The organism is Sulfitobacter sp. TCYB15 (assembly GCF_040435955.1).
GTDB classification, from domain to species: Bacteria; Pseudomonadota; Alphaproteobacteria; order Rhodobacterales; family Rhodobacteraceae; genus Sulfitobacter; species Sulfitobacter pontiacus.
In genome coordinates, this window is sequence record NZ_CP159195.1 from 57450 (window position 1) to 115120 (window position 57671).

Annotated in this window: 50 protein-coding genes (1 of these 50 only partly in view); 31 read left to right on the forward strand and 19 right to left on the reverse strand. The window is 61.1% G+C overall.

Annotated elements, in window-relative coordinates; all coding sequences use genetic code 11:
* Positions 1 to 131 precede the first annotated feature (131 nt).
* Positions 132 to 1097, forward strand: a complete 966-nt coding sequence (locus ABM428_RS16150) for a hypothetical protein (protein ID WP_132997959.1) — start codon at positions 132 to 134, stop codon at positions 1095 to 1097.
* Between the two features lie 301 nt (positions 1098 to 1398).
* Here ABM428_RS16150 and ABM428_RS16155 read toward each other — a convergent pair whose 3' ends face one another.
* The 8 genes from ABM428_RS16155 to ABM428_RS16190 all read right to left on the reverse strand — a co-directional run bounded on the left by ABM428_RS16155 (position 1399) and on the right by ABM428_RS16190 (position 10341).
* Positions 1399 to 2448, reverse strand: a complete 1050-nt coding sequence (locus ABM428_RS16155) for a DUF1513 domain-containing protein (protein ID WP_353628600.1) — start codon at positions 2446 to 2448, stop codon at positions 1399 to 1401.
* 4 nt (positions 2449 to 2452) lie between these two features.
* The gene (locus ABM428_RS16160) at positions 2453 to 3469 is read right to left on the reverse strand and encodes an imelysin family protein (protein WP_353628601.1); all 1017 of its coding nucleotides are present in this window, start codon (positions 3467 to 3469) and stop codon (positions 2453 to 2455) included.
* A 1-nt stretch (position 3470) separates the two neighbouring features.
* Positions 3471 to 4967 carry a di-heme oxidoredictase family protein gene (locus ABM428_RS16165; protein WP_353628602.1) on the reverse strand — a complete coding sequence of 499 codons (1497 nt, stop codon included), beginning with the start codon at positions 4965 to 4967 and terminating at the stop codon, positions 3471 to 3473.
* A gap of 58 nt (positions 4968 to 5025) precedes the next feature.
* A complete protein-coding gene (locus ABM428_RS16170; RefSeq protein ID WP_353628603.1) occupies positions 5026 to 6030 on the reverse strand; it encodes a hypothetical protein in 1005 nt (334 codons plus the stop codon).
* 45 nt (positions 6031 to 6075) lie between these two features.
* Positions 6076 to 7335 carry an imelysin family protein gene (locus tag ABM428_RS16175; protein WP_005849088.1) on the reverse strand — a complete coding sequence of 420 codons (1260 nt, stop codon included), beginning with the start codon at positions 7333 to 7335 and terminating at the stop codon, positions 6076 to 6078.
* Between the two features lie 204 nt (positions 7336 to 7539).
* A complete protein-coding gene (locus ABM428_RS16180) occupies positions 7540 to 8817 on the reverse strand; it encodes a flavin-dependent oxidoreductase (protein ID WP_353628604.1) in 1278 nt (425 codons plus the stop codon).
* Positions 8818 to 8986: 169 nt separating this feature from the next.
* On the reverse strand, positions 8987 to 9358 hold the full coding sequence (locus ABM428_RS16185) for an Hpt domain-containing protein (protein ID WP_005849092.1): 372 nt from the start codon (positions 9356 to 9358) through the stop codon (positions 8987 to 8989).
* The gene (locus ABM428_RS16190) at positions 9358 to 10341 is read right to left on the reverse strand and encodes a PleD family two-component system response regulator (RefSeq protein WP_037942088.1); all 984 of its coding nucleotides are present in this window, start codon (positions 10339 to 10341) and stop codon (positions 9358 to 9360) included. The genes ABM428_RS16185 and ABM428_RS16190 overlap by 1 nt, the downstream gene beginning before the upstream one ends.
* A 166-nt stretch (positions 10342 to 10507) precedes the next feature.
* Between ABM428_RS16190 and ABM428_RS16195 the strand changes: the two genes are divergently transcribed.
* From ABM428_RS16195 to ABM428_RS16230, 8 genes are all read left to right on the forward strand, one after another.
* On the forward strand, positions 10508 to 11524 hold the full coding sequence (locus tag ABM428_RS16195; protein WP_353628605.1) for an aldose epimerase family protein: 1017 nt from the start codon (positions 10508 to 10510) through the stop codon (positions 11522 to 11524).
* A gap of 113 nt (positions 11525 to 11637) precedes the next feature.
* The gene (locus tag ABM428_RS16200; RefSeq protein WP_005849095.1) at positions 11638 to 12111 is read left to right on the forward strand and encodes a MarR family winged helix-turn-helix transcriptional regulator; all 474 of its coding nucleotides are present in this window, start codon (positions 11638 to 11640) and stop codon (positions 12109 to 12111) included.
* Entirely contained in the window at positions 12108 to 13376 is a 1269-nt protein-coding gene (locus ABM428_RS16205) for a multidrug effflux MFS transporter (RefSeq protein ID WP_132997965.1), read from the forward strand. The genes ABM428_RS16200 and ABM428_RS16205 overlap by 4 nt, the downstream gene beginning before the upstream one ends.
* Positions 13377 to 13450: 74 nt before the next feature.
* Positions 13451 to 14617 carry an efflux RND transporter periplasmic adaptor subunit gene (locus ABM428_RS16210; protein WP_064216650.1) on the forward strand — a complete coding sequence of 389 codons (1167 nt, stop codon included), beginning with the start codon at positions 13451 to 13453 and terminating at the stop codon, positions 14615 to 14617.
* Positions 14618 to 14638: 21 nt separating this feature from the next.
* Positions 14639 to 17752, forward strand: a complete 3114-nt coding sequence (locus ABM428_RS16215; protein ID WP_132997966.1) for an efflux RND transporter permease subunit — start codon at positions 14639 to 14641, stop codon at positions 17750 to 17752.
* 162 nt (positions 17753 to 17914) lie between these two features.
* Positions 17915 to 18373, forward strand: coding sequence for a (2Fe-2S)-binding protein (locus tag ABM428_RS16220; RefSeq protein ID WP_009824309.1), 459 nt, complete (start codon positions 17915 to 17917; stop codon positions 18371 to 18373).
* Positions 18374 to 18376: 3 nt separating this feature from the next.
* On the forward strand, positions 18377 to 20554 hold the full coding sequence (locus ABM428_RS16225; RefSeq protein WP_132997967.1) for a xanthine dehydrogenase family protein molybdopterin-binding subunit: 2178 nt from the start codon (positions 18377 to 18379) through the stop codon (positions 20552 to 20554).
* Positions 20555 to 20557: 3 nt separating this feature from the next.
* Positions 20558 to 21163, forward strand: coding sequence for a hypothetical protein (locus tag ABM428_RS16230; protein WP_005849102.1), 606 nt, complete (start codon positions 20558 to 20560; stop codon positions 21161 to 21163).
* A gap of 70 nt (positions 21164 to 21233) precedes the next feature.
* On the opposite strand, the gene ABM428_RS16235 is transcribed toward ABM428_RS16230, so the two are convergent.
* Genes ABM428_RS16235 through ABM428_RS16245 form a run of 3 tightly spaced genes read right to left on the reverse strand, consistent with a single transcriptional unit; the run spans position 21234 to position 23737 of the window.
* Positions 21234 to 21704, reverse strand: a complete 471-nt coding sequence (locus tag ABM428_RS16235) for a MaoC family dehydratase (RefSeq protein ID WP_005849103.1) — start codon at positions 21702 to 21704, stop codon at positions 21234 to 21236.
* 11 nt (positions 21705 to 21715) lie between these two features.
* Positions 21716 to 22720, reverse strand: coding sequence for an NADP-dependent oxidoreductase (locus tag ABM428_RS16240; RefSeq protein WP_353628606.1), 1005 nt, complete (start codon positions 22718 to 22720; stop codon positions 21716 to 21718).
* Between the two features lie 18 nt (positions 22721 to 22738).
* Entirely contained in the window at positions 22739 to 23737 is a 999-nt protein-coding gene (locus ABM428_RS16245; RefSeq protein WP_132997969.1) for an NADPH:quinone oxidoreductase family protein, read from the reverse strand.
* A gap of 124 nt (positions 23738 to 23861) precedes the next feature.
* Between ABM428_RS16245 and ABM428_RS16250 the strand changes: the two genes are divergently transcribed.
* From ABM428_RS16250 to ABM428_RS16330, 17 genes are all read left to right on the forward strand, one after another.
* The gene (locus tag ABM428_RS16250) at positions 23862 to 25037 is read left to right on the forward strand and encodes an acyl-CoA dehydrogenase family protein (RefSeq protein ID WP_005849108.1); all 1176 of its coding nucleotides are present in this window, start codon (positions 23862 to 23864) and stop codon (positions 25035 to 25037) included.
* 4 nt (positions 25038 to 25041) lie between these two features.
* A complete protein-coding gene (locus ABM428_RS16255; RefSeq protein WP_235208564.1) occupies positions 25042 to 26157 on the forward strand; it encodes an acyl-CoA dehydrogenase family protein in 1116 nt (371 codons plus the stop codon).
* Between the two features lie 3 nt (positions 26158 to 26160).
* On the forward strand, positions 26161 to 26982 hold the full coding sequence (locus ABM428_RS16260) for an SDR family oxidoreductase (protein ID WP_009824304.1): 822 nt from the start codon (positions 26161 to 26163) through the stop codon (positions 26980 to 26982).
* 9 nt (positions 26983 to 26991) lie between these two features.
* Positions 26992 to 27918: an SDR family NAD(P)-dependent oxidoreductase gene (locus ABM428_RS16265; RefSeq protein WP_005848835.1), complete on the forward strand. Its 927-nt coding sequence runs from the start codon at positions 26992 to 26994 to the stop codon at positions 27916 to 27918.
* Between the two features lie 27 nt (positions 27919 to 27945).
* Positions 27946 to 29142: an acetyl-CoA C-acyltransferase gene (locus ABM428_RS16270; RefSeq protein WP_005848837.1), complete on the forward strand. Its 1197-nt coding sequence runs from the start codon at positions 27946 to 27948 to the stop codon at positions 29140 to 29142.
* Between the two features lie 6 nt (positions 29143 to 29148).
* The gene (locus tag ABM428_RS16275) at positions 29149 to 29796 is read left to right on the forward strand and encodes a histidine phosphatase family protein (RefSeq protein ID WP_005848839.1); all 648 of its coding nucleotides are present in this window, start codon (positions 29149 to 29151) and stop codon (positions 29794 to 29796) included.
* Positions 29797 to 29808: 12 nt separating this feature from the next.
* Entirely contained in the window at positions 29809 to 30840 is a 1032-nt protein-coding gene (locus ABM428_RS16280; RefSeq protein ID WP_317938948.1) for a phosphotransferase family protein, read from the forward strand.
* Between the two features lies 1 nt (position 30841).
* Positions 30842 to 31639: an IclR family transcriptional regulator gene (locus tag ABM428_RS16285; protein ID WP_005848844.1), complete on the forward strand. Its 798-nt coding sequence runs from the start codon at positions 30842 to 30844 to the stop codon at positions 31637 to 31639.
* 464 nt (positions 31640 to 32103) lie between these two features.
* The gene (locus ABM428_RS16290) at positions 32104 to 33351 is read left to right on the forward strand and encodes a branched-chain amino acid ABC transporter substrate-binding protein (protein ID WP_168593217.1); all 1248 of its coding nucleotides are present in this window, start codon (positions 32104 to 32106) and stop codon (positions 33349 to 33351) included.
* A 78-nt stretch (positions 33352 to 33429) separates the two neighbouring features.
* Positions 33430 to 34386 carry a branched-chain amino acid ABC transporter permease gene (locus ABM428_RS16295; protein WP_005848848.1) on the forward strand — a complete coding sequence of 319 codons (957 nt, stop codon included), beginning with the start codon at positions 33430 to 33432 and terminating at the stop codon, positions 34384 to 34386.
* Positions 34383 to 35723 (forward strand): branched-chain amino acid ABC transporter permease, encoded by a 1341-nt coding sequence (locus tag ABM428_RS16300; protein WP_005848850.1) that lies wholly within the window; start codon positions 34383 to 34385, stop codon positions 35721 to 35723. The genes ABM428_RS16295 and ABM428_RS16300 overlap by 4 nt, the downstream gene beginning before the upstream one ends.
* Positions 35720 to 36481, forward strand: a complete 762-nt coding sequence (locus ABM428_RS16305) for an ABC transporter ATP-binding protein (RefSeq protein WP_005848852.1) — start codon at positions 35720 to 35722, stop codon at positions 36479 to 36481. Before ABM428_RS16300 ends, ABM428_RS16305 begins: the two co-directional genes overlap by 4 nt.
* Before the next feature lie 2 nt (positions 36482 to 36483).
* On the forward strand, positions 36484 to 37185 hold the full coding sequence (locus ABM428_RS16310) for an ABC transporter ATP-binding protein (RefSeq protein WP_174226639.1): 702 nt from the start codon (positions 36484 to 36486) through the stop codon (positions 37183 to 37185).
* A 101-nt stretch (positions 37186 to 37286) separates the two neighbouring features.
* On the forward strand, positions 37287 to 38489 hold the full coding sequence (locus tag ABM428_RS16315; RefSeq protein ID WP_353628561.1) for a serine hydrolase domain-containing protein: 1203 nt from the start codon (positions 37287 to 37289) through the stop codon (positions 38487 to 38489).
* Positions 38486 to 40444, forward strand: coding sequence for an acetoacetate--CoA ligase (locus ABM428_RS16320; protein ID WP_353628562.1), 1959 nt, complete (start codon positions 38486 to 38488; stop codon positions 40442 to 40444). The genes ABM428_RS16315 and ABM428_RS16320 overlap by 4 nt, the downstream gene beginning before the upstream one ends.
* 6 nt (positions 40445 to 40450) lie before the next feature.
* The gene (locus ABM428_RS16325) at positions 40451 to 41329 is read left to right on the forward strand and encodes an acyl-CoA thioesterase II (RefSeq protein WP_005848859.1); all 879 of its coding nucleotides are present in this window, start codon (positions 40451 to 40453) and stop codon (positions 41327 to 41329) included.
* Complete coding sequence (locus ABM428_RS16330; RefSeq protein WP_353628563.1) at positions 41326 to 42381, forward strand: amidohydrolase family protein; 1056 nt, start codon at positions 41326 to 41328, stop codon at positions 42379 to 42381. Before ABM428_RS16325 ends, ABM428_RS16330 begins: the two co-directional genes overlap by 4 nt.
* A gap of 21 nt (positions 42382 to 42402) precedes the next feature.
* Here ABM428_RS16330 and ABM428_RS16335 read toward each other — a convergent pair whose 3' ends face one another.
* From ABM428_RS16335 to ABM428_RS16370, 8 genes are all read right to left on the reverse strand, one after another.
* On the reverse strand, positions 42403 to 42774 hold the full coding sequence (locus ABM428_RS16335) for a VOC family protein (RefSeq protein ID WP_005848865.1): 372 nt from the start codon (positions 42772 to 42774) through the stop codon (positions 42403 to 42405).
* Positions 42771 to 43562 (reverse strand): SDR family oxidoreductase, encoded by a 792-nt coding sequence (locus tag ABM428_RS16340; RefSeq protein ID WP_064216665.1) that lies wholly within the window; start codon positions 43560 to 43562, stop codon positions 42771 to 42773. The genes ABM428_RS16335 and ABM428_RS16340 overlap by 4 nt, the downstream gene beginning before the upstream one ends.
* Positions 43563 to 43571: 9 nt before the next feature.
* Positions 43572 to 44339 (reverse strand): SDR family NAD(P)-dependent oxidoreductase, encoded by a 768-nt coding sequence (locus tag ABM428_RS16345; protein WP_304951210.1) that lies wholly within the window; start codon positions 44337 to 44339, stop codon positions 43572 to 43574.
* Positions 44336 to 45622 carry an acyl-CoA dehydrogenase family protein gene (locus tag ABM428_RS16350; protein ID WP_037942093.1) on the reverse strand — a complete coding sequence of 429 codons (1287 nt, stop codon included), beginning with the start codon at positions 45620 to 45622 and terminating at the stop codon, positions 44336 to 44338. Before ABM428_RS16350 ends, ABM428_RS16345 begins: the two co-directional genes overlap by 4 nt.
* Positions 45623 to 45675: 53 nt before the next feature.
* Complete coding sequence (locus ABM428_RS16355) at positions 45676 to 46455, reverse strand: enoyl-CoA hydratase-related protein (protein WP_009824290.1); 780 nt, start codon at positions 46453 to 46455, stop codon at positions 45676 to 45678.
* Positions 46452 to 47744, reverse strand: a complete 1293-nt coding sequence (locus ABM428_RS16360; protein WP_132997976.1) for a 3-hydroxyacyl-CoA dehydrogenase — start codon at positions 47742 to 47744, stop codon at positions 46452 to 46454. The genes ABM428_RS16355 and ABM428_RS16360 overlap by 4 nt, the downstream gene beginning before the upstream one ends.
* Before the next feature lie 33 nt (positions 47745 to 47777).
* Positions 47778 to 49469, reverse strand: coding sequence for a class I adenylate-forming enzyme family protein (locus ABM428_RS16365; protein ID WP_132997977.1), 1692 nt, complete (start codon positions 49467 to 49469; stop codon positions 47778 to 47780).
* Between the two features lie 377 nt (positions 49470 to 49846).
* Positions 49847 to 51037 (reverse strand): amidohydrolase family protein, encoded by a 1191-nt coding sequence (locus ABM428_RS16370; RefSeq protein ID WP_132997978.1) that lies wholly within the window; start codon positions 51035 to 51037, stop codon positions 49847 to 49849.
* A 133-nt stretch (positions 51038 to 51170) separates the two neighbouring features.
* Between ABM428_RS16370 and ABM428_RS16375 the strand changes: the two genes are divergently transcribed.
* The 5 genes from ABM428_RS16375 to ABM428_RS16395 form a co-directional block, all read left to right on the forward strand.
* The gene (locus tag ABM428_RS16375) at positions 51171 to 51977 is read left to right on the forward strand and encodes a ferredoxin--NADP reductase (RefSeq protein ID WP_132997979.1); all 807 of its coding nucleotides are present in this window, start codon (positions 51171 to 51173) and stop codon (positions 51975 to 51977) included.
* Between the two features lie 89 nt (positions 51978 to 52066).
* Complete coding sequence (locus ABM428_RS16380) at positions 52067 to 52903, forward strand: xanthine dehydrogenase family protein subunit M (protein ID WP_132997980.1); 837 nt, start codon at positions 52067 to 52069, stop codon at positions 52901 to 52903.
* Positions 52903 to 55650, forward strand: a complete 2748-nt coding sequence (locus ABM428_RS16385; protein WP_353628564.1) for a molybdopterin cofactor-binding domain-containing protein — start codon at positions 52903 to 52905, stop codon at positions 55648 to 55650. Before ABM428_RS16380 ends, ABM428_RS16385 begins: the two co-directional genes overlap by 1 nt.
* The gene (locus ABM428_RS16390) at positions 55643 to 57130 is read left to right on the forward strand and encodes a 6-hydroxynicotinate reductase (protein WP_132997982.1); all 1488 of its coding nucleotides are present in this window, start codon (positions 55643 to 55645) and stop codon (positions 57128 to 57130) included. The genes ABM428_RS16385 and ABM428_RS16390 overlap by 8 nt, the downstream gene beginning before the upstream one ends.
* Positions 57127 to 57671, forward strand: partial view of a UPF0280 family protein gene (locus ABM428_RS16395; RefSeq protein ID WP_132997983.1) — the 5' portion only. 304 nt of this gene lie beyond the right edge of the window; the window shows 545 of its 849 coding nt (coding positions 1-545); the start codon lies at positions 57127 to 57129; its stop codon lies off the right edge, out of view. The genes ABM428_RS16390 and ABM428_RS16395 overlap by 4 nt, the downstream gene beginning before the upstream one ends.

Here is a 57671-nt window from a genome sequence, read left to right on the forward strand (position 1 = left end):
CTTTGGGATAGCGCCATAGCCACAAGCTGCTTTGGACTACCCGCCTAGGCCCGCGACGCCCTTGGGATTTAGCGTTAATTTCATCTTAACAGCCACCAAACACAGGCTGAAACAAATCCAAGGTGAAGACGATGGCAAACGCAACATTCCTAGAACTGGCCCAGATCGCAAACAACTCCTCCCTGCGCGAGGCGGTTTTGGGTGCAGTACTTGGCATCCATGTTTCGGGAAACGCTACCGACTCCGTCTTGGACATCACGGCCGACAGCACCGCGCTTAAACTCGCGGCGGACCGGATGCGCTGCGCCCGCTATGTCATGCCGACAGATGCGGACCCGACGCAGGCCATCCAGATCAACGCTGGCTTCTCTCATGTGCAGGACGTCTGGGCCGCGCCCCAGGCTGCACAACCCGACCTGACCCAGGAGACAATGACCATCGCCACGCCTGACTTTATCGTGGTACCCTCCGACACGCATATCGTCGTCAATAACTTTGACGTCGCCCGCGGCGATGCGATCACCTTCCTGGGTCAGTTTTCTTCCCGCGCCGATCTGCGCGCTGCCATGTGCCTGACCGGGTCCCGCGATGTGCGCGACGGTGACGTCATCATCACGATGGAAAACGGGGCCCGCGCGGTCTTTGTTGGTGCCGCTGCCCAGGCCGAAGATCTGATCGACGCTGTGTTTGATTTTTCTGCCGAAGGGCAGACAGCCTTCAAACTGGCCGACGCGCTGAACAACGCGACCTCGGCCGAGATCGACGCCTTTGTGACCGCCCTCGGCACCGATGAATTCGACCGCGCCTTTGGTGTCGGCAGCGCTGCGGTATTGCTTGCAAACCTCGACACCCCTGCAGCGACGCGTCTGTTGAATGTGCTCGAGGCAGAAGAACTGGACGAGCTGTTGCACAATGTCGGTGCCGGCACGCTCAAGCTGCTGCTCGAAGAGCTGACGCTGACGGAACTTGTGAACTTCCTGAGCGGCGTGAACGAGACTGTGGTCGGCGCGATGGCGGACCACATGGGAGCCACAACAATAGATGCCCTTTTGTGGGGCAAAAGCCCGGCAACGAAAGGAGGTATGCGTCAAAGTTAACTGGTTTGCCCTGTCAAAGCGGCATGCCTCGCCGCAGCCAGGGCCCGAGAAAGCACCGTGTTCGACCCGATATGATTTGAAAGGATTTAACAGCAGACGGGCATCGAATGCGGCGCTTTCCCTTTTTCGTGAGCCCTCAACGCGCGAATTTTCGCGGGGCAGAGTTCATCAGCTTAATCGATTTTCGGGCCTGCTCCGGCCCTTACTACTTTGCCCTGTGGACCGGCGTAGATGCCGGCCACGGGGGCTTTTTGCGTTTTCGAAGATTTAAGCCGGTGACATCAAGCCAACCCGCCAGGGCTTAAAGCCGGACGAGGTGATTGTCCCACATCAGCGGTTTTTCCGGGTTCAACCTGCCAGAGAGACGCTGAACGATACCGGTGCCGCTGGTCACGATAAAATCATCCGGCGCCGCGGCAACACCGCAGACATCGGTAAGCGCGATACTACGGGTGTATGACGCGGTCGCTGCGTCAAATACCTGCACCAAACCGGCACGGGGCGAGGTTACGGCAATCTCGGACCCGTCGTCCGATAGGGCAATACTGCCGATGTACCCGTGCATATCTTCGGCCCCGTCCAGCAAGAGCGGCGTCTCTCCCTGCTGATGCAGCCCGACAAGCGCGGGGGCATCGCCGTCGCCTTGCCATTGCATCCCGAAAGCGACACGCCCGTCGGACCCTACGGCCAGATGCCGGATCGAGTTGCGGTGCATGTCATGGGGCAGTTCTATCTGCTCTATAATACGGCGGTCGTTGATGTAGGTGAGGTTGGGCCGCATGGTGGGGATATTCAACTTGGCGCGCCCTGAATCGGGATGCGTATCAATCCCGCCGTTCGCCACGACCAGCGTGTCGCCACCGGGCAGACGTTTGATATCATGAGGGCCGACACCGCCGCTGGCAAATTCATCGACGCGTACATAGCCAAGCGCCACGTCCCAGACGCCAATACGGCCGATGCCGTTGGCATAGTCATTTTCGGTCGTGTAAAGCAGGCTCCCGTCGGCGGAAAAAGCCCCGTGCCCGTAGAAATGCCGCCCCTCGGGCGCGTGCAGCGTGGCCTTGACCCGCCCCGACATGCAGTCGATCACCAGTGCGAAATTGCCGGGGCGACGTGCAAAGGCGACAGCTTGCGGCTTGGACGGATGCGCCGCCGCCGCGTGGCCGCGACCGGGCAGGGGGATTTCGAACACCACCTCAAGCGCCGCGTCGATGCCGCAAAGCACAAAGCTGCCATCGCGCAGACCGGCAGCGGCAAGATAAGCCGGCCCGCCCGCATCGGCCCAAGTCGGCGCGGGCACCAATCCTGATGCCAGCATCCCTGCAATGAAATGGCGGCGGTTGGTCATGGGATCAATCTCCGTCTAATGCGTTAAAGCCCGAAGCGACGCCCAAATGCGGGCCCAGATCTTGGCGGGCCACATCGCGGATCGCGGCAACAGACTGCTGCAACACCTCTACACGCAGACGGGATTGCGGCTTGGCCGTTCCAGCGAACACAGGGTCGTCCAGGTCGGCAGCGATTGCCAGCGCCTCGTCAAACCGGTCGTCAAAGGCGGCCACCACGGCCACGTCATCCGCCGCCAACCGCTCCGCCAGATCCTGCAGAGAGGTGAGCGCGACCACGACATTGCGCAAAGACCGCCCCGATCGCCGCGTCTCTGCCCGATTGGGGCGCGGGCGGTCAAAGCTGCCCATGGGACGTCCGATGCGGGTGTCGGCGGTAAATTCCAGCCCGAGGTTCAGCGCCTTGAAAAGCTCTTGCGCGGCTTCCTCGGTGCTGCGGTAGAGGCCACCCTCGGCAGGGGTGGCAACGGCCTCGGCATAGCCAGAGGTCCAGCCGTCCAGAATGGCTTGGGACTGCGTGGCGATATCGGCTGTTACCGTCTGCACCAAGGCGCAGCGATAGCCAGCATCGCCCATCGTGCTGATCTGATCGTCATACAGCAGGAATTCGAGCGCATAAAAACCGCGCCCCGCGATGGAAACATCGGCATAGGCCTGCGGGTCACGGCCCACGGGATCGGCATCCGTGATCAGCCCCGCGAGCGTTTTGGGTGTGGCCCCACGGCTGTCGGGCCAGAAGGCCAGCGCAAAGGCGCGGTTGTCGGTCTCGGATGGGCCAAAACGCAGATGGCTCACCGCGATCCACGCATCAAAGGCATCGTGGTAGGCATCGCGCAACGCGGCGTCATCAGCGGCGCAATTCTGCTGGGCAACGGCGGCCAATGCATCCGTACGCTCTGCCAGTGTGGTATAGCGGGGCAGGATGTGATGATCGACCACATCGCGCAAAACGGCGGAGCCTACCTCGGCCGCAGCACCCAATGGTGCGCAGAAAAGACCAAGGGCGAGGACCAGTTTTTTCATGTTACAAACTTTCCAGATAGTGGATCAAAGCATCACGGTCTGCGGGTGTCATGTCAATGACGCGGTTCTTGGCGGGCTCGGCCTCTCCGCCATGCCAAAGCACGGCTTCCAGCAGTGACCGCGCGCGCCCGTCGTGCAGGAATTGCGTGTGTCCCGATACGGTTTCGGTCATCCCAACCCCCCACAGCGGCGCAGTGCGCCATTCGGTGCCCGTGGCGCGGGCCTCGGGGCGGTGATCGGCCAAACCTTCGCCCATGTCATGCAGCAGCATATCGGTATAGGGCCAGATCAGCTGAAAGCTTTGCTCTGGCTGGTCCTTCAGACGATGGGTGACAAAGCTGGGCTGGTGGCAGTCGGCGCAGCCCGTTTCATGGAACACCTGTTTGCCGCGCAGCACCTCGGGTGTGTCCGCGTCTCGACGGGCGGGCACGGCAAGGTTGCGGCTGTAGAAGGTGACCAGATCCAGCCCTTCGGCGTCAATCTCGAACCCGCGCACGTCACCGGCCCCATGAGGCGCGTTTACGCAGGCATCCTGAATGGTCGAACAATCGCCAAACGGATCGCCGAAGATCGGGTTAGAGATGCCGATATCACCCGCAAAGGCCCCCGCGGATTGTTCGCGGATCGTGGGCATCCCGGCCTTGAGCCCGAAACGGCCCAGCATCGGCATGTTGTATTCCTGCGACCAGACGATATTGGTGCGGCCCGAAATACCGTCACTATCCGCGTCATTAGGGTCTGCCAGCGCCAGAATATCCGCGGCAGGGATCGCTTCGAGAAGCCCAAGCCCGATCATCTGCGGCGTCACACGGGGCGACAGCATCGCGTCGGGGTGCAGCGGACCATAGCCAAGATCAGCCGCGGTGTATGTCGGTTGCCGCAAGGACACGACCTGCCCGCCCGACAGGGTCACGGGGACTTCGGTATAATCGATCTGCAAGCGGTACTCGGCACGATGCCCCGAGACGGCGAAATCCTGCATTTGCGTGCCGTAGGTGGGTTCGGCGAGCGTGGCCAGATACCCTTCGATCTCTTTGATATTTCCGGCGTCTTCGTTGCCCGGAATAGACACGCGCAGGAACATCGAAATCGCGCTGTCGTCGGGGCCCTCGGGCGGGTGGCCGCGCCCGTCCTTGATGTGGCAGCTTTGGCACGACCGCGCGTTGAACAAGGGCCCCAACCCGTCAGAGGCCAGCGTCGACGAAGGCGACGACACCCACAGCTTGCGAAACAGCCCATTGCCCAGTTTGAAGGTCAGCTCGTCCTCGAACGACATATTGCCTGAGGCTTGCGAAAACGCATCGGCGTTCATGCGCGGGCGTACGGTGGCCGCGCCGCCGCTGTTCACTTCGAACGGGCTGGGGGCGTCAAAACTGTCGGGTGGGGCGGTCACATCGGCGATACGGGCCGTTTCATCGGCGGTACGCGGGATGATATCCAGATGGGGTTCATCAAGCGGCCCGGCGTAGACCGGACCGCTCAATAGGGGCAGGGACATCACCAGGGCCTGAGGGATAAAAGACCGGAGGAAATGCATATTCTGCCCTATTTCGATATTAGAAGGGGATCACCAGCGATGCCCCGACAGCGGTAAAGTCGTTGCCGTCTACATCGTAGAAGCCGACGCCACCACCCAGCGACATATCATTCTCGAACGTGTAGTCTACACCCACGGTGATCAAATCGTCGTAACCATTCGCGGTGTTGTCGATGCCGGTGTAGCTGGCAGAGTAGGCCCACGGCCCCTGAACGTAAGAACCGCCCAACGTCGCATAGGTGGAATCCTCGCCCGTGCCTGCGAACCCGTCGAAATAGGCCACTTCGGCGATCAGGTCGAAACCGTTGCCAAAGTCATGCGCCATCCCGATGACGGCCCCTTTTTCGTCGGATACATCGCTGCCACCCGCGGTCAGGAAACGCCCGCCAACCCAATAGGTCGTGTCGCCAACTTCTTGCGTATACTGTAGCGCCACGTTGTTCAGCTTGCCGGTATTACCCGCGCCGCCATCCGCGGTGGTGTTGCGGCCGCGCTTTGTCCCCAGCGAGTCGCTGAACGCCGTGTCATCCGCATAGAACAGCGCAAAGGACAGAACCCCGCCGGAGGCGGCGACAGGAATGTCGAATGTCGCACCGATCACTTCGGACAACTCATAATCTTCGGCCAGCGATGTGCCGTAGAAACCGGGGGCTGCGTCCCATGCCACAGCGAAGGTCGGGCTTACTTTACCGACGCTCAGCTCGCCCGCTGCCAGATCAAAGCGCAGGCCAAGTTCGTTCACATAAAGACCCAGATCGTCGAACTGACGGGTTTCGGCCGGGTCTGTGACGCTTTCCAGGGTCACTTCACCAAACAGCGTGATGCTGGTCGCGACACCGGCTTCGAAGGCGAGCGAAAGGCTGGCGTAGTTATCGGTCAACTCGCCTGCAGGATCATCAGACTCGACGGTGCTGTCGACGCCGATTTCAAACTCACCGCCCCAGACAAATGCCTGTTCTTGAGCCAAAAGGGGAGTGGCACCGGTCAGCGCCAAAGCGCAACCGGCGAGAGCTAGTTTCTTCATTCTTGTTTACTTTCAGTGGGAGGAGGAACTCATGAAAACGGGGTATTACTCGAACACGGCGCCGGGGCTATCGAGGCTGTCGGAGCCTTCAATCGCCACGTCATCGACGCCGAGTGTGGCAACGACGCGTTCGATGGTCTTGGTCTGTGCAATCAGGGCGTTCACCCCCCCCATGACCAAGGCTTCGCCGCCCTTGTTGCCGCGCGCCATCATCTGATCATAGGACATGCCCGCTTCGGCAGCGGTCTTGATCTGGCCAAGCTTGCGCATGGTGGTCGACAGGTTCAGCTGCATTTCCGCATCCAGATCAGCGTTTTCGGCAGCGACCAGATCGGACAGGGACGGGCCGGTGACCAGCGTGCCGTCGGTACGCGCATAGGCTCCGAGGTACACGTTCTGGATGCCCAGACCGTCGTAATAGTGGCTGTTGTGCGTGTTGTCCGAGAAGCAGTCATGCTCTTCTTCAGGGTCGTTCAGCATCAGACCAAGGCGCATGCGTTCGCCCGCGAGCTCACCGTAAGACAGCGACCCCATGCCTGTCAGCATCGCCGAGATCGCGCCGTCTTCGTTGTCGGTCAGGTTGGTGCGCGCGGCACCGCCTTCGGCCCATTGTGCAACCATATACTCCAGATCGGTCACGATCAGATCGGCAGCAGCCTTGAGGTACTGACCGCGGCGGTCGCAATTATCATTGGTGCAGTCTTCGCCTGTGGCGTAGTCTGTCCAGTCGCGCCCACCGGCCCCGTGTTCCGTGCCGTTCAGATCCTGCCCCCAAAGCAGGAATTCAACCGCGTGGTAGCCTGACGCCACATTGGCTTCGTTCCCGTCGGCTTCGTGCAGGGTTTCGGCAAGGAAGTCGGGGGTGATTGTGCTGGCGTCAACTTCGGTGCCCGACAGTGTGAAGGTCGGGTTCGCGATAACGTTCAACGCGGCGGCGGCGTTTTCATCGGTGGCCCCGCCATAGGAGGCGTCAACATAGTCGATCAGACCTTCGTCCAGCGGCCAGGCGTTCAGCTTGCCTTCCCAGTCGTCAACGATGGGGTTACCGAAACGGTAGGCTTCGGTCTGCTGGTAGGGGACGCGTGCTGCCAGCCACGCGGTGCGGGCGGCTTGCATCGTGTCGGCGGAGGGCTCTGCGATCAGGGCATCCACAGCGTCGACCAGCGCTTGGGCTGTGATCAGGCTGTCGCCGTAGGCGGCTTCGGCGATGTCGGCGTATGTGTCGATCACCTCGGACTTCTCTACCGCCAAAGCGGGGGAGGCCAAGGTCAATGCAAGCACAGAGGTCATCAAGCTGCGGGTCATACGTTCAGTTCCTTTTGACGGATCGCGCCTGCGGATGCTGTCGACAATTGCGGATCGACGGGCCGCGCCGGAGGCATGGAAATCATGCGCAATACCTGAACAGTATCGCGGGGAAGGTCAACCCGACAATTTTAGTAAGATAACTTTTTTGCCGCTCACGTTTTTGGCATCGCCCAAAAAATACGCGGTGATCCTAGGGGCTTACTATGTAAGGCGTGCGCCTTGGGGCAAAGTGGGGTCAGAGGCATTCAACCGATCAACGGCAAATCCTGCTGCGGTCTTGTATTGTGCCATATACTCGGCCCGTTCCTGTGGTGGGATCACGTCGTCGATCTGGTCGAAGGCACCGCCACAGCGGTCGTTCACCATGTTCAGCAACCCGAAAGGACCGGCCCCGCGATTGCGCAGGATCAGCTCTGATATCGGTCCGCAATAGGTGTCGTCAAAACTGCGCAGCGCCGCAGGGGTGACCCCGTCTTGCAGGAAGCGCGCGCACAGATGGCGGGCGTCCATGATCGCCTGGCTCGCGCCGTTTGATCCCGTGGGATACATGGCATGGGCCGCGTCGCCGATCAGGGCAACAGGGCCGTCGACCCACGTGGGGATCGGGTCACGGTCGATCATCGGGTTCTCGTAAATCTCTGTCGCGCCGCGCAGCAGCGCGGGGACATCCAGCCAATCATAAGTCCAACCATCGAAGTGATGTGCAAAGTCTGACAGCTCCGCCGGACGGTACCAACCGCTTTTGCGATCCTCGGTCTCGTCCAGCGTGACTTCGGCGATCCAGTTGATGGTGGCATAGCCGTCGGCATCGGGGGCTGAAATCGGATAGATCACCATGCGCTGGCGGTGGTCGCCAAGCCCGACAAACGAAGACCCCGTGCGCACCGGTTTTGCCCGCGAGGTGCCGCGCCACATCAAAGCACCACCCCAGTGGATCGGCGGCTGATCGGGATGCATCTGCGCACGCACGGCGGAATGTATCCCGTCGGCACCGATCAGCAGGGTGCCCTCGGCATGTGTCTGTGACCCGTCGGCATGGGCGATATGCGCGGTCACGCCACCCGCTGGCCCGTGGGTGTATCCGGTGATCTTGGCACCAAGCTGCACGGCCTCGGCACCAGCGCGATCCACCAGCGTTTGATACAGCAGCATATGCAGCTGGCCCCGATGCGCGGCATATTGCGGCCAGCGATAGCCTGCGTCGGTGCCGCGCGGCTCTGCGTAAATCTCTTGCCCCTTCTGCCCGACCAGCGCCCATTCCTTTGCGGGCACGCCGATTTCGTCAAGCTGCGCTTGGGTCAACCCCAGATCAAACAGCTCGCGCACGGCATTGGGCTGGATGTTGATCCCCACACCCAGCGGTTTCAAGCTGCGCACCTGTTCATAAACGGTGCAGCGCAGGCCAAGCTGGTGCAGCGAAAGCGCCAGTACTAGGCCGCCGATACCGCCGCCTGCGATCAGGATATGGGGTTGGGTCATGGTGCAGTTCCGCTTTCGACTAGGGGCAATTCGTTGCGCGACGAACGTCCTACATCATGGTGCGGAAATCAATGGGATGTCTGGGAAAGCGGGGCACACCCCGCATCGCCGGAGCGCGAGGCGCTGCAACGGCAAATGGCCCGTGGGGGCCGGAAGCGCAAAGGACCGTTTAGGCGGATTCCAACGCGGATTGTTCGGCAATCAAGGCTTCGGAGGATTTCAGGAAGTCATCCAGACCAAAGATAATCTCGGTCGGGCAGTTGGCGATCTTGCCCTTGGGGCCATCCAGATGCGCGTCAATCGCAAGCTCGTTGTCGCGCGCCACGGTGCCCAGATCGTCGAACCCCAAAGAACCGGCCGTGCCCGCGATCTGGTGCAGAATGGTACGGGCTTCGGCGAGGTTATCGTTGATCTCTTGCAGCGTGCTGCCTTCCCAGGCGGCAAGCGCGTGCTCGGCCAGCGCACGCTGGCGCTGCTCTAGCATATCGAGGAACCGCGCGCGAATACGCTCGATCCCCGGTAACTCCAGCTTCTTGTGCATCACGCTGTTCTCCCCACATTCCAGAAGTCGTTCTGGACCTTCTGGTAGTTGGCTGTCGCTTCTTCGGCAGAGGCATGCGCCTCTGACAGCGCATCCATGACCGAGGAATTTGTCTTCCACATCAACCGCACCGCCTTGCCGGCGCAAATACGTGGGTTGATGTGTTGACCACGGTTATCGAACAATTCGGTTTTTGCCAGCGAAATGTTGATATTATTCGCCAAAAGCTTGGGATCAGGGCGCCAGCCGCTTTCTGTGATGCATACAAACGTGCCGCCGCCTGCGTAAGACATGAGGAACTGGCACCCTTCCAGCGTATCCGAAATGATCTCTCCGACATCGCTGAGCATGCTGCAGAATTCGAAATTCGACATGTTTTCGTGGAAGATTTCGACATCGCGGATGTTGAAGGCAAAACAGATCGACCCGAACAGGTCGCTGCGCGACAATTGCTGCACATAGTTCTCAAGCGCCATGAACTCGATCAGGTTGTTCACATCATGGATCGCCATCGGCTCGTGTAATTGCACGGCGCGTTCGGGCCGACCGTCGTGATGGGTAACCGCCTTGGCCGCGAACACTTTGCTCGTGCGGGTTGCCAACCCGTCAACCGCGCGTTCAACCAGCGACAGCCGCGCCTTAAGCTCGGTCATTTCGAACGGCTTGGTCACATAGTCGGTCGCACCGGCAGAGAAGGCGGCGTCGATATAGGATTTTTCGGACATCGCGGTCAGCATCAGGATCGGCGCGTCCATATATTGCTTCATCGCGCGGATCTGGCTGGCCAGCTGGATACCGTCGGTGACCGGCATCTGGATATCCAGAAGGAAGCTGTCGAACGGGGCGCGGGCGTTGTCCTTGATCGCCTCAAGTGCATCGGCAGCGCATTCGGCAGTGACCAGTGTATGGTCTGTCATGCCTTCAATGAAATGCGACAAAAGCTCTAGGATGATTGGGTCGTCATCTACCGCAAGAATTTTCATTTGTTTGCCTTACTACTTGTCCGTAACAGCTCGGTATGGCTGTTTCTGTTGCTTTCTATCTGATGGCGAAACTTGTCATAATTGGGGCGATCTCGGTTAAATACTTAGGCATTTAGGCTAATTAGATGTTCGTTTGAGCAGTTGAATAGACGAAAGGGACCATTCGATGACGCCGGTGCAGAGCAAGAAAAATAAAGCCGATTCAACGGTTTTCGGCACAACGCCAGAGGGTGAAAAGATCGTCCGGCATCAGATCAGCAACGGCGGCACGTCGATTTCCGTCTTGTCGTGGGGGGCAACGATTCAAGAGCTTCGCGTCATGGGGGAATCGCATTCGCTGATACTGGGCGGGCGCGACGTGGCTGCCTACCTTGGCAGCATGCAGTACTTTGGCGCGGTGGTCGGTCCGGTCGCCAATCGCATCGCGGGCGCAGAGATGGAAATTGGGGGCATCCGGCATCAGCTTGATCAAAACGAAGCAGGACGGACCACATTGCACAGTGGCGTTGCGGGATATTCCGGCCGGAACTGGCGCTTTACCAATGTCACCCCCACGCGCTGCCGGCTTGAGCTGCACCACCCCGACGGGTTGGGCGGGATTCCCGGGAATATTAACGCCTCTGTTACATACACGATTGATAATGCGGGACATCTAGAGATCGAGATGACGGGCGCGACGGATCAGCCCACCTATTTCAATCCCGCCTTTCATGGCTATTGGAACCTGTCGGGATCGGCGGATCTGTCGGATCACCGCCTGATGGTGCCCGCGACCAGCTACCTTCCTGTGGATGACGCTCAACTTCCGTTGGGCGCGCCCGTCTCGGTAGCGGGCAGCGAATTCGACTATCGCCATGCGCGCGCCATCGGGCCGGTGCTGGATCACAACTTTTGCCTTTCCCGAGGCGGGGACCAGATGGTGCTTGCGTGCCGGTTAAGCACTCAACGGCTACAGTTGGATGTGTTGACAGATCAACCTGGGGTGCAGCTCTATAACGGCGCGCATATTGATACAGGTGCGGATCTGGGCGTGGACGGAGGCGCCTATGGGCCACAGGCAGGGCTTGCGATCGAGCCGCAGTTCTGGCCCGATACCCCGCACCACCCCGAGTATCCCGATTGTTTGCTGCTGCCGGGAAAGCCCGTGCGCTACCGATCCCGGTTCGAGCTGCGCCGCATTTGACAGCTTTCCCGTGGTAACCTCACGTTTTTTTGGGGCAGGGTCGAATTGACACTTGGTTCAAGATGTATCAGTGCGCTATATAATAAGGTAAACATATTAAAAGCGGACAAGACATGCGTACCAAGATCAACCCCGACAGCTTTGGTTTCCTTATCAGCGACATCGGCAGGCTCAGCCGTGGCGTATTCGAGCGCGAGATCGAAGCCGCCGAGCTTCCTGTGACGGCGGCAGAGGCACGGGTGCTGGCGCATATGGCGCGCTGCGGGGCGACGCGGCAGCATATGCTGGCTGAAAGTCTTGGCATGACGCCGATGAGCCTCACGGGGTTTCTGGACCGTCTGGAAGCGGCAGAGCTGATTGCCCGTACCGCAGACCCGAATGACCGCCGCGCTAAGATCGCGTCCCTGACCCCGCGAGCCAATGACATCCTGTCGCAGATCGCACAGGCCGGCGCACGGGTAGAGACGATCATTTCGGAAGGATTGACGCCAGAGCAGTGGCAGACCTTCCGCGCGACGGCCCTGACCCTGCGACAGAACCTGTCGGCCTCCCGCGGGGCGACGTGCAAATCCGAGGCTGCCGAATGACTACGCCCATTATGTCAGAACGGCGGGTCAGTCTGATCGGCGCGCTTCTGGTGGCCATCGGACCTGTGTCGATGGCCTTGTATACGCCCGCGATGACAGAGCTTGTGCGCGTTTTTGACACCACGGAATCCGCGATCAAGCTGACGCTGACGCTTTATTTCGGGGGCTTCGCCTGTGCGCAGCTGATCGCAGGGCCGCTGTCGGATGCGCTTGGACGGCGGCCGATCACGATTGCCTTCATGGCGCTTTATTGTGTGGCCAGTGTCGCTGCGACCCTGTCGCCCACGGTAGAGGTTCTGATGGGCGCGCGTTTCCTGCAAGGCATCGGGGCCTCCGCGGGCATCGCGATCTCGCGGGCATTGGTGCGGGATCTGTTCACCGATGACCGGTCGTCGCGGATCATGAACCTGATCGGGATTATTCTAGCCCTTGGTCCGGCGCTGGCCCCGACCATCGGGGGGCTGATGCTGCCGGTGTTTGGCTGGCAGTCGATTTTCTTGCTGATGACCGTGATCGGTTTCCTCGTGATCTGGGTCGCGCTTTTTTCCATGAAAGAAACCGTGACCGCAGACCCCTCGCGCCTGAATTTCAAGGCCCTTGGCCGGACCTACAAGGCTTTGCTCAGCAATCCGCAGTTCCTATCCGCCGCTTTGGTGATGGGCGGTGCACTTGGCGCGCTCTATGCGCAGGCGACATTCCTGCCGTTTATCCTGATGGACGAGGTCGGGCTGACGCCTGCGCAATTCGGGGCGTCGATGTTGGCGCAATCGGGCAGCTTCTTTACCGCGTCCTTGTTGGTGCGCCAGCTGATGGGCCGGTTTTCGGCAGAGCGGCTGGTCGGGCCGGGGCTGGTGTTTGTGGCCTTGGGCAGTCTGGGGACGTTAACCCTGCTGCTTTGGCCGCCGAGCTTTCTGCATGTGATGGTGCCGGTCGCCACCTATTCTTTCGGGATTGCTTTTGTGATGCCTGCTATGTCCACCGCGGCACTTGCCCCCTTTGGACGGGCTGCGGGGGCGGCGGCGTCGATGCTGGGCTTTATCCAGATGGGGTCCGGTTTGTTGGTCGGGTCGCTTGGTGCCTTGCTGGGCAATGCGCTTTTGGCTATGGCAACCCTAATCCCGATGATGGGCGCGGTAGCTTGCGTGTCGTTTTTGGTTTATCGCAAGATCCAGCCTCGGCCCGCAGCCGCTGCACCGGCAGAAACCCGTGCCACCTGCGGGCCCAAGGTGACGGCACCGTCGCCCGTGTCGGCACCGGAAAAATAGGGCAATTTGTCCGCCCCATCCACAGCACCCCGCGGTGGTGCTTTCGATTTGAACTAAAAGACAGGATCGTCAGAATGTACTCCTTGATCTCCGGGCTGCGCTGCGCCGCCCTTGCAACGGCTATTTGTGCGGTGTCTGTCCCCGCAACGGCGCAGCAGGGCGATCGCCCGCCCGCTGCCGTCACCGTCATGACGATGCAGCCGCAGGACGTGCAGCTTGCCACAACCTTGCCCGGACGCGTTGTCGCTTCTGCCGAGGCAGAGGTACGCCCGCAGGTGGCCGGCATCATCACAGAGCGTCTGTTTGCCGAGGGTGAGCCCGTGGCGGAAGGCGATGTGCTGTTTAAAATTGACCCCATCGTTTACGAGGCCGCTGTCGCGCAGGCGCAGGCATCGGTCGCGCAGGCACAGGCGCAAGCCAGCTCTGCCGAGCGGGAGGCCAAGCGGCTCGAGGAACTATCCTCGCGCAATGTTGCCAGCGATCAGGCGCTGGATGCGGCGGTAGCGGCACGCGACAGCGCGGCGGCGTCGCTTCAGGCGGCGCAGGCGGGGCTGCGCTCTGCCCAGATCGAGCTGGATCACACGCAGGTCCGCGCCCGTCTATCGGGCGAGATCGGGCGGTCCCTGACCAGCCCCGGTGCCTTGGTGACCAACAGTCAGGCCAGCCCTCTGGCCGTGATCCGCAACATTGATCCGGTCTACGTCGATGTGACGCAATCAGCGGCCGAACTGCTGGATTGGCGGCGCGGCAATGCGGAAAAGCGCCTTGGCGATACCCCGCGCGAGGTCAAGCTGACGCTGGCCGATGGCAGTATCTATGACCAGACCGGTACGCTGACCGCCGCCGAACCCGATGTGGACCAGCAAACCGGTGTCGTCGTGCTGCGGATGGCCTTTGACAACCCCGACCGTCTGCTGCTGCCGGGCATGTATGTGCGCGTTGAAATGCCCACGGGGATCGCGAAAGGTGCCTTCCTTGTCCCGCAAGAAGCCGTAAGCCGCGACCGTCGCGGGCAGCCGCTGGCGATGGTGGTGAACGGCGACAACGTCGTCGAACAGCGCCAGTTGACCGTGCTGCAGGACCGCGGATCGGACTGGATCGTGAGCGAGGGGTTATCGGCGGGCGACCGTGTGATCGTGATGGGGCTGCAAAAGGCCGCGCCCGGTGCGACCGTTACTCCGCAAGAGCAAGCCGCCCCAGACGCCAAGTCCGAGGACGCCGCACCGGCACCCGCCGAATAACCAAAAGCCGGAGCGTTTTGCATGGCCCGTTTCTTTATTGACCGCCCCATCTTCGCATGGGTGATTTCGATTTTCATCATGGGTATCGGCGTCTTGTCGATCCTCAACCTACCCGTGGCGCAATACCCGCAGATCGCGCCGCCCTCTGTGGCTGTGCGCGCGTCCTATCCCGGCGCCTCGGCGCAGACGGTGGCCAATACGGTGACGCAGGTGATCGAACAGCAGATGACCGGTCTGGACGGGCTGCGCTATATCTCGTCCTCGTCCACCAGCGAAGGCGGGGCGAGCATTACGCTGACGTTCGAGACGGGCACAGATGTCGATATCGCGCAGGTGCAGGTGCAAAACAAACTGTCACAAGCCTCTGCCTTGTTGCCGGAACCGGTGCAGCGGCAGGGGATCACGGTGCAAAAATCCTCTGCTGGCTTCTTGATGGTGATCGGGCTGATTGGCGAGAACGGGAAGTATGACGCCACCGATCTTGGCGATTACATGCAATCCAATCTGGTGAACGAGATCAGCCGCGTCGAAGGCGTGGGCAGCGTACAAGTGTTCGGGGCGCAATACGCAATGCGCATCTGGCTTGATCCGGTGAAGCTCGCCGCGTTTGAATTGACCCCGTCCGACATCGTGGCAGCGGTTTCGGCCGAGAACGCGCAGATTTCAGCGGGATCCTTTGGCAGCCGTCCTGCCGTCGAAGGGCAGGCGCTGAACGCCACGATCACCGCGCAATCCCTGCTGACCAGCCCCGAGGATTTCCGCCAGATCGTGCTGCGTGCGGAAACCGACGGCGGGCTGGTGCTGCTGAACGATGTTGCGCGGGTCGAGATCGGGTCGGAAAGCTATGCCACGATCTCGCGCTACAACCGTAATGCGGCAACCGGCATGGCGGTCAGCCTTGCCCCCGGTGCCAACGCGCTGGATACAGCCGCCGCCGTCGAACAGCGGATCGAGGAACTGTCGGCGTTCTTCCCCGAAGGCGTGAGCTATGTGGTGCCCTTCGATACGACGCCTTTCGTGAAAATCTCTATCGAAGAGGTGATCAAGACCCTGATCGAGGCGATCGTGCTGGTCTTTATCGTGATGTATCTGTTCTTGCAGAACATCCGCGCCACCTTGATCCCGACGCTGGCGGTGCCGGTCGTCTTGCTGGGCACCTTTGGCGTGCTCGCGGCCTTTGGCTTTTCGATCAACACGCTGACGATGCTGGGCATGGTGCTGGCGATTGGCCTGCTCGTCGATGACGCGATTGTGGTCGTCGAGAACGTCGAACGGATCATGGAGCAGGAGCACATCGGCCCGCTTGAGGCGACGCGCAAGTCGATGGACCAGATCACCGGCGCCCTGATCGGGATCGCGGTGGTTCTGTCGGCGGTCTTTGTGCCGATGGCGTTTTTCCCCGGCTCGACGGGGGTGATCTATAAGCAGTTCTCGATCACCATCATCTCGGCGATGACGCTGTCGGTGGTGGTCGCCTTGACCCTGACGCCCGCGCTTTGTGCGTCCCTGCTCAAGCAAGGCAGCCACGAGAAGCGGCGCGGGTTCTTTGGCCTGTTCAACCGCGGTTTTGACAAGACGCTTGGTGGGTATACCGGCACGGTGGGCTGGCTCGTGCGGCGTCCGCTGCGGGTCGGGCTGGTCTATCTGGCAATCATCGCGGCGATGGTGTTCTTGTTCATGCGCACGCCTGCAGGCTTCCTGCCGGCCGAGGATCAGGGCACGCTGTTCACGCTGGTGCAGGCCCCCACGGGCGCGACGGCGGAACGCACGCTCGAGGTCATCAAACAGGTCGAGAACTACTATCTGGAAAACGAGGATGACGTCGTTGAATCCGTCTTCGGCGTAGTGGGCTTCAGCTTTGCGGGCCAAGGGCAGAACCTTGGTCTGGTCTTCGTACGACTGAAAGACTGGGAGCAACGCACAGAGGCGGCGCAAAGCGTGCAGGCGGTGGCGGGGCGGGCCTTTGGTGCCTTCAGCCAGATACAGGATGCGATGGTCTTCCCCATCGTGCCGCCCTCGGTCAGCCAGCTTGGCAACGTGTCGGGCTTTGATTTCTACCTGCAAGGCCGCGGCGGTCAAAGCCACGAACAGCTGCTGGAGGCACGTAACCAGCTTTTGGGGATGGCGGCGCAAAGCCCGCTGATCGCCTCTGCCCGCCCCAGCGGGTTGGAAGATGCGGCGCAGTTCAATCTGGATATCGACTGGCGCCGCGCCGGTGCGATGGGGGTCAGTGCCACGGATGTGGGCAACCTGCTGACCGTCGCCTGGGCGGGTCGTTATGTGAACGACTTTGTCGATGAGGGGCGGATCAAACGGGTCTATGTGCAGGGCGAGGCCGCTGCCCGTGCGACCCCGTCGGATCTTGAGAAATGGCGCGTGCGCAATGACAGCGGGGGGCTGGTGCCCTTCTCTAACTTTGCCGAAGGAAGCTGGGCGTACGGGCCGCAGGGGGTGAACCGCTATAACGGTATCCCCGCGATGCAGATCCAGGGTTCCCCCGCCGAAGGGGTCAGCACAGGCGAGGCGATTGCAGAGCTTGAACGTCTGGTCACCCAGTTGCCCCCCGGCTTCCAGATCGCTTGGACTGGTTTGTCCTTGGAGGAACAGGAATCCGGCAACCAGGCCCCCTTGCTGTACGGTCTGTCCCTGGCGGCGATCTTCTTGGCGCTGGCGGCGCTTTATGAAAGCTGGTCGATTCCCTTTGCCGTGATGCTCGCCATGCCAATCGGCATTTTGGGGACCTTGACCGGCGCCTATCTGGGCGGGTTCGAAAACGGGGTCTTCTTTCAGGTCGGGCTGCTGACTGTGGTGGGTCTGACGGGGAAAAACGCGATCCTGATTGTCGAGTTTGCCCGCGACAGACGGCAAGAGGGCGAAAGCATCTTTGACGCCGCTGTCGACGCCGCGCGGCAACGGTTCCGCCCCATCATTATGACCTCTATGGCGTTCTCGCTGGGGGTATTGCCGCTGGTGCTCAGCACCGGTGCGGGCTCCGGTGGACGTACAGCGATTGGGGCCGGTGTGCTGGCCGGTACGATTGCCGCAACCGTTCTGGGGGTTCTTTTCGTGCCGTATTTCTTTGCGATGGTGGCGCGTTTCACCGGCAAGGATCCGGTCAAGGACACCACCGGCTAGGCACCATCGTGCTTTGATGAAGTCAGGACGGAGGCAACCGCGCGTCGCCTCCGTCTTTTGTATTGTGGCACATTGACGCGCTGCTATTGCGGGCTAGTTCCCTCTGCGAGGGAAGTCCCAACATTCCACGCCAGCAGCCAACATCCAATAGGAGGAGCCAGCATGATAAACTTTACCCTGAACGGCAAAGAGGTGAGCGTCGACGCGCCCGATGACACGCCCCTCTTGTGGGTGCTGCGCGACGACCTGCGGCTGACCGGCACGAAATTCGGCTGCGGTATCGCGCAATGCGGCGCCTGCACGGTCGAGTTGAACGGCATGACCCGCCGCAGCTGCGTCACCCCGCTTTCTATGGTTGAAGGCTCCTATGTGACCACGATCGAAGGTGTCGACGGGCCAGAGGCCAAAGCGGTTCAAGCGGCATGGGAGGCGATCGACGTGCCCCAATGCGGCTGGTGCCAATCCGGTCAGGTGATGAGCGCCACGGCCCTGCTGCGCGAGATCCCGAACCCCACGGACGAGGATATCGACAATGCAATGGCCGGCAACATCTGCCGCTGCGCTACCTATGTCCGTATCCGCGAGGCGATCAAGAACGCCGCCAAAGAGCTGGAGGGGTAAGCCATGACCAATCTTAATCTCTCTCGCCGCGGTTTTCTGTCTACTGCTTCTGCCGGACTGGTGATCGGCGTTGTGCTACCCGAAAAAACGCGCGCCCAGTCCGGTGCCGCGACCGCCTTTGACCCGGCGGCCGATCCGGCCACATTCGCGCCGAACGCCTTTGTGCGTGTCGCCCCCGATGACACGGTGACGGTGCTGATCAAACATATCGAATTCGGGCAAGGGCCGAACACCGGCCTTGCGACCCTCGTGGCCGAGGAACTGGATGCCGACTGGTCGCAGATGCGTGCCGAAAGTGCGCCTGCCAATGACGAACTTTATGCCAACACGCTGTTCGGGTTGCAGGGCACAGGCGGGTCCACCGCGATGGCGAACAGCTATATGCAGATGCGCAAGGCCGGTGCCGCCGCCCGCGCGATGCTGGTTGATGCCGCCGCCGCCGAATGGGGTGTGCCCGCGTCCGAGATCACGATCTCGAAAGGGCGGATATCCCACCCCAACGGGACCGAAGCAGGCTTTGGCGCTTTCGCTGAAAAAGCCGCAACCATGACCGCCCCCGCCGAACCCAAGCTGAAAGAGGCCAAGGATTTTACCCTGATCGGCACAAATGTGCCCAAGCTGGACACCCATGCCAAGACAACCGGTCAGGCCGAATACACGATGGATGTCTACCGCGAGGGGATGGAAACGGTGGTCGTGGCGCACCCCGATAAAATGGGTGCCGTTGTCGCCAGCTTTGACGATACCGACGCGCTGAAGGTGCCGGGTGTCATCGCGGTACGTGAAATCCCGCAAGGGGTCGCTGTCTATGCCAAGACCACCGGTGCCGCGCTCAAGGGGCGCGAAGCATTGCAGGTGACATGGGATGACAGCAAAGCCGAAACCCGGTCGAGCGCGCAGATCTATGCGGATTTCTCGCGTGCCGCTGCCGAAGGCGGTCGTGCCGCCGAAGAGGTTGGCGATGCCATGGCGGGGATCGACGGGGCCGCGCAGGTGATCGAGGCAGAGTTCCACTTTCCCTATCTTGCGCATGCCGCGCTTGAACCGCTTGACGCTGTGCTCGAGGTCGCGGACGGCAAGGCGGAGCTTTGGATGGGCTCGCAATTCCCGTCGCTCGACAAGCCGACGCTGGCCGCCACCTTGGGGATCGATCCATCGGATGTGCAGATCAACGTGATGTTTGCGGGCGGCAGCTTTGGCCGCCGCGCGCAGCCCACGGCCCATGTCGCCGCCGAAGTCGCCGAGATCGCGAAAGCCGCGGGCGGGAACGGGTCCTGGAAACTGCTCTGGACGCGCGAGGACGACATGATCGGCGGCTATTATCGCCCGCTGACCGTGCATAAGATGAAGGGCGGTCTGGACGCGGACGGCAATATCGTCGGGTGGCATGACGTGGTGGTGAACCAATCCATCATGGCCGGTGGTCCAATGGAAGGCATGATGAAAGACGGCATGGACCCCACGTCCTACGAGGGGGCCACCAAGATGCCCTACGACCTGCCCGCGCTGAGGGTGGATTGGGTCCGGCAGGATAGCCCCGTTTCCGTGCTCTGGTGGCGGTCGGTTGGCCATTCGCATACGGGTTACGCGACCGAGGTGTTTCTGGATCAACTGCTTGAAGCAGGGGGAAAAGACCCCGTTCAGGGGCGTCTGGACCTGATGAAAGGCGACGCCGGTCGCGACCGTGGCGTGTTGGAGAAAGTGGCCGCGCTGGCCGGTTGGGACGGCACTAAGGTGAAGGGGGATCGTGCCTACGGCGTTGCTGTGCACGAAAGCTTTAACACCTATGTGGCCCAGATCGTCGAAGTCTCGGATCAGGGCGGCTTTCCCAAGGTGCATAAAATCTGGTGCGCCGTTGACTGTGGCGTCGCCGTGAACCCCAATGTCATCCGCGCCCAGATCGAAGGCGGGGCGGGCTATGGTCTGGGATCGGTGCTGTTTGACGAGGTCACCCTTGGCGAAGGCGGCACCATCATGGAACGCAACTTTGACACCTACCGCATGCTGCGCATCAACGAGATGCCCCAGGTAGAGGTCGCTATCGTACAAAGCGACAACGACCCCACCGGTATCGGCGAGCCGGGCTTGCCGCCTGTCGGTCCCGCCGTTGCAAACGCGTGGCGTGCCCTGACGGGGCAAGCTGTTACCAAACTGCCCTTTACCAAATCTGTAGGAGTGTAAGTCATGAAAAATACACTGAACATCATGGCCATCACTGCGCTGATGGCGGGCCCTGTCATGGCAGAGACGGTCAACGGTCTGCGCACGGTTGACGAATTTGACGCGATCGAGGGGGAGGCAGAACGCTCCACCGCGCTTTTCGAGGAAATGATGGTGGTGATCGGGCATCCACGCTGCCTGAATTGCCACCCCGTCGATAACTCCCCACGCCAAGGGATGGATATGCAGATGCACGAACCCCCCGTGGTACGCGGAGAGGCGGACTTTGGCGCGCCCGGTATGCGCTGCAACACCTGTCATGGCGAACAGAACTTTACCTTTGCCGCGGGGGGCGGGTCGATCCCGGGGCATACCCCTTGGCAACTGGCCCCGATTGAAATGGGCTGGATCGGCAAATCGGCCGCCGAAATCTGTGCCCAGATCAAGGACGAGGAACGCAATGGCGGTAAGACGCTGGAAGAGCTGCACGAGCATAACGCCGAAGACGGTCTGGTCGGCTGGGGGTGGCATCCGGGCGAGGGGCGCGAGCCCGCACCCGGCAGTCAGGAGATTTTTGGCGAGCTGACCAAGGCCTGGATCGAGACGGGTGCCGCCTGTCCCGCGGGATAACCGAGGTGACGAAATAGCAAAGGGCCGCGCAGGGATGCGCGGCCCTTTGTCTTTGCGCTGGTGTGGGGGGTTAGTCTTTGAACACCGCCAGCCCCAACCATTCGGCGACCATCGCGGGTGTCTCGACGCCCTCGATCTCGATCGTTAGCAGGTTCTCGCGCAGCATATCGGTGGCGTTGCGCGCCGTGACCTTTTGCAGCGTGAACCGCCCGCGCAGCCGCGATCCCGCCTTGACCGGAGTCAGGAACCGCAGCTTGTTCATGCCATAGTTGATGCCCATCACCTGTCCGGGCATCATGTTAAAGCAATCATAGGCAAAGCGGCTCGCTAACGACAAGGTGAGGAACCCATGCGCAATCGTCCCGCCAAAGGGCGTTTCCGCAGCGGCGCGTTCGGGGTCGATGTGAATCCACTGCATGTCGTGGGTGGTTTTGGCAAATTGGTCGATCATCTCTTGATCCACCGTGATCCAGTCAGAGACCCCGACCTCGGTCCCGATCAGCGTTTCACTATGGGCTAGTGCCTCTTTCAATGCAGACATGGGATACTCCTTCAGGATGGGTCCGCGGCAACACGCACCATGCGCTTGCCCTTGTTCTCACCGGCCAACAGGCCGATCAGCGCCTGTGGCGCGTTTTCCAATCCGTCGACGATGTCCTCGGTCACCTTGATCTGCCCCGCCTCGACCCAGGTCTGCAACGCGCGCAGCGCCTTGGCGTCGTTCTGGGTCCAGTCCATCACGATAAAGCCTTCCATCCGCAGACGTTTGACCACCACCAGACCGGGTAGGTTGCGCGGACCGGTGGGGGTTTCGGTGTCATATTGGCTGACAGCACCACAGCAGACGATGCGGCCCTTTTCGTTCATCGCGAACAACGCGGTCTCAAGCACGGTGCCGCCGACGTTGTCGAAATAGACATCCACCCCGTCGGGGCAGGCAACACGCAGGGCTTTGGACATGCCAGGGGCGCGGTAGTCGATGCAGGCGTCAAAGCCCAATTCCTCCGTCACCCATTTGCATTTCTCCGCCCCGCCCGCGATGCCCACGACCCGACAGCCAAGCGCCTTGGCGATCTGGCCGACATAACCGCCGACCGACCCTGCGGCTGCCGACACCAGCACGGTTTCACCCGCAACCGGTTGCCCGACAGAGATCAGCCCGTGATAGGCGGTTTTGCCCGCGATGCCGTAGACGGACATCAGGTTCGACAGCTGCGGCACCTTTGGCAGCTTCTCGCATTTGCGCGCATCGGCGACGACAAAGTTCGACCACGTTGCCTCCGCCGCGACGATATCGCCAACGGCCAGACGGTCGCTGTTGCTCTCGACGACCTCGCAGATGGCATAGGTCGGCATGGCATCACCGGCGTTCACCGCCGCGCGGTAGGTCGCGCCTTTCATCCATGACCGGTTGGCCGCGTCGATGGACATCAGGATCACCTTGAGCAGCACCTGACCGTCGCCCGCCACGGGCATCTCCGCGGTGGTCTGTTTGAAATGCGCAGGCGTCAGCGAATCGCTGGGCAGCTCTGCGATGACAATCTGTGTGTTGGTCATTTTGAACGTCCTATCTGCTTATTGAACATCCAACACCACTTTGCCCTGCACCTTACGGTCCTGCATCAGGTTGAGAGCGTCGGCGGCTTTGTCCAGCGGATAGCGGGCAGAGATGCGCGGCTTGATCTGGCCACCCGCATACATACGGAACAGATCGGCCATGTTTTCGGCATGTACCTTGGGTTCGCGGGCCGTATGCGCGCCCCAGAAAACACCCATGATCTGCGAGCCCTTAAGCAGCGTCAGGTTCAACGGGATCTTGGGGATACCGGCAGGGAAGCCCACGACCAGATAGCGGCCTTTCCACGCCAGCGCGCGTACGGCGGGTTCGGCATAGGCGCCGCCCACGGCGTCATACACCACATCGACACCCTCACCGCCCGACAGCTTCTTGATCTCGTCCGAGAAGGCTTTCTGCGTCGCACGGTCATCCATGTCGCGGCTGTAGATGATCGTCTCGTCCGCGCCCAGATCACGGCAGAACTGCGCCTTGTCTTCCGACGATACGGCAGCGATCACACGGGCACCGGCGGCTTTCGCCAGTTCGATCGCGGCCACGCCAACGCCGCCCGCAGCGCCCATGATCAGCAAGGATTCGCCGGGCTGGATTTCGGCGCGGTTTTTCAGCGCGTGATGGGAGGTGCCATAGGTCAGCACCAGACATGACGCTTCGTCATATGGCATCGCATCGGGGATCTTCAGCACCCGTTCCGCGTCCACAATGATGTCTGTCGCAAAGCCGCCAAAGCCGGTCATCGCCAGCACCCGGTCGCCCACAGCAACGTTGGAAACGCCCTCTCCCACGGCGTCCACATCGCCTGAAACCTCGCCACCCGGCGCGAAGGGGCGGGGCGGCTTCATCTGGTAAAGATCCTTGATAATCAAGGTGTCAGGGAAGTTCAGCCCCGCTGCGCGGATGCGAATACGCACCTGACCTTTCTTCGGTTCAGGCTGTGGCATCTCGGTCAGTTCCAGCGTTTCGGGGCCGCCGGGGGCAGTGCTAAGCATGGCTTTCATCGGGTCATTCCTCCTCTAGATTTGCAAAGCAATAGGCGCGTTCAGAAACTGTCTTGTCAATCGAATTTCGAAATGCAATTTTGCAGTGCGGAATTGGAGTTCGCAAAACGAGGGGGGAGAAAAGATGCAGTCCGAACAGGAACTGGAGGGTTTCCGCGCGGAGCTGCGCGATTGGCTAGAGGCAAACTGCCCGGCCGAAATGCGCGGCGGTGAGCCGAGTGAAGCATCGATATGCTGGGGTGGCAAGAATTTTGAGTTCGAATCCGACGCGCAGCGCGTCTGGATGGAGCGCGCCGCGTCCAAGGGCTATACCGTGCCTACATGGCCCGTCGAATACGGCGGGGCGGGGATGAACCGCGCGCAGGAAAAGATCTTCAAAGAAGAGATGGACCGGATCGAGGCGCGCAACCCGTTGCAAAGCTTTGGCATCTGGATGCTTGGGCCCGCCTTGCTGCACTTTGGCACGCATGAACAGAAACTGCATTATTTGCCCCCGATCGCCCGCGGTGAAATCCGCTGGTGTCAGGGCTATTCCGAGCCGGGGGCCGGGTCGGATCTGGCCAGTGTCCAAACCAAAGGCGAGGACAAGGGCGATCATTGGCTGGTAAACGGTCAGAAGATCTGGACCTCTTACGCCGATAAAGCCGACTGGATTTTCGCGCTGATCCGTACAGATCGTGACGCGCCCAAGCACAAGGGTATTTCCTTTTTGCTGATCGATATGGAAGACGCAGGCGTCGAGACCCGCCCGATCAAGCTGATCTCCGGCGCGTCGGTCTTCTGCGAGACGTTCTTTACCAATGTAAAGGTGCCCAAGGACCGGATCGTCGGCGAAGAGAACCGCGGTTGGGACGTGGCGAAATACCTGCTGACCCACGAGCGCGAGATGATCTCGGGCGGGGGGCAGGGCCTGTCGGGCGGTCGTGCGCTAGGGGCGGTGCTGAATGAATCTCTGGCCGAGGGGCAAGAAATGGACACCGTGCTGCGCGCCGATGCGATGCGATGCGAGGTGGACGCGCTTGCCATTGGCCTCACGCTGGAACGCTACAAGGATCAGGCCGAGGCCGGCACTGGCGCGGGGGATGCCTCGGCGATGCTGAAATACATGGGCACAGAGCTGAACATGCAGCGTCACGAGTTGCTGATGGCCGCGGGTGGCAGCGACGCGCTGGAATGGGACGGGCCTTTGGGCAACCGTCCCGCAGACTGGCTGCGTACAAAGGCCAATTCAATCGAAGGCGGCACGAGCGAGGTGATGCTGAGCATTATCTCCCGCCGCGTGCTTGGGCTTCCGGGGTAAGATCATGGTAAAACTAGTATTAACAGAAGACGAAACCATGCTGGCCGACTCGGCGCGCGGTTTTCTTGATAAATCCGCCCCCGTCAAAGCGTTCCGCGACTTGCGCGATGCCGGGCAGACCCATGACGCGAAGATGTGGAAAGAGATGGCCGCGATGGGATGGGCCGGTGTGCTGGTCCCTGAAAGTGCGGGTGGCGTTGATATGGGCCATGCTGCTGCGGGTATTCTGGCGCAGGAAATGGGCAAGACGCTGGCTGTCAGCCCCTTTCTGTCGACGGCAGTAATCGCGGCGACAGCCCTGCGCCACGTCAGCGATGCGCGCGCCGAGGCCGCGCTGGCCAAGATTGCCAGCGGCGACGCGACCTATGCGTTGGCGGTGGATGAGACATCGAAGTTCAACCCCGATGCCACGGCAATGACCGCCACGGCGGAAGGCAATGGTTTTCGCCTGACGGGCAAGAAGACCTTTGTCGTCGATGGTGCTTTGGCGGACCGTTTGCTGGTGCTGGCCAAGACAGACAACGGGCTGACCCTGTTCGACATTCCCGCGGACCGCGCAGGCATCACACGCAACGCGCAGAACATGATCGACGCACGCGATTCCGCGCGGATCGATTTTGATAACGTCGAAGCGACGGGCGACGATGTGTTGGGTCAGGTCGATGACGCCATGACCGTGCTGAAACCCGCGATCGAGGCAGGGCAGGCCGCCCTCGCCGCCGAGATGGCGGGCGTTGCTGCGGGTGCCTTTGGCATGACCGTGGGCTACCTGAAAGAACGCAAGCAGTTCGGCACGTTGATCGGCACCTTCCAGGCCTTGCAACACCGCGCCGCGCATCTGTGGTGCGAGACGGAAGTCACCGCCTCTGCCGTGTTGCACGCAGGGCGCAAGCTGGACGAAGACCCCGACAATGCGACGATGGCCGTGTCTCTCGCCAAGGCCCGTGCGACATCGACTGCCAAGCTGGCGGTGATTGAAGGGGTGCAGATGCATGGCGGGATCGGCATGACGGACGCCTTTGACATCGGTTTTTACATGAAGCGCGCCCGTGTGGGGGCAGAATGGCTCGGGGACTACGGCTATCACGCTGCCCAGGTCGCCAAGCACAGAGGATTCTAAGGCATGGATATTCAAACACTTTTCGGCCTAGAGGGTAAAACCGCGCTGGTCACGGGCGGGGCGACCGGGATTGGCCGTATGGCCGCCGAGGCGCTGGTGCGTGCCGGTGCCCGCGTGTTGATCGCCAGCCGCAAGGGCGAGGCCTGCGAGGCCGTGGCGAAAGAACTGAATGCGCTCGGGGCCTCTGGCTCTGCCGAGGGGTTCGCAGGCGATGTCGGCACCGAGGAAGGTGTCGATGCAATGGTCGCAGCCGTGAAGGACCGCACCGAGAGCCTTGATATCCTGATGAACAACGCGGGCATCACCTGGGGCGCGCCTTTGGGGGATTTCCCGTTCAAGGCCTGGGGCAAGGTCATGGACGTGAACGTCGCGGGTCTGTTCGATCTGACGCAAAAACTGCTGCCGCTGCTCAAGGCAAACGCGACGATCGACGATCCGGCACGGGTGGTGAACGTCGGATCGGTGATGGGCGAACGCGAAATGGGCGATGGCGCCTATAGCTACTCAGCCTCGAAGGCCGCGGTGATCCACCTGAGCAAGATCCTCGCCAAGGAACTGGCAGGTGACGCGATCACCGTGAACGCATTGGCCCCCGGACCCTTCGTGTCGCGGATGACCGCCTTTGCGACCCACGACGAGGATATGCGCAACAAGGTGGGCGAAGACGTCCCCCTGCGCCGCGTCGGAACCGATACGGATATCGCGGGCTGCATGTTGTTCCTTTGCGGCAAGGGCGGTGCCTATATCACCGGCGCGATCGTCCCCGTCAGCGGCGGCATCAATGTGATGAGCGGTCCGAACATCTTTGAACAAGCACTGCACTAAGGGGCGATGATGGATATTCGTTTTGACAACCGCGTCGCTATTGTCACCGGCGCGGGCACGGGCCTAGGGCGCAGCCATGCGCTTGGCCTCGCGGCACGCGGCGCAAAGGTTATGGTCAATGATCTGGGCGTGACAACCGACGGGCAAGGGTCTTCGTCGGCAGCTGCCGAAGCCGTCGCGCAGGAAATCCGCGACGCGGGCGGCGAGGCGATGGCGCATGGCTGTGATGTCTCGGACGAGGCCGGTGTCAAGGATATGGTCGCGCAGGTCATGGACGCCTGGGGCCGCATCGACATTCTGGTGAACAACGCGGGCATCCTGCGGGACAAGACGTTTTCCAAGATGGAGATGTCTGATTTTCGCAAGGTCGTCGACGTGCATCTGATCGGGTCTGCGAATGTGACCCATGCTTGCTGGCCGATCATGCGCGAACAGAAATACGGGCGCATTGTGCTGACCTCCTCGGCTTCGGGGCTGTATGGCAACTTTGGTCAATCCAACTACGGTGCGGCCAAAGCGGCGATGATGGGGCTGATGAACGTGCTGCATCTGGAAGGCGCGCGTGACAATATCCGCGTCAACACGCTGGCCCCCACAGCGGCCACGCGGATGACCGCCGATCTGCTGCCTGAACAGGCCCAGGCCCTGCTGGCCCCCGAAACGATCACCCCCGGCCTGCTGTACCTCGTCAGCGAGGACGGCCCGAGCCGTGTGATCCTTGGGGCAGGGGCGGGCGGCTTTGCCCAGACCCGTATTTACGAAACGGAAGGCGTGACCTTGACCGGCGACGAGAATACCCCTGAAGGTGTCGCATCCGCTTTCGACAAAATCACCGACGCAGGCGGCCAGCAAGAGCTGACCGATGCCTTTAGTCAAACGAAGAAATACGCGCTCAATGCAGCCAAGGCCCAGGGTCTTGATCTGGATTGGGGCTAACAGACGAACTTTCAAAGGGAGATCACCATGCGTGACGCAGTAATCGTATCCACCGCCCGTACCCCGATCGGCAAAGCCTATCGCGGTGCGTTCAACGCCACCACACCACAGGCGCTTGCCGCCCACGCCATCGAGAACGCCGTGAAGCGCGCCGGTCTTGACGGGTCGGAAATCTCTGACTGTGTCATCGGTTCCGCCCTGCAGCAGGGGCATCAGGCCGGCAACATCGCGCGTCAGGCCGCCATCCGCGCAGGTCTGCCCGTGACCGTTGCAGGCATGTCGCTGGACCGTCAGTGTGCATCCGGCATGATGGCAATCGCCACCGCGGCCAAGCAGGTGATCACCGACGGGATGGACATTGTCATCGGCGGCGGTGTCGACAGCATCTCCCTCGTGCAAACGCCAGAGATGCGCGTCAGCGCCGACCCATGGCTCAAGCAGAACAAGCCCGAAATCTACATGACCATGCTGGAAACAGCCGAAAACGTGGCAGAGCGCTATAACGTGAGCCGCGAAGCGCAGGATGAATACGCGGCGCGCAGCCAAGAGCTGACGCACCAAGCGCAACAGGCCGGCCGCTTTGACGACGAGATCGTCGCAATGACCACCACGATGATGGTTCAGGACAAAGAGACCAAAGAGATTTCCAAGCACGAAGTCACCTTGGAAAAAGACGAGGGCAACCGCCCCGGCACCACGGCGGAAAGCCTTGCCGGTCTGAAGCCCGTGTTCAAAGACGGCATCCACCTGCCCGAAGGCAAGTTCATCACCGCAGGCAACGCCTCGCAACTGTCCGATGGTGCCTCTGCCGCCGTGGTCATGGAAGCGAAAGAAGCCGAACGTCGCGGTCTTCAGCCACTGGGTCGCTATGTTGGCGTGATGGCCGCAGGCTGCGAGCCCGATGAGATGGGTATCGGCCCGATCTATGCCGTGCCAAAGCTGCTGGAAGCGCACGGGCTCAAGATCGAAGACATTGGCCTGTGGGAACTGAACGAAGCCTTTGCCTGCCAGGTGATCGCATCGCGCGACAAGCTGGGCATCCCGGACGAGCTGTTGAACGTGGACGGCGGCGCGATCTCTATCGGTCACCCCTACGGCATGTCCGGCGCGCGCATGGTTGGTCACGCGCTGATCGAAGGCAAGCGTCGCGGTGCCAAATACGTTGTCTGCACCATGTGTGTTGGCGGCGGCATGGGTGCTGCTGGCCTCTTTGAGGTTCTGTAAACCATCATGGGAGAGCTACTGGTCATCCGCCACGGTCAGGCGTCTTTCGGGGCTGACAACTATGACAAGTTGTCGGACCTCGGGCACCGGCAATCCGAGGCCGTCGGCCAGCTGCTCCGCGATACCGGCTGGGTGCCGGACCGGACAATCACCGGCACCCTGACCCGTCAGAAAGAAACGCTTGCCTCGATGGGATTCGAGGCAGGCGACACCCACCCCGGCCTGAATGAGTATGATTTTCAGAACCTACTGGACGCGCGCTATAAAGGGGCGGTTCCCGAACTGGTCAAGGGCGACCGCAAGGTGCATTTCCGTACCCTGCGCGAAACCGTCTTTCAGTGGCAGGCAGACGAGATCGAAGGCCCCGCCGAGACATGGGCCAATTTCACCGACCGCGTGGAAGCCGCCCGTCTGATCGCCTGTGCCGAAGGGGCGGAGCGCGTACTTGCCGTAAGCTCCGGTGGGGTGATCGGGCAGCTGACGGCCGCGTCTCTTGGCGCACCGCATAAAATGATGATGACCTTGAATCTGCAGATCAAGAACACATCCATCACCAAATTCGTCTTCACCAAATCCGCGTTTTTCCTGCATGAATTCAACGCGACCCCGCATCTGATGTCAGCCGAGACCGCTGACATGCTGACCTATAGTTAAGGAACGGTAGCCATGAGCACAGACACCCAGACACTCGATATTCCGAAGGTCAGCGCCTATCTGGAAAAACACCTTGAGGGCTTTGAAGGCCCGCTTGAGGTCTCCAAGTTCCAGGCCGGTCAGTCCAACCCGACGTTCCTGCTGAAAACCCCGTCGCGTAACTATGTGCTGCGTCGCAAACCGCCGGGCGTTCTGTTGAAATCCGCCCATGCGGTTGACCGTGAGTTCCGCGTGCAAAAGGCGTTGCAGGATACCGATGTGCCCGTGTCGAAAATGCACCTGCTGTGCGAGGATGACGACGTGATCGGGTCGGCGTTCTACATCATGGATCATATCGACGGGCGCAACTTCATGGACCCGCGCATGCCCGACATGGACAAGGCAGGCCGCGCCGGCGTGATTGACGAGATGAACCGCGTGCTCGCCGCCCTGCACGAGGTGGACATCGACGCGGTGGGTCTGTCGGATTACGGCCCCCCCGGTAACTATTATGAACGTCAGGTCGCCCGCTGGACCAAGCAATACCGCGCGTCCGAAACCGAAGACCTGCCCGCGATGAACCAGCTGATCGAAAAGCTGACCGCCAACATCCCCGCGGATGACGGGCAGCGCACGCTGGTGCATGGCGACTACCGCATCGACAATATGATGTTCGAGAAAGACGGCACCAAATGTCTGGCCATTCTGGACTGGGAACTGTCGACCATCGGCCACCCTTACGCTGACCTTGCGGCCGTTATCATGCAGTGGCAAATGCCCGCGGGCACCGAAGGGCGCGGCTTTGGCGGTGTGGACCGCGCAGCGCTTGGCGTGCCGAGTGATGCCGAGTTCATCGCCAAATACTGCGAACGCCGCGGGCTGGACGGGATCGACAACTTTGGCTTCTACCTCGCCTTTTGCTTCTTCCGCATGGCCGGGATCATTCAGGGCGTATTGAAACGCGCGCTGGACGGCAATGCCTCCAACCCCGAGCGGGCGATGAAGGTCGGTGCCTATGTCCCTGTGTTTGCGGAAAACGGGCTTAAAGCGCTGGAAGGCAAGTAAGATGGCCTCCAACGAGTTCGCGACAGATCCGGCAGAGACGAAGGACAGAAACTTTGTCACGGCGCTTGCCCGCGGGCTGGATGTGTTGCGCTGCTTTCGGGAAAACGAAACAGCCCTGACCAACACGGATTTCTCCGAACGGACAGGGCTGCCCAAGGCGACGGTGTCGCGCTTGACCCATACGCTGGTGGAACTGGACTATCTTGTCGCCGATGCCCGCACCGGCACCTATCGGCTGGGCGCAGGGGTGCTGCAGCTTGGCTTTGGCGTGCTGTCGAGTATGGAGATCGGCGACCGCGCGCAGGAAGAGATGCGCAAGCTGCGCGACGGGCCCAATTCCTACGTCACCATCGCGATCGGAGAGGTCCACCGGCTGGACGTTGTCTATATCGCGACCAAACGCTCGCGCGAGGATGTCGCGTTGCAAATTCGCGTCGGGTCACGGCTGCCGTTGTTTGATTCCGCCATTGGTCGCGCAATCCTGACCGGCATGTCCGACGAAAGCCGCGACCGCGCGTTCCGCTATGCTGCAGCCGAAGGGCCCGAGTTCGAAGCCCGCGCGCGCGACAGCTATGCCGCCGCGATGACAGAGTTTGCAGATAAGGGATTTTGTTCAAGCTATGGCGATTGGCGTCCCGATGTGAACGGCATCGCGGTGCCGGTGTTTTCGCCCAACGGATCGCAGGTTTACGGGCTGAATGTGGGCGGTCCCGCTTTCCACGTGAAGAAACGGCAGCTTGAAACGACCTATGCTCAGCTTTTGTCGGCAGCGGCGCAAGCCATCAGCATCCGGTTTTAGGGTGTGGACCCGCGGGGCGGGAGAATCAACTTGGCCGGTCGTATAGATTTCAACCACCGCGGCCAGCAGCTTCGTTCCAGTGGCTGGAATTGGCAAAACTGCGGTGCCATGACAATTGTCAGGATCGCACCCGCCGCCGCAAATTTTTTTTGAATAGTGTTCAGCGGACATCTGTCAGGCACCGCGTAAAAACTGATCAGCCGTCACAATCTTGTGCAATTCATTAATACATTTATTTTCAAATGCTTATTTCTGACCCTGCGTCAAAAAACGGCAGCGGGCGAAATTTCGCGCAGGTGATTTCGCCCGTACCTTCACGCAATATATGGCATAACCAACGGTGCAGGCTCGCAACTTATGAACAGAGGCGCTTGACAATAAATCGCATTATGCAAGGCTCTTCCCAAGGTCTGGCAATCCAAAAAACGCATTAAAAGCGCCGGGCCGTCCTTGGGAGGATTAAAATGAAAAATATCGCTAAGTACGGCGCGGTTTCCGCGCTTTCTTTGGTCATTGGCGCGAGCGCAGCCTTTGCCGAAAACATCAAGATCGCGTTCATTGACCCGCTGTCAGGTCCATTCGCAAGCACTGGCACCAACGGCCTGCATCAGTTCGAATTCGCGGCTGATTACATGGTAAACGACAAAGGCGGTCTGTTGGACGGCCAAAAAATGGAAGTGCTGCCTTTTGATAACAAGGTCAGCCCCAAAGAATCCCTTATTCAGCTTCAGGTCGCGATTGACCAAGGCGCGCGCTACGTCGTTCAGGGGAACTCCTCTGGCGTCGCGAACGCATTGACCGAAGCCATCGACAAACACAACCGCCGCAACCCCGACAGCCGTGTTCTGTTCCTGAACTATGCCGCTGTGGACCCTGCGCTGACCAACGACAAATGCAACTTCTGGCATTTCCGTTTCGACGCCAACTCTGACATCAAGATGGACGCGCTGACCGATGTGATCGTTCAGGACAAGGACATCAAGAAAGTCTACATCATCGGGCAGGACTATTCGTTTGGTAAGGCTGTGTCTGCCGCCGCCAATGAAATGCTGGACGCGAAAGGTGACGGCATCGAGGTCGTCGGTGACGAACTGCACCCCATCGGCAAGGTGAAAGACTTTACCCCCTACGCGCGCAAGGTTGTATCCTCTGGTGCGGATGCCGTGATCACGGGGAACTGGGGCGCTGACATGCTGGGCATCGGCAAGGCGATCATCGACAACGGGTTCGAAGGGCCGATCTATACCTATTACGCTGCGGGTTCCGGCATCACGGCCGCCTTTGGTGAAAGCGGTAAAGACAAGATCCGCCTGATTTCGCAAGGCAGCATCAACCCGATCGCCACCGAAGAAGCGCGCGACACCTACAACGCCTTCCTTGAGAAGTATCCAGACGGCAACATCGACCAAAGCCGTATCTTCAACACCATCGGCATGCTGGCCCAGGCCATCACCGAAGCGGGCTCCGCCACGGATGTGGTCGCGGTGGCCAGCAAGCTGGAAGGCATGGAATACGACAGCATGTGGGGTGGTAAACTGTTCATGCGTCCGCAAGATCACCAGATCATTCAGGACATGCATGTCGGCGTCCATACAAACGACAACCTGGACTTTGACTATGACCAGTCCGGGTATGGTGTCGTGACTGAATCGACCGTCGAAATGGCGTCGATGGACAGCCCGACAACCTGCGAGATGAAGCGCCCCGAATAAGGCGATTTCTCTCGGGTCCGCCTGCGCTGGCGGGCGGGCCCCTCTTGCACCTTGCCACCACACTACTGGAGGGGCCTCATGGACCTCATTCTCGTCAACCTCATCGACGGGCTGGTTACTGGATTGCTGTTGTTCATGCTCTCCGCCGGTCTGACCCTAATTTTCTCGATGATGGGTGTTTTGAACTTCGCTCACGCCAGCTTTTACATGCTTGGTGCCTATTTCGCCTACCAGATCAGTCTTGCGCTCGGCTTCTGGATGGGGCTGCTGATCGCGCCGCTCGTCGTGGGTGTGATGGGGGCAGGGGTTGAACGCTACGGCCTGCGCCGGGTTCACCAATACGGACACGTGCCCGAACTGATCTTTACCTTTGGTCTGGCGCTGTTGATCGAAGAACTGGTGCAATTCATCTGGGGCAAGAACCAACTGCCCTACGCCATTCCTGACGCGCTGAACTTTACCGCGTTTGCGATCTCGGGGAATTCGATCCCCGCTTATAAGATATTCATGATCTTCATCTCGATCAGCATCTTTATCGGGCTGCTTTACGTGCTGACCAAGACCCGCGTCGGCATGATCATTCAGGCCGCGCTGAGCTATCCGCGCACGGTCGAAGCCTTGGGCCACAATGTGCCGCTGATCTTTATGGGGGTGTTCGGGGTCGGCACGGCGCTGGCCGGTGTGGCCGGTGTGATTGCCGGACCGGTGCTTGGCACATTCCCCGGTATGGCCTTTGTGCTGGGGTCGATCGTGTTCGTGACCATCGTGATCGGTGGCCTCGGGTCGCTGTGGGGGGCGCTGATCGCGTCGCTATTGATCGGCTGGATCACCACTTTCGCCAAATCCTACAACATCGAGATGGAGAATATCCTGACCGGCCTTGGCATCTCTAAACCCGAGAGCCTGGATGACAGCATATTCCGCGATTTCTGGAGCCTCACCAGCCCGCAGATCGCCGACATCTTGCCCTATATCCTGATGGTGCTGATCCTCATCTTCCGCCCGGCAGGTCTTTTCGGAAAGCGCAGCTCATGACAGTTTCAGATCCAAGAACCGACATTCCCAAAGGCGCCCGCCCGAAAGAGCAGATCACCACGGACCCGTCCAAACCCGCGCAGCGTATGCGGTCAGGGTCGCTGGTGCTGACATTGGCCCCCTGGGTCATTGCATCTGTCGTGCTGGCCATCCTGCCGATGGTGTTTACCAATAATTCGGCACTGACGATCATGAACCAGATGTCGATCACGATCGTTTTCGCGCTGGCCTATAACATGCTGCTCGGGCAGGGGGGTATGCTGTCCTTTGGCCATGCGGTCTATGCCGGTGTGGGCGGCTTTGCCTGTATGCACATCATGAACATGTCCGATTTCTTCTCGACCATTCCCCTGGTGATCCTGCCGGTTTTTGGTGGTCTCTTCGGCATGGGGCTGGCCATGATCGTCGGCGCGTTTTCGACCCGTAACGCGGGCACGGTATTCGCCATGATCTCGCTGGGTGTGGGCGAATTGATCGCGGCCTGTTCCGTCATCATCGTCGCGTTCTTTGGCGGCGAAGAAGGCATCAGCGGCGACCGGACCTACGCGCAGCCTTTCTTTGGCGTCGAATTCCTGCAACAGATCGAGGTCTATTACCTGACCGCTGGCTGGGTCGTGATCTCTGCCGCGCTGATGTACCTCTGGAGCCGCACCCCCGTGGGTCGCATGGCAAACGCCGTGCGCGACAATCCCGAGCGGGCAGAGTTTCTGGGCTATTCATCGCGGTGGGTCCGCTTCTACAGCTTTGTCGCCTCTGGCTTCTTTGCAGGCGTGTCCGGTGGGCTTTTCGCGATCAACTACGAAATCCTGACCGAGGAAAACCTGAACACCGCCTCGTCAGGGATCATCCTGCTGGTGACCTTCCTTGGCGGCGTCGGGTTCTTCTTTGGCCCGATCATCGGGGCCATCGCCTTTACCCTGCTGCAAACCGTTCTGAGCCTGTCGACAGAGCTTTGGGCCTTTTATGCGGGCGTCCTGTTCCTATCCACGGTGATGTTCTTCCCCGGTGGTCTGGCAGGTCTGCTGATGATGCATGTGCCTGTGTTCAAGCTGGGCAAGGCATCGACGTTGATCATGCCCTATCTCAAGACGCTGCTGCCGGCGGCAATCGGTTTGATGGGGCTGGCGGCACTGGTCGAGATGACGTTCCACTATCGTCATGGGGCCACGGGTGACAATGAAATGACCGTCTTCTGGACCACATTCGACAGCCACACGCTGATGCCGTGGCTGGTGGCGGGCGCGGTCGCGCTGATCGGTTTGGGCATTGCCAAGGCCACAGCACCGGCATTGAAAGACGCCTGGAACGAAGCAAACACAGCAGGAGGCGCGTCATGAGCACACCCGCACTTGAACTGACTGGCCTCAAGAAAAGCTTTGGCAAGGCCGAGATCATCCGCGGCATCGACCTGAGCATCGGCAAGGCGGAACGTCATGCCGTGATCGGGCCGAACGGCGCGGGGAAATCGACGCTGTTCAACCTGATCACCGCACGGTTTGCGCCTTCGGCTGGAACGGTAAAGCTGCACGGAGAGGATCTGGCCGGGCTCGAACCCTTCCAGATCAACCGCAAGGGGCTAAGCCGCTCGTTCCAGATCACCAACATCTTTCCGGCGATGAGCGTGTTTGAAAACGTGCGCTGTGCGCTCTTGTGGTCGCAGGGCTATAAATACAGCTTCTGGAATCTGGTGAACCGGTCCCGTGAACTGACCGAGGGCGCGGACCGCATCCTTGACCAGATCAACCTGCTGGAACGGCGCAACCTGCCCGCGGGCACCCTGTCTTACGCCGAACAGCGCGCCCTTGAAATCGGGATCACCATCGCGGGCGGTGCCGATGTCATCATGCTGGACGAACCGACGGCGGGGATGAGCAACACGGAAACCGACTATATCACCGACCTGATCCTCAAGGTGACCGCGGGCAAGACGCTGATCATGGTGGAACATGACATGAGCGTGGTCTTCGGTCTCGCCGACCGGATTTCGGTGCTGGTCTATGGCGAAATCATCGCCACCGGAAAACCCGAAGACGTGCGTGCAGACGCCCGCGTACAAGAAGCCTATCTGGGCGCCGCATTGGAGGCAGAACACTAATGATGCTCGAAGTCACGGATATGCACGCCTTCTACGGCAAGTCCCACATCCTTCAGGGGGTGAACCTGAACGTCAAAGAAGGCGAGATCGTCGCGCTTCTGGGGCGTAACGGGGTGGGACGGTCCACCACTTGCAAGGCCATCATGGGCGAGGTCGAACCGAAAGGATCGGTCAAGTTTCAAGGGCAGGAGATCAGCGGCAAGAAAGCGTTCCAGATCGCCAATATGGGGATCGGATATGTGCCCGAGAACCGCGATATCTTTCCCGGTCTCACCACGCGGCAGAACCTGACGCTGGGTCTGAAACCCGGACAGAAGGATGGCGCGGGCCGTTGGTCGATGCAGTCGATGTTCGACATGTTCGAAAACCTCGACCGCCGCGCCGACGTCGAAGCCTCGGTACTGTCGGGGGGGGAACAGCAGATGTTGACCATGTGTCGCACGCTGATGGGCGACCCCGATCTGGTCATGATCGACGAACCCACCGAAGGTCTGTCCCCGCAGATGGTGCAGAAGGTCGCCGAGGTGCTCAAAGAGATCGCCAACCGCGGGATCTCTACCTTGCTGGTGGAACAGAAACTGTCGATCGCGATGGACATCGCGGATCGGGTCTATGTCATGGGGCATGGTCAGGTGGTCTATGAGGGCACGCCGGCTGAATTGCGCCAGCGTGATGACGTGCGCAAGGAATGGCTTGAGGTCTGATGACCTAAGCCAGACCATTACCAGTAAATCATCTATTGAAATCGTCGCGTTCCGCGGCCTCATCCTCCTGAGGCGCGGTCGCGGCTCGGGAGGAAAGTTTTTTGGCGTTCGACACAAATAAGCTGGGCCGTATTGGGGACTGGATGCAGACCTATGTGGACCGCAAACGGTTTGCCGGGTGTTCGGTGCTGGTGGCGCAGGGCGGGCAAGAGGTCTACTTTGATGCCAAGGGCCAGCGCGACACGGATACTGGCCAGCCGTTCACACGCGACACGATCGCCCGCATCTATTCGATGACCAAACCCGTCACCTCGGTCGGCATCATGATGCTGGCGGAACGCGGGCTGTTCCACCTGGATGCGCCGGTGTCTGATTTCATCCCCGCTTTCGCCGATATGCGCTGCCTGATTGACGGTGCCACCGCGGCGGATCAGACCGAACCCTGCCAGACGCCGACACTGCACCAGCTGCTGACCCATACCTCGGGGCTGAGCTATCCGTTCAACCCCGGCATCACGGCGAAGGCGATGGACGAGGCCGACATCCTGTTCCGCGCCGATCAGGGATCGCTGGCTGAGATGACCGACCGCGTGGCCGCATTGCCGCTGGCGTTTCACCCCGGCACCCGTTGGGAATATTCCGTGGGCATCGACGTGCTTGGCCACGTGATAGAGGTCGTTTCGGGCAAGTCGCTAGAGACGTTTCTGGTTGATGAAATCCTCGGCCCCCTTGGCATGGACGAGACGCGGTTTTCCGTGCCCGCAGGTGGCATTGACCGCTTTGCCTCGCTTTACACCCCGCTGGCGGGCAGCGCCTATGGCATGAACGCGGCCAAACCAGATACGCCCGTGCTGCGCTGCGTGGACAAACCCGACACCTCCCCCTTCCTGAACGCCGAGATGCATTCTGGCGGCGGCGGACTGGTGGGCACCATTGATGATTACCTCAAGTTCGCCGAGATGCTGCGCACCGGTGGGGCGGGGCTGATCTCGCCCAAGACGCTCGACTTTATGATGCGCAACCATCTGCCCGGCGACATCGCGTCGATGGGGCCTGCCAGCTTTGCTGAACAACCGATGGAGGGGATGGGCTTTGGCCTTGGCGGTGCCGTGGTGCTGAACCCCGGTCGCGTCCGCGTTCCCAGCAGCCTAGGCGATTTCAGCTGGGGCGGCATGGCCTCTACCTTCTTCTGGATTGATCCGGTGCTGGATCTGTCTGTCGTATTCTTCACGCAGCTTGCGCCGTCCAGCTCGTACCCCGCGCGCCCCCAACTCAAGGCCCTCATCCACGGAGCGATGACATGAACGATATCCTTTGGACCCCGACAAAAGAGCGCGCCGATGCCTCGACCATGGCGGAATTTGAACGGTTCCTGAAAGACCAACGCGGGCTGACGTTCGACGACTACAACGCCATGTGGGAGTGGAGCGTGACCGACCTTGACGGGTTCTGGTCCGCGATCTGGGACTATTTCGACGTACAGGCCAGCGCGCCCTACACGACCGTCATGGCAAAGCGTCAGATGCCCGGTGCCGAATGGTGCCCCGGCGCGATGCTGAACTACACCGACCAGATCATGAAGCATGTGGACAGCCAGCCTGACGGCGATGCGCTGATCGTGCAGTCCGAAACCTTTGGCCGCAAACGTCTGTCGTGGTCCGAGCTGCGCGCGCAAGTGGCAAGCGTCGCCGCGCATCTGCGGGATATGGGCGTGACCAAAGGCGACCGCGTTGTTGCCGTGCTGCCCAATACCGAAACCGCGATGATCGCCTTTCTGGCCACCGCGAGCATCGGCGCGATCTGGTCGCTTTGCGCCCCCGATATGGGGCATGTCGCCATTCTGGACCGGTTCAAGCAGATCGAACCCAAGGTGCTGATCGCGCAAGACGGCTATGTCCACGCAGGCAAAACCGTGGACCGTCGCGAGATCCTCGCAGGGCTAGAGGCGGCGCTGCCCAGTCTGGTGCAATGCGTCACGGTGCCTTTTGTCGGGGATTTGCCCAAGGGGCATATGGCGTGGGACAGTCTGCTGGACCGCGACGCACCCTATGAAAGCACGCAAGTCCCCTTCGATCATCCGCTGTGGATCGTCTATTCCTCCGGCACCACCGGCAACCCCAAGCCGATCGTGCACGGGCATGGCGGGATCATTCTGGAATCCGCAAAACAATCTCTACACCATGATCTTCGGCGCGGCGGACGCTATTGCTGGCTGACATCCTCGGGCTGGATCATGTGGAACTCGCAATTCACCGCACTGGGGCAGGGCACCACGGTCGCGATGTTCGACGGCGCGCCGAATTATCCTGACATGGGCGTGATCTGGCGCTTTGTCGCGGATGAAAAGCTTGATTTCTTTGGGGCAGGCGCGGCCTTCTTTAGCGGTTGCATGAAGGCAGGGCTGACCCCACGGGACGAGGTTGACCTTTCCGCGCTGCGCTCGCTCGGCTCGACCGGATCACCGCTGAGCTCTGATGCCTATGACTGGATATACGCACAGGTGAAAGAGGACGTCTGGCTGGCGCCTATCTCGGGCGGGACCGATCTGGCGGGGGCTTTTGTGCTGGGCCATCCCGGCATGCCCGTGCGCGCAGGTGAAATGCAGTGCCGCGCGCTTGGCAACGCGGTGCGTGCCTTCGACGAGGATGGCAATGACCTGACCGGCGTTGTGGGCGAATTGGTCTGCACCGAGCCGCTGCCGTCGATGCCGCTGTTCTTCTGGGGCGACGATGATGGCAGCCGCCTGCACGACAGCTATTTTGACACCTATCCCGGCATCTGGCGCCACGGCGACTGGATCGAGATCAACAAAAACGGCGGATCGGTCATCTATGGCCGTTCTGACGCCACGATCAACCGCAAGGGTCTGCGCCTTGGCAGTGCGGAAATCTATCAGGCCGTCGAAGGGCTGGACGAGGTGATGGACAGCCTTGTTGTCGACCTCGAATTTCTGGGCCGCGAAAGCTTTATGCCGCTCTTCGTGGTGCCGGCCCAAGGCGTCGCCTTTGATGACGCCTTCAAGGACAAGATCAACGCCGCGATCCGCAAGAACGTCTCGGCGCGGTTCATTCCGAACGAGATCATCGAGGTCGCCGAGATCCCCCGCACCCTATCTGGCAAAAAGCTTGAGGTTCCTGTGAAAAAGCTATTGCTTGGGCAGGATCCGGAAAAGGTGGTGAACAGGGATTCAATGGCCAATCCGGACAGCTTTGATTTTTATGTCGCCTACGCCAATGCGCGTGCGACCCAGAAGGACTGAACCCAGATGACCGATGTGGCCCGCCAACTCCTTGAATTGCTGGATATCGAACAGCTTGAGATCGACCTGTTCCGCGGCATCGGGTCGGGCGGGGAAACCACCACGCGCATCTTTGGCGGCCATGTTATCGCGCAGGCATTGATGGCCGCCTATCGCACGGTGCCGGACCGGATGTGCCATTCGCTGCATGCCTATTTCATCCGTCCCGGTGACCCGTCGATCCCGGTGATCTATCAGGTGGACCGCGCCCGCGACGGGGGCAGCTTTACCACGCGGCGGGTCGTCGCGATCCAGCATGGCAAGCAGATCTTCAATCTCTCGGCGTCGTTCCACGTGCAGGAAGAGGGCTGGGACTACCAGCACAAGATGCCTGACGTCAAAGGGCCGGAACACTGGCTTGACCGTCCCGACCTGCGCGAACCCTATATCGAAAAAATCTCGCCTAAACACCGCGACGATTTTCTGCGCGAACGCCCTATTGAGATCCGCGAGGTTGACCCGCGCGATCTGTTCGAACCGGAAAAGACCTCGGACAAGAACTATCTTTGGTTCCGGATGGAGGCGGCAAAGGGGCAGTCCCCGATCATGCAGCACTGCCTGCTCGCCTATGCGTCCGATATGAACCTGCTTGGCTCGTCGTTGCGGCCCCACGGGCTGACGTGGTTCCAGGGGCAGGTCATGACCGCCAGCCTTGACCACGCCATGTGGTTTCACGCGCCGATCGATTTCTCTGACTGGCATCTGTACGAACTCGACGCCCCCTTCACCGGTGGCGCGCGCGGGTTCAATCGCGGGCTGATCTACAATCAGAACGGCCAACTTGCCGCGACAACGGCGCAAGAAGGGCTGATGCGCCCCTATAAAAAGAAAGAAGCTGCTTCATGACACAAACGGGGGGCCGCTATCCGGGTTGGCGACCGGGGATCGAACTGCGGGACGACTGGCTGGGACTGGTCCCCGAGACCGCAATCGACCCGCACCGCGAGATTGTGGACCCCCACCACCACCTCTGGCGTCACGGCACGCCCGACGCCCCCGCCGTCTACGAGATGGACGCGCTTTGGCGCGACACTGGGGCCGGGCATAACGTGGTGCAGACGGTCTATATCGAATGTCGGTCCTATTGGGATCGCGACGCGCCCGCGCATCTGCAATCGGTGGGAGAGACCCGCACCGTGGCGCAGATGGCGGCGCAGGTGCCGCGCGGTCAGGCGCAGATCGCGGGCATCATCGCGCAGACCGAACTGGTGCTGCCCCCCGACCAGCTGCATGCCGCGCTTGACGCGCATGAGGCCGCAGGGAACGGGCTGTTCAAAGGTATCCGCAACTCCGGCGCGCGCGATGCGGAACCGCAGCATCTGGCGATCCCCGGACGCGGGGTCGAAAACCAATACGGCGATCCTAACTTCATCCGCGGTGCCGCGATCCTGGGCGAGCGTGGGCTGACGCTGGACAGCTGGCATTACCACCATCAACACCAAGAGTTTCTGGACCTTGCCCGCGCGGTGCCACAGACCACGCTGATCCTTGACCACTTCGGCACACCCTTGGGCGTTGGCCGGTTCAAAGGCAAACGCGACGATATCTTTGCCGCGTGGAAAGACCATATGTCAGAGCTAGCGGAATGCCCCAACGTGATGGCCAAGCTGGGCGGGCTATGCATGCCCGACAATGGGTACGGCTACATGCACCGCGACCTGCCACCGTCCTCGGACGAGATCGTAGAGACGCAGGGCAAATGGTACGCGCATATGCTGGATGTCTTCGGCCCCGAACGTTGCATGTTCGAAAGCAATTTTCCCGTGGATCGCACGGCGGTCAGCTATGTGGTGATCTGGAACGCGTTCAAGAAGATGTCAGCGCATCTGGATGACGCGGCGCAAGCGGCGCTTTTCTCTGGCACGGCGCGGCGCGTCTATGGGCTGCCGCCCGCGTGACGCGGACGGCAGATTTTTACTTTAGGCGAATTTGAAAAAGCACAGTTTGTTGCCATCAAGGTCGCGGACATAGGCCCCGTAGAACCGGTCCGGCACCCTTTGCCCCGGCGCGCCCTCGTCTGTCGCACCGAGCGAGATCGCCTTGGCGTAGATCTCGTCCACTTCCTCTTTGCTGTCAGCGGTAAAAGCGACCATCACCCCGTTGCCGGGGGTGGGGGCCTCTTTGTTGTAGGGTTCGCAGACAGAGATCATGGGCGTGCCGCCGCCGGTGCCGATCATGGCAATCCGACCGCTGTCGATCAGCACCTTGGCACCCTTGCTTTCGAACAGGTCGCAATAGAACTGCTTGGCGCGCGCCATGTCGCTGGTGCCCACGGTGGTATAGCCGATCATGATACATTCCCCTGCGGGTTTCTGCGGTCGCCATACATCCGGTGCAGCTTGCGCATACCCCCGATCCAGCGATCGTAGTTCTCGGTTTTCTTGCGCATATACTCCAGCACTTGCGGGTGGGGCAGCACAAGGAACGTCTCGTTGCGGATGGTTTCCAGACAGGCTTCGGCCACGGGTTCCGCTTCAAGCAGACCGTCGAGTGCGGCGACAGAATCCTCGTGACCGCGGGTCATCTCGCTGCGGACAGCCTGAGGGCAAAGCACCGAGACCTTGATCCCGTCATCACCATGGGACATCGCCAGCCATTCGGCCACAGCAACAGCCGCGTGTTTGGTCACGCCGTAAGGCGCGCAGCCGACCTGGTTCAGCAGACCTGCCGCCGACGCGGTGTTCAGCAGATAGCCGCCCCCGCGTTCGGTCATGCGCGGCACCAGATGACGGGCCGCCCAGACATGGGCCATCACATTGATGTCCCAGATGCGCTGCCAGTCTTCGTTTGGCACTTCCATGCCGCCCGCGATCAATATGCCCGCGTTAGAGCAGAACAGATCAATCGGGCCGATGTCGTTTTCCACGGCATCGATCATATCCGCGATCTCTTGCTCGACACCGACATTCACACCGAAAGCCACGCCGTCGATTTCATCGGCAACCGCCTGCGCGCCCTCTTTGTTGAGGTCGACACAGACGACTTTCTTGGCCCCTTCCGCGGCAAAGCGGATGGCCATCGCCTTGCCGATGCCGCTTGCGGCACCGGTGATGACGATGATTTTATCCTTCAGTTCCATAGCAGCCCCTTACGTCCACATGTTCGACCCGCCACAAACGGTCAGCGCCTGACCGGTCATGTAGCGGCTGGCATCAGAGGCGAGGAACACGGCGAGCCCCGCAAAATCCTCTGCCTCGCCAAGGCGGCGCAGCGGGATCTCGTTCTTGATGCGTTTCTCGACATCGGGATTGTCCCACAGCTCGCGCGCGAATTCGGTTTTCACCAGACCCGGACAGATCGCGTTGAACCGCAGACCCTTGGGCCCGAATTCGGCGGCCAGGTTGCGCACAAGGCCGATCAGCGCCAGCTTGGACATGCCATAGGTGCCCAGCATGACCGACGGTTTGAACGCCCCGATGGACGAGGTGAACGCCATCGACCCGGTGCCTTTCTCGATCATGTCGGGGGCCACCATCTGTGCCAGCCAAAGATTGGACAGCACATTGGCGTTCATCGTCTTTTCATAGGCATCATCTGGGATCTCGGACGTCGGCCCATAGTAGGGGTTCACGCCCGCGTTGCCGATCACGATGTCGATCTTGCCTGCCAGCTTGTGGGTCTCGTCCACCAGCGCTTGCAGCTGCTCTTTGTAACCAACGTTGCAGGCGACGCCGAACGCTTTTCCCTTGCCAAGCGCGTTGATCTCGGCGGCGGCGGCGTCCAGCTGGTCTTGCTTGCGCGCCGAGATGACGACGGTCGCGCCATGCTCGGCCAGACCCTTGGCCATCGCCAGCCCCATGCCCTTGGAGGCGCCGGTCAACAGCGCCACCTTTCCGGTCAGATCGAATAGGGTCATACGCCACCTCGCGTACGGCCTGTAGCGATCTCTTCACGGGCGCGTGATGTCCGCAGGTTGGATTCCTGATAATCCTTGACCTCGGCGCGGGCGATCACGTGGTGGTGGACCTCATCAGGGCCATCCGCATAACGCAGCGTGCGCTGCGACGTGTACATGCCCGACAGCGGCGACCACTGCGAAATACCTGTCGCACCATGCACCTGCATCGCCTGATCGATGATGTTGCAGACTTTTTCCGGCACCATCGCCTTGATCATGCTGACCCAGATGCGAGCCTCTTTGTTGCCCAGGACGTCCATCGCCTTGGCGGCTTTCAGCACCATCAGGCGCATGGCTTCAATCTCGATCTTGGCGCGAGAGATCGTTTCCATGTTCTTGCCCAGATCGATGATCTTCTTGCCAAAGGCTTCACGGCTCAGCCCGCGTTCGATCATCAGGTCCAGCGCCTTTTCCGCCGCCCCGATGGAGCGCATGCAGTGGTGGATCCGGCCTGGCCCAAGACGCACTTGGGAGATTTCAAAGCCCTTGCCTTCGCCCCAGAGGATGTTTTCCTCGGGCACGCGCACATTGGTGAACTTGATATGCATGTGACCGTGCGGCGCGTCGTCGTGACCAAAGACATGCATCGGGCCGACAATTTCAACACCGGGGGTGTCGATCGGCACGAGGATCTGGGACTGCTGGCGGAAAGGTTCGGCATCTGGCGATGTCTTGACCATGGTAATCATGATCTTGCAGCGCGGATCACCGGCACCGGAGATATAGTATTTCTCGCCGTTGATGACCCATTCACCGTTTTCCAGCACGGCAGAGGTAGAGATATTCTTGGCATCCGAGGACGCCATATCGGGTTCGGTCATCGCGAAGGCCGACCGGATTTCACCGGCCAACAGCGGCTTGAGCCACTTTTCTTTCTGCTCCGGCGTCCCGATCCGTTCCAGCACTTCCATGTTGCCGGTGTCGGGCGCGGAACAGTTCAGCGATTCAGAGGCCAGCGGGCTTTTGCCAAGCTCGGCCGCGATATAGGCGTAATCAAGGTTCGACAGACCTTCACCGGTTTCGGCATTGGGCAAAAAGAAATTCCACAGCCCATTTTCACGAGCCTTTTTCTTGGCGGTTTCCAGCAGCTCCAACTGGCCGGGCGCGTGTGACCAGCGGTCGGCACGACCTTCGCCAAGGCGGAAATACTCGTCGGTGATCGGATCGACGTTTTCGCGGATGTGTTTGATGACGGCGGCCAACAGCGGCTTGGCCTTCTCGGACATCTCGAGATTATTCATTCCGGCCATAGCTTCGTTATGTGACATAGAGTGCCTCCTGGCAGTTGGTTCGATTATTTATTGACCCAGTTGGGTTTGCGTTTTTCGACAAAGGCGTTCACGCCTTCCTTGAAATCTTCGGTTTTGCTGAGGTCCGCGATCACCTCGCGTGAATAGGCGATGCTGTCCTGCATCCCGTCGCGCTTGTACATGTCGTTCAGGACGCGTTTCGTGGCCTTGACCGCCGACGGCGACACGGCGCACAGCTCCTCGGCCTTTTCCATCGCTTTCGCCATTAGTTGGTCGGCAGGATAGACCGCGTTAACGCAGCCCATCGACAGCGCCTCATCGGCCATGATGGTGCGGCCGGTGAACATCATCTCTTGCGCGGCAAGCCGCCCGATATAGCGTGACAGGCGCTGCACGCCGGACGCCGCGGCGAAGAAGCCGACCTTGACCTCGGGCAGAGCGAATTTTGCCTGATCAGAGGCGAGGATAATGTCGCATGACAGCGCCGTTTCAAACCCGCCGCCCATGGCGAAACCGTTGACGGCCGCGACGATGGGCTTTTCCAGATCAAAACGCGAGGACAGACCGGCGAAGCCGCTGGCGGGCATTGTCGCCTTTGACCCGCCAGCGGCTGTGGCTTTCAGGTCGTTCCCCGCGGAGAACGCCTTGTCCCCCGCGCCGGTCAGAACCGCGACCCAAAGATCCTGATCCGCTGCAAATGCGTCCCAGCAATCGGCCATTTCATTATGCATGTCGACGTGCACGGCATTGTACACCTCGGGGCGGTTCATGGTCACAACAAGGATGTGACCCTTCTTTTCGGTGGTGATATATTGATAGCTCATACCTTCAGCCCTCCGGTGTCGATTTCAGTGAATTTCCCGCCATTCTTGGCCAGATCGCGCAGCAGCTCGGCGGGCGCGAATTCGGGGTCTTCGGCGCCCAGCTTTTCCATCACGTCCAGCACGGCCTGCGCACCGACCATATCGCCATAGAACATCGGGCCGCCCTTATCGGCGGGCCAGCCATAGCCGTTCAGCCAGACCACATCGATGTCAGAGGGGCGCTGCGCCTTGTTTTCCTCGAGGATTTTGACCGCTTCGTTGATCATCGGATAGATGCAGATCTCGATGATCTCTTCCTGCGACATCTGGTTGGCCTCGGCACCGGTGATGTCCTTGATCACACCGGCAACCACATCCGACGGGATCGGGCGGCGGGATTCATCATAGTCGTAGAAACCCGCTTGGGTCTTCTGGCCGCGACGGTCCATTTCACACAGCGCATCGCGGATCGGGTTTTCGGTCTTGGCCCCTTTGGACCAGCCGATATCCAGACCGGCCAGATCGGACATCTGGAACGGCCCCATCTTGAAGCCAAAGGCGTTCAGCGCGGCGTCCACATCCCAGGGCATCAAGCCCTGTTGCAGCAGCTTGTTGGCCTGTTTCTGGCGTGCGAACAAAATACGGTTGCCGACAAAACCGGGGCAAACGCCGACGAGTACAGCGATCTTGTTGATCTTGGCTGCCAGATCCATCGAGGTCGCGACCACATCATCGGCAGTATGTTTCGCGCGCACGATTTCGAGCAGTTTCATCACGTTGGCAGGCGAGAAAAAGTGCAGCCCGATCACGTCTTCGGGGCGCTTGGTCATCGCGGCGATTTCGTCGATGTTCAACGCCGAGGTGTTCGTCGCAAGGATCGCGCCCGGTTTCATCACGCGGTCCAGCTCGGTGAAGATCTTGCGCTTCAGCTCCATATCTTCGAACACGGCTTCGATCACCAGATCACACTCGGCCAAGGCCGCCAGTTCCAGCTTGCCGTCAAAGCGATCCATCCGCGCTTCGACTTCTTCTTGCGGGAAACGGCCCTTATCGGCGCTGCGCTGGTAGTTGCCGCGCACGACCTTCAACCCGCGGTCCAGCGCTTCTTGCGTGGTCTCTACGATGGTGACGGGGATGCCCGCGGTGGCAAAGTTCATCGCGATGCCGCCGCCCATCGTACCCGCGCCGATGATGCCTACGGATTTGATCTCGCGCTGTTTGGTGTTGGCGGGCAGGTCCGGGACCTCCCATGCGGCTTTGCCGGCAGCACCGATATAGGCACCAATTTCTGCGTCGGTTGGGGTGTTCATAGTCTTCCTTTCTTCCGGCCCGGTTGGTGGGCCTTATGTGTCCAGACAGGCCGCGCGGATCGCACGGCGGTCAATCTTGTCAGTGGCACCACGGGTCAAAGGACCGTCCTGGCACCACAGTTTTTCGGGTATCTTGAATTTGGCCAGCCGCCCGTCGAGGTGCGCCGCCATATCGGCTTGCGTCAAAGGCTTGCCATCGCGGGTCTGCACAGAGGCCCCGACGACTTCACCCAAGCGCGGGTCCGGCACGGAAAACGCGCAAGCCTCGATCACATCGGGATGCGTGTGCAGCGCGCCCTCGACATCCAGACAAGCGATGTTTTCGCCGCCCCGGATGATGATATTCTTCTTGCGATCAAGGATGGTGATATAGCCTTCGGCGTCGATCACACCCAGATCACCGGTGCGCAGCCAGCCGTCTTGCATCGTCTCTTCGGTGGCTTCCGGCTTGTTGAGGTAGCAGCGCATATTGGCGGGGCTTTTGACGGTAATTTCGCCCAATTCGCCTTGCGGGACATCGTTGCCCTTGTCGTCCAGAAAGCGGATGTCTTGCAGCGGCGGATGCAGCTTACCTGCGGCGTCGGGGCGTTTGTTGTATTCCTCGCCCACCATGCCGATGCCAAGCGCGTTCGTCTCGGTCATTCCCCAACCCGTCGCGATGTCGGCGGCGGGGAACTGGTTTTTCAACTGCGCGACCTGCGCCGCAGGGCGTTTCGCCCCGCCTGCGCCAAGCCAGGTGAGCGTCGGCAGGGTCTCTCCCATACGCTTTGCGGCTTCCAGCAGGTCGGCAGATTGCGTCGGCACCCCCAGAAAACGGGTCACGCCTTCGCGGTTGATCACGCGCACCGCTTCTTCGGCGTCCCACTTGTGCAGCAAGGAAATCTTGGCACCTGCGGGCAGGCTAAGCAGAAACAGCGGATGCGTCGCGGTGACGTGGAACAGAGGCGTGACGATCAACCCCGACGGGCGCGGCGCGGGCGGTGCGCCGGGTTCAGGGGGGGTGACCAGCGGCGCGGCGACGGCTTGTAACAGCCAGCTGAACACCGCGCTAAGCGCGCCACGGTGGGTCTGCACCACCCCTTTCGGCTTGCCCGTCGTGCCAGAGGAATACATCACCGCAAAGTCATCGTCCGTGTCCAGATCAACCCCTTCGGGCGGCGTTTCGGCCATGCCCTGCATCAGCGCCGACAGCTTGTGCGGGCCCATTTCCTCGGCATCGCGTACGCCGATGAGACGCAGGCCCAGATCATCCTCGAGCGGTTTCATCCGTTCAAAACGTGGACCATCGGCAAAGACAGTCTTGGCCCCGCTGTCTTGCAACGCATAGTCAAGCTCTTCGGTGGTCCACCACGCATTGACGAACACCACCACAGCACCCGCCGACGCGACCGCCAGCGTGAGCATCAGCAGTTCGGGATAGTTGCGCATCGCGATGCCGACACGGTCGCCGGTCTTGATCCCCAGCCTGTCGCGCAGCCCGTTGGCAATGCGGTTCACATCGGCGGTGAACGCATCATAGGTCCAGCGTTCATCCTGATAGACCAGAAACTCCGCCGCACCATTGCCCTGGATTTCGCGGCTCGCCTGGATCAGACCGCCCAGGGTTTTCGGGATATTCTTGAATGTTTTATAGGTGACGCCACGGATATTACTTTCGGTTACTTCGAACGTCGGGTTCGTTGAAACCACGTGGCGAATGGCTTCTTCGGGGGTCATTGCGGTCATATGCACCCGCCCGCAGACAGCATAGATACAGATAGTGTGGCCATTTCGTCCTCCCTTATCGAGCCTGTTGCCGGACACTCCTCCACGATTGTCCGCGACTCTGATTTCTGCAGCCTAAGCGCTAAAATTCAAACTGCCAATACCGCATGATGGAACGATGTTCCGCAAGCTGACGTTTGACAGGATTTTACGCGCACCAAGGCCCTCCGCACGTGCGGCCCCATATCTCGGCGAAAATTGACCATGAATATAAAGGTAAGGAAAGCCCTACTTTCCCCGAAACCGGGGAAAGCGGCCACTGGCACCTGCGATGTCATTGAAACATCGCGTCACTTGGGGGGCGGCAGATCCCCCGCCGCTGCCGCTTATGTCGGCGTTCAGGCGCCGACGGTGCCGCAAATCAGCTCGGGGAGCCGCGTGGCAGGGGGCGTATTCCGGCTGCGCAGGCTGCGTACAACGCCATCAATCACCGTCATGCCAACACCGGGCAGATTACCCAGTTGCACAGATTCAAGCATATTTTTGCCGGGCGCATGCTGTGCCTGATCCATCAGGACGAAATCCGCGCATTTGCCGACCTCGATCAATCCGGTGTCCAGCTTGCGTTGCCGTGCGGTGTTGCCGTTGGCAAAGCAAAAGGCGACCTCGGCAGGTACATCGCCAAGCGACGACAGCATCGCAACCATGCGCATGATCCCCAAAGGCTGCACGCCAGATCCCGCCGGACCGTCGGTGCCAAGGATCAACTGATCAAGCTTGCCCAACTCGCGCGCTGTGTTCAGCGTCAGCAAGGCGGCGCGTTCGTTCCCGTTGTGCACGATCTCAAGCGCAGCCTTGCAGCCCTCGCACAGGCAGATGATCTGATCGTCGGGCAGGGCAGAGTGCCCGCCGTTGATATGCCCGACCACATCCGTTCCTGTCTCAAGCACCATATCCGCATCGATCAACCCTGATCCGGGGATCGACGGGCCGCCGGTGTGGATCGTGCTTTGCATGCCGTATTTGCGTGCCCATCCGACCATCTGCGCGGCGGTCTTGCCGTCCTTGACCGTGCCCAATCCGACCTCGCCCAGCAGGGTCACGCCGGCCTTGGCCATCTCGGCAAAGTCTTCTTCGACCATGCCCTGTTCGATCACCGGCGCGCCCGCGTGAACCTTGACGCCCGAGGGGCGGAAGTTTTCGTACCAACGCTGCGACGCGATCGCCATCGCCTTGAGACCGACGATATCCTTCGGGCGGCCCGGCATATGCACTTCGCCGGCAGAGATCAGTGTGGTCACCCCGCCGTGCAGCGTTGAATCGATCCACCCCAACTGCTGCTGGCGCGGGGTATAGTCGCCCACCACCGGGTGCACATGGCTGTCGATCAACCCCGGTGCCAGCGTCGCGCCATAGGCGTCGACTTCTGTCGTGGCCCCGTCGCAATCCATATCCTTGGCATAGCCCCATTCCGTGATCTTACCGTCCATCGCGATCAGGCAATCCCCGTCGGCAATGGGGTCTTCCATCTTTCCGGTTAGGATCATCCCGATGTTCCGGATCACGAGTTTTGCAGAGGTGTCTGACATGGGGCACGCCTTTCAAGCAGCATCAGTTTCATTTGAACGCTAACAGAAAAATACGACCGATCAAGATGAAACACTTGACAGATAATCATTCGCATACAAACAATAATACATCCGCAGCCGATAAGGACTCTCCATGGACGCCGCCTCTCTCTCTCGCCCCAGCTTCCCGACCCCCGCCGGTGTCTTTGCCGAAACGGTGACGCAGGTGCAGCATTATACCGACAGCCTGTTCCGCTTCCGCATCACCCGCGACCCGTCCTTCCGCTTCCGGTCGGGAGAGTTCGTGATGATCGGGCTACCCAATGCCGAAAAGCCGGTGTTTCGTGCCTATTCCATCGCGTCGCCGTCGTGGGACGAGGGGGTCGAGTTCTATTCTATCAAGGTGTCGGACGGGCCGCTGACGCAGCACCTGCAAAAGCTTAAGGTCGGTGATACCGTGCTGATGCGCCGCAAGCCGACGGGGACGTTGGTGAATGACGCCTTGCTGCCCGGAAAACGGCTGTGGATGTTCGCCACGGGGACCGGTATCGCGCCTTTCGCGTCGGTCATCCGTGACCCCGAGACGTATGAGAAGTTTGACGATCTGATCCTGTGCCACACCTGTCGCACTGCCAAAGAGCTGACCTATGGCCGTGATCTGGTCGCCAGCCTCAAGGCCGATCCGCTGGTGGGGGAATTGGCGCAAAGGCTGACCCTATACGACACGCTGACCCGCGCGCCGTGGCCACGCGAAGGGCGGCAAACCGACCTGATGGCGTCGGGCAAGATGTTCCGCGATTTGGACGTACCGCCGATCTCTCCTGATCGCGACCGTGCGATGATCTGCGGGTCGATGGCCATGTTGAACGACACCAAGGCCGCGCTCGAATCCTTCGGGCTGGTGGAGGGGGCAAATAACCGCCCTGCCAGTTTTGTGGTCGAAAAAGCCTTTGTCGGCTGACGACATGCGAATTGATTTGACACGAAGGCACCCGACGCACTTCTATTCGTATACCAACAAGTTTTACGCCCGCAGCAAAAGGTGACCGGATGAGCTACCTGACCGCGACGACATTGGATCAAGCGCTAACCACATTGGCCGCGGGGCCGGTGTCGATCATCGCGGGGGGGACCGATTGGTTGCCCGCACGCGGCGACCGTCCGGTGACGGGCGACCTGCTGGATATCACCCGCTTGCCAGAGCTGCGCGGCATCAGCCAAACAGACCAAGGCTGGCGTATCGGGGCGGCCACCACATGGACAGACATCATCCGCGCTGATTTGCCCGCCGCTTTCGACGGGCTCAAGCTGGCGGCCCGCGAAGTCGGGTCGATCCAGATCCAGAACGCGGGCACCATCGCGGGGAATCTGTGCAACGCTTCTCCTGCCGCCGACGGGGTGCCGCCGCTGCTGACCCTGAATGCCGAGGTAGAGCTTTGCAGCGCAAACGGGTCGCGGGTGCTGCCCTTGTCGCAGTTCCTGCAAGGCGTGCGCCAGACCGACCGCGCCCAGAACGAGCTTGTCACCGCTATCCACATCCCCGCGCCCCCGGCTGATAGTCACAGCAGCTTTGTCAAACTCGGTGCGCGGAAGTATCTGGTGATCTCGATCTGCATGGTCGCGGTGCTGGCAAAGATCGAGAGCGGCAGGCTCACCGATATCCGCATCGCCATCGGCGCCGCATCCCCCGTCGCGCAGCGTCTGACCGCGCTTGAGGATCAGCTTCGCGGTAGCGCCCTTGGCAATGTAGAAAACCGCATAACTGCTGATCTGGTGCAAACGCTGAGCCCCATCACAGATGCGCGCGCCAGCGCCGACTACCGCCTTGCCGCCAGCGTCACTTTGGTCCGCCGCGCTGTGATGCGCGCCTTGAAAGGGGCCCTGTGATGGATAAACCGACCACGACAGAAGTGACCTCTTTCACCCTGAACGGCAGCATTGCGCAGGTTGAACCGCTGCCCGGTGAACGCTTGTCTTACGCGCTGCGCGAGCGGCTGGACCGCAAGGATGTAAAGATCGGCTGCAACGCGGGCGATTGCGGGGCCTGCACTGTGCTGGTCGACGGCGCGCCGGTCTGCGCCTGCCTGATGCCCGTGCAGCAGGCGGTGGGGCGGCAGGTGGAGACGCTGGCAGGGCTGGTGAAAACCGACCACGACGCGCAGGCGTTGATGCAAAGCTTCCAGCACCATCAGGCCGCGCAATGCGGGATTTGCACACCGGGGATGATGGTCTCTGCCGTGGCGTTGTTGCGCGAGGTGCCGCAGCCGAGCGCGGCGCAGGTGCAGGATGCCCTTGGCGGCGTGCTGTGTCGCTGTACCGGCTATCGCAAGATCATCGACGCGGTGGTCGGGGCCCATGCTGCCGACGGGCTGACTGTCGCCTCTACCGCGCTTGGTCAACCTGCGCGGCGGCTGGACGGGCAGGCCAAGGTCGACGGGTCAGAGGCGTTTGGCGATGACGTTGCCCCAGCCGGTGCTTTGGTCGCGCGGGTCATCCGCGCGCCCCATGCCTCGGCCGGATTTACCTTCGGCGATCTTGAGGCATGGCGCAGCGCGCAGCCCGGTATCCATTGCATCCTGACCGCAGATGACGTGCCCGGCCTCAACGCCTTTGGCGTGATCCCCGGCTTCATCGATCAGCCGGTTTTCGCCGTGAACCACATCCGGTTCCGGGGGGAGGCGGTGGCTTGCGTTGTAGGCGAGGCGGAGGCGATGATCGCCCTTGATCTGGAAAGTTTCCCTGTCCGTTGGTCGCCACAAACTGCGCTTGCCGATACCGATGCCGCGACCGCCCCCGACGCGCCACAGCTGTTCGAGGACCGCAAAGGCAACATCATGTGCGGCGGCTTCGTGCAATGCGGCGATATGGAGGCCGCACTGGACGCCGCCGACGTCACGGTCGAGGCGCAGTATACCACCAGTTTTGTCGAACATGGCTATATCGAGCCAGAGGCAGGCTTTGCCCAAGTGATCGACGGGCGCATCCATGTGCATGCCTGCACCCAGGCACCGGGTATGGACCGCGAAGCACTGGCCGCGATCCTTGACCGTCCCATGGCCGACATCCGCATTGTGCCGACGGCGGTCGGGGGCGGCTTCGGGTCAAAGATCGACCTGTCGTTGCAGCCCTTCATCGCGCTTGCCGCGCTCAAGACGGCGCGGCCCGTGCGCATGACCTATGCGCGCGCCGAGACGATGCAATCGACCACCAAACGCCACCCCGCGCAGATCACGATCAAGGTCGGGGCCAAGGCGGATGGGACGCTGTCGGGGCTGCGGTTCGACGGGGATTTCAACACCGGTGCCTATGCAAGCTGGGGTCCGACGGTCGCCAATCGCGTGCCGGTGCATGCCTCTGGCCCCTACCACATCCCTGATTATCGCGCACGTAGCCGTGCCGTGCATACCCATTGCCCCCCCGCCGGCGCCTTTCGCGGTTTCGGCGTGCCGCAATCGGCCATCGCACAGGAAACCGCCTTTGACCTGCTGGCCGAAAAGCTGGGGCTTGATCCGCTGGAGTTCCGTTTGAAGAACGCGCTGGCGGACGGGGTGCCCACGGTCTGCGGGCAGGTGTTCGATCAGGGCGTCGGCATCGCCCCCTGCCTAGAGGCGCTGCGCCCCGCGTGGAAGGAAGCGAAAGCCGAATGCGCCCGGTTCAATGCAAGGAATGGCACGGTGAAACGCGGCGTCGGGATCGCGGGGGCGTGGTACGGTTGCGGCAATACCTCGCTGCCGAACCCTTCGACCATTCTGGCGGGCGTGCGGGCGGATGGCACGGTGGTGCTGCACCAAGGTGCGATGGACATCGGGCAGGGGGCCAATACGGTAATCCCGCAAATCTTTGCCCAAGCGCTTGGGCTATCGGTCGAGGCGATCAAGATCCTAGGGGGTGACACCGACATCACGCCGGACGCGGGCAAAACCTCTGCCTCGCGGCAGACCTTTGTGTCGGGCAACGCCGCACTGAGGACCGGAGAGGCACTGCGGGCGCAGATCCTGCGGCAGGTCAATGCGGGCCCCGCCGCGCAGATCGGCTGCCAAGACGGGCAGCTCACGGTGACCGACGGCGGGCGCACGCAGCGCCTTGATCTGACGCGGCTGCCGGTCGATGCGCAGGGCTATGTGCTGCAGGCGCAAGAAAGCTATGATCCGCCAGTCAAACCGCTGGATGAAAACGGGCAGGGCGTGCCCTATGCGCAGTTTGGCTATGCCGCGCATCTGGTGGTGGTCGAGGTGGATATCGCCCTTGGCCTTTGCCGCCCGCTGCGCTTTGTCGCCGCCCATGACGTGGGTCGTGCGATCAACCCCTTGTTGGTCGAGGGGCAGGTACAGGGTGGCATCGCCCAAGGGCTTGGTATGGCGCTGATGGAGGAATATATCCCCGGGCGCACCGAGAACCTGCATGACTATCTGGTGCCGACCATCGGCGACGTTCCCCCGATCGAGACGCTGATCCTGGAGGTCACCGATGCCCATGGGCCCTACGGCGCGAAAGGTCTGGGCGAACATGTGCTGATCCCCACCGCCCCCGCGATCCTCAACGCGATCTACCATGCCACCGGTGCGCGCGTGACGCAGACACCGGCCACGCCGACGCGCCTGCGCGCCGCCCTGAAGGAGGCCGGACATGCCTGACGACCTGCGCGACCCCAAGCCCGTGAAAATCCGCTGCGATGCCTGCCCGGTGATGTGTTTCATCGCCGACGGCAAATCCGGTGCCTGCGACCGCTATGCCAACCACGCGGGCGAACTGGTGCGGCTGGACCCGCTGACCGTGATCCAGTCGGGGGCCAAGGCCGTCGCTTTTTTGGATCAGGGTGATAACGCGCAAGATTGGGACGGCGACGTCATTCAAGGCGGGCGCGATTTCGTCACCGCCGTGGGGGCGGGGACCACCTATCCCGACTACAAACCCGCGCCCTTCATCGTCAGCCAAGAGGTCGAGGGCGTGGATATGATCACCGTCGTGACCGAGGGCATTTTTTCGTACTGCGGGGTCAAGGTGAAGATCGACACCGACCGCCACATCGGCGACGAGCGCGCCGTGGTACGTGTGGACGGAGAGGCGATCGGCCATGTGATGACCTCTGAATACGGGTCCAAGATGCTGTCTTTGGGCGGGGTCGAGCATCTGACCGGCGGCTCCAAGAAAGAAGGCCGCGTGACCTGTGACGCGCTGCTGCGCCTATGTAACCGTGAACCGGTCGAGGTCACCATCGACGGCGGCGTCACCATGGTGGTCGAGGCGGGCAAAGCGCCGATCATCAACGGCGTTCCGGAAAAGCTGATGCGCGTGGGCTGTGGGTCAGCGACGATCGGGATGTTCGCCAAACAATGGCACGGGCATGTGGACGAGGTCGTCGTTGTCGATGATCACATCACCGGCGTGCTGACAGAACACGAGGCGGGCAAAGGGCTGGATATGACCCCCTCTGGCATCCGCGTGAACGGGCGGCGGTCAACGCCGGGACGGTATTTTCAGGTGGCGGACCCCGGCACCGGATGGGGCGGCACCGATGTCGAAGACCCGCTGACCATCCTGCGTGACGTCGACCCGAAACGTGCCTGGCCGGGGCTGCGGCTGCTGATGATCTCTACCACCGGAGAGCAATGGGCCTATTTCACGCTGGATGACGATCTGATCCCGCAACCCGCCAAGATCACGCCCGAGCTGCTGGTCGTCGCGGACCGCATCGCCGAGAATTGCGAACCCTCGCTGTGTTCGGTGCTGTTCATGGGGGGGGCGGGCGGCAGTCTGCGCGCCGGCGTGACAGAGAACCCCGTGCGGCTGACGCGGTCGGTCAAGGAATCGCTGACCCATGTGTCCTGCGGCGGGGCCGAGGCCTATGTCTGGCCGGGAGGCGGGATTACCGTCATGGTGGATGTCATGGATATGCCCACGAACTCTTTCGGTTATGTGCCCACGCCCGCGCTGGTGGCACCGATCGAATTCACCCTGCGGCGCGAGGATTACGGCACGCTTGGCGGGCATATGGAGCATATCCAGCCCGTGCGTGATGTGGTCACCGATGATGTGCGACGGGTGGCGCAGCAACTGCTGCAACCCGACCCTAATGCGCGGGAAAACTACGGCTGGTCGAAGGACAAGACATGACGGCACAGGCGGCTCTTCTCCCCGGTGGCAGGCTGCATCTGTCCCACGGCCCGATTGATCTGGTCATCGGGGCGGATGGCGCGCGAGATCTGGCGTTTCGCGCGGGTTTCGATCGCTTTGGCACGATCCTGTCCGAACTGACGGCAGAGCTACCCCTGCTGCGCCGCCCTGTGGGCACCAAACCGAAAGGCAAGATCGCCCGCGCCATGTACCGCGCCGCCTTGCCCCATGCCGACGGGCTGACCACGCCGATGATCTGCGTGGCCGGTGCCGTCGCGGCAGAGGTATTGTCGGCCATGGTGGATGCCGCCGATCTGACCCGCGCCTATGTGAACAACGGTGGCGATATCGCGCTGCATCTGACCGAAGGCGCGCGTTTTGACGTGGGCATCGCGGGGCTGGACGGGCAGTCGCTTGGCACCGTCACGATCCGCAGCAGTGATCCCATTCGCGGCATCGCCACCAGCGGGCAGGGCGGGCGCAGCCAGTCTTTGGGCATTGCCGACAGTGTCACCGTGCTGGCCAGATCCGCCGCGATGGC

Bases quoted from the DNA above. Each gene is read 5' to 3' on its own strand.
- ABM428_RS16155 (WP_353628600.1), bottom strand. From the start codon at position 2,448: ATGACCAACCGCCGCCATTTCATTGCAGGGATGCTGGCATCAGGATTG.
- ABM428_RS16380 (WP_132997980.1), top strand. From the start codon at position 52,067: ATGAGCTACCTGACCGCGACGACATTGGATCAAGCGCTAACCACATTG.
- ABM428_RS16265 (WP_005848835.1), top strand. From the start codon at position 26,992: ATGGATATTCGTTTTGACAACCGCGTCGCTATTGTCACCGGCGCGGGC.
- ABM428_RS16225 (WP_132997967.1), top strand. From the start codon at position 18,377: ATGACCAATCTTAATCTCTCTCGCCGCGGTTTTCTGTCTACTGCTTCT.
- ABM428_RS16350 (WP_037942093.1), bottom strand. From the start codon at position 45,622: ATGAATAATCTCGAGATGTCCGAGAAGGCCAAGCCGCTGTTGGCCGCC.
- ABM428_RS16345 (WP_304951210.1), bottom strand. From the start codon at position 44,339: ATGACCCTATTCGATCTGACCGGAAAGGTGGCGCTGTTGACCGGCGCC.
- ABM428_RS16280 (WP_317938948.1), top strand. From the start codon at position 29,809: ATGAGCACAGACACCCAGACACTCGATATTCCGAAGGTCAGCGCCTAT.
- ABM428_RS16320 (WP_353628562.1), top strand. From the start codon at position 38,486: ATGAACGATATCCTTTGGACCCCGACAAAAGAGCGCGCCGATGCCTCG.
- ABM428_RS16335 (WP_005848865.1), bottom strand. From the start codon at position 42,774: ATGATCGGCTATACCACCGTGGGCACCAGCGACATGGCGCGCGCCAAG.
- ABM428_RS16210 (WP_064216650.1), top strand. From the start codon at position 13,451: ATGTACTCCTTGATCTCCGGGCTGCGCTGCGCCGCCCTTGCAACGGCT.
- ABM428_RS16190 (WP_037942088.1), bottom strand. From the start codon at position 10,341: ATGAAAATTCTTGCGGTAGATGACGACCCAATCATCCTAGAGCTTTTG.
- ABM428_RS16205 (WP_132997965.1), top strand. From the start codon at position 12,108: ATGACTACGCCCATTATGTCAGAACGGCGGGTCAGTCTGATCGGCGCG.
- ABM428_RS16310 (WP_174226639.1), top strand. From the start codon at position 36,484: ATGCTCGAAGTCACGGATATGCACGCCTTCTACGGCAAGTCCCACATC.
- ABM428_RS16160 (WP_353628601.1), bottom strand. From the start codon at position 3,469: ATGAAAAAACTGGTCCTCGCCCTTGGTCTTTTCTGCGCACCATTGGGT.
- ABM428_RS16270 (WP_005848837.1), top strand. From the start codon at position 27,946: ATGCGTGACGCAGTAATCGTATCCACCGCCCGTACCCCGATCGGCAAA.
- ABM428_RS16220 (WP_009824309.1), top strand. From the start codon at position 17,915: ATGATAAACTTTACCCTGAACGGCAAAGAGGTGAGCGTCGACGCGCCC.
- ABM428_RS16165 (WP_353628602.1), bottom strand. From the start codon at position 4,967: ATGTCCCTGCCCCTATTGAGCGGTCCGGTCTACGCCGGGCCGCTTGAT.
- ABM428_RS16275 (WP_005848839.1), top strand. From the start codon at position 29,149: ATGGGAGAGCTACTGGTCATCCGCCACGGTCAGGCGTCTTTCGGGGCT.
- ABM428_RS16215 (WP_132997966.1), top strand. From the start codon at position 14,639: ATGGCCCGTTTCTTTATTGACCGCCCCATCTTCGCATGGGTGATTTCG.
- ABM428_RS16300 (WP_005848850.1), top strand. From the start codon at position 34,383: ATGACAGTTTCAGATCCAAGAACCGACATTCCCAAAGGCGCCCGCCCG.
- ABM428_RS16370 (WP_132997978.1), bottom strand. From the start codon at position 51,037: ATGTCAGACACCTCTGCAAAACTCGTGATCCGGAACATCGGGATGATC.
- ABM428_RS16180 (WP_353628604.1), bottom strand. From the start codon at position 8,817: ATGACCCAACCCCATATCCTGATCGCAGGCGGCGGTATCGGCGGCCTA.
- ABM428_RS16150 (WP_132997959.1), top strand. From the start codon at position 132: ATGGCAAACGCAACATTCCTAGAACTGGCCCAGATCGCAAACAACTCC.
- ABM428_RS16235 (WP_005849103.1), bottom strand. From the start codon at position 21,704: ATGTCTGCATTGAAAGAGGCACTAGCCCATAGTGAAACGCTGATCGGG.
- ABM428_RS16375 (WP_132997979.1), top strand. From the start codon at position 51,171: ATGGACGCCGCCTCTCTCTCTCGCCCCAGCTTCCCGACCCCCGCCGGT.
- ABM428_RS16255 (WP_235208564.1), top strand. From the start codon at position 25,042: ATGGTAAAACTAGTATTAACAGAAGACGAAACCATGCTGGCCGACTCG.
- ABM428_RS16285 (WP_005848844.1), top strand. From the start codon at position 30,842: ATGGCCTCCAACGAGTTCGCGACAGATCCGGCAGAGACGAAGGACAGA.
- ABM428_RS16195 (WP_353628605.1), top strand. From the start codon at position 10,508: ATGACGCCGGTGCAGAGCAAGAAAAATAAAGCCGATTCAACGGTTTTC.
- ABM428_RS16330 (WP_353628563.1), top strand. From the start codon at position 41,326: ATGACACAAACGGGGGGCCGCTATCCGGGTTGGCGACCGGGGATCGAA.
- ABM428_RS16295 (WP_005848848.1), top strand. From the start codon at position 33,430: ATGGACCTCATTCTCGTCAACCTCATCGACGGGCTGGTTACTGGATTG.
- ABM428_RS16365 (WP_132997977.1), bottom strand. From the start codon at position 49,469: ATGACCGCAATGACCCCCGAAGAAGCCATTCGCCACGTGGTTTCAACG.
- ABM428_RS16175 (WP_005849088.1), bottom strand. From the start codon at position 7,335: ATGACCCGCAGCTTGATGACCTCTGTGCTTGCATTGACCTTGGCCTCC.
- ABM428_RS16305 (WP_005848852.1), top strand. From the start codon at position 35,720: ATGAGCACACCCGCACTTGAACTGACTGGCCTCAAGAAAAGCTTTGGC.
- ABM428_RS16260 (WP_009824304.1), top strand. From the start codon at position 26,161: ATGGATATTCAAACACTTTTCGGCCTAGAGGGTAAAACCGCGCTGGTC.
- ABM428_RS16290 (WP_168593217.1), top strand. From the start codon at position 32,104: ATGAAAAATATCGCTAAGTACGGCGCGGTTTCCGCGCTTTCTTTGGTC.
- ABM428_RS16170 (WP_353628603.1), bottom strand. From the start codon at position 6,030: ATGAAGAAACTAGCTCTCGCCGGTTGCGCTTTGGCGCTGACCGGTGCC.
- ABM428_RS16245 (WP_132997969.1), bottom strand. From the start codon at position 23,737: ATGAAAGCCATGCTTAGCACTGCCCCCGGCGGCCCCGAAACGCTGGAA.
- ABM428_RS16390 (WP_132997982.1), top strand. From the start codon at position 55,643: ATGCCTGACGACCTGCGCGACCCCAAGCCCGTGAAAATCCGCTGCGAT.
- ABM428_RS16325 (WP_005848859.1), top strand. From the start codon at position 40,451: ATGACCGATGTGGCCCGCCAACTCCTTGAATTGCTGGATATCGAACAG.
- ABM428_RS16240 (WP_353628606.1), bottom strand. From the start codon at position 22,720: ATGACCAACACACAGATTGTCATCGCAGAGCTGCCCAGCGATTCGCTG.
- ABM428_RS16230 (WP_005849102.1), top strand. From the start codon at position 20,558: ATGAAAAATACACTGAACATCATGGCCATCACTGCGCTGATGGCGGGC.
- ABM428_RS16340 (WP_064216665.1), bottom strand. From the start codon at position 43,562: ATGGAACTGAAGGATAAAATCATCGTCATCACCGGTGCCGCAAGCGGC.
- ABM428_RS16385 (WP_353628564.1), top strand. From the start codon at position 52,903: ATGGATAAACCGACCACGACAGAAGTGACCTCTTTCACCCTGAACGGC.
- ABM428_RS16355 (WP_009824290.1), bottom strand. From the start codon at position 46,455: ATGAGCTATCAATATATCACCACCGAAAAGAAGGGTCACATCCTTGTT.
- ABM428_RS16360 (WP_132997976.1), bottom strand. From the start codon at position 47,744: ATGAACACCCCAACCGACGCAGAAATTGGTGCCTATATCGGTGCTGCC.
- ABM428_RS16250 (WP_005849108.1), top strand. From the start codon at position 23,862: ATGCAGTCCGAACAGGAACTGGAGGGTTTCCGCGCGGAGCTGCGCGAT.
- ABM428_RS16185 (WP_005849092.1), bottom strand. From the start codon at position 9,358: ATGCACAAGAAGCTGGAGTTACCGGGGATCGAGCGTATTCGCGCGCGG.
- ABM428_RS16200 (WP_005849095.1), top strand. From the start codon at position 11,638: ATGCGTACCAAGATCAACCCCGACAGCTTTGGTTTCCTTATCAGCGAC.